Here is a 45,954-nt window from a genome sequence, read left to right as displayed (position 1 = left end):
TTCGCCCGCTCGGGCGGCAACGCGGCCCGCATGGACAAGCCGCTGCAACGGTATTGGCGCGACGTGCATGTCGGCCAACTGCACGCCATCCACATGCCGGGCACCACCTATCACGCGTCGGCGCTGAGTTCGCTGGGTATCGACCCGCCCGAGGGCCCCCTGCGGGCCTTGATCTAGGAGAGCACGTTGACCGACCTGAAAAGCCTTGGCTACATCACCATTTCGACGAACGACATCGACCGCTGGCGCCAATTCGCCTTCGGCGTGCTGGGTTTCGCCGAGGGGAAGGGCCCCGACCCCGAGGCGCTGTACCTGCGGATGGACGAGCGCGCCGCCCGGCTCATCGTGGTGCCCGGCGAGACCGACCGGGTGCTCACGGTCGGCTGGGAGGTGCGTGACCGCCCGGCACTGCAACGGGTCAAGGCAACCCTGGACACCGCCGGGACGCCCTTCAAGCAGCTGTCGGCCGACGAGGCCGAAGCCCGCCGGGTGGAAGAGGTGATCACCTTCGACGACCCGGCCGGCACCACGCTCGAGGTGTTTCACGGTGCGGTGCTCGACCACAGCCCGGTCGTCACCCCCTTCGGCGCGAAGTTCGTGACCGGCGACCAGGGCATGGGCCACGTCGTCGTGCCCGCGATGGACCCCAACGGGCTGTTCGACTTCTACACCGAGGTGCTGGGGTTCCGTGCGCGGGGCGCGTTCCGGGTGCCGCTGCCGAAAGAGTTTGGGCCCGTTCGGGTTCGCTTTCTCGGCATCAACGAACGCCACCACAGCCTGGCCATCGTCCCGGCCGCACATCAGCGCGACCCGCGCCTGGTGCACATCATGGTGGAGGTCGACAGCCTCGACGCCGTCGGGCAGGCACTGGACCGCGTGAACGCCGAGGGCTTCCAGTTGTCCTCCACGCTGGGCCGGCACACCAACGACAAGATGGTGTCGTTCTACGTGCGCGCCCCCGGCGACTGGGACATCGAATTCGGTACCGACGGCATGCGTGTCGACGAAACCTATTACACGGCAGAGGAAATCACCGCCGACAGTTACTGGGGTCACCAGTGGATCGGTGAAATGCCCGCGGCCATGCGGTTATGACACCCGATCAGGACGTCACGCCGGTCCCGGCCGCGTCCATCACGTCGTGGGATGACGAGGCCGACGTCGTCATCGCCGGCTACGGCGTGGCCGGTGCCGCCGCGGCGGTGGAGGCGGCGCGCGCCGGCGCCGACGTCCTGGTACTGGAACGCACCGGCTCCTGGGGCGGCGCGGCGGCGATGGCCGGCGGGTTCATCTACCTCGGCGGCGGGACGCCCCTGCAAAAAGCCTGCGGCTTCGACGATTCCGTCGACAACATGGCGGCGTTCCTCAATGTCGCGATGGGGCCCGGCGCCGACGCGGACCGGATCGCCGACTACTGCGCCGGCAGCGTCGCCCACTTCGACTGGCTGGTCGGCTGCGGCGTGCCGTTCAAGGCCGAGTTCTTCTCCGAGCCCGGCTGGGAACCGATGGGCGACCAGGGCCTGATGTACAGCGGCGGCGAAAACGCCTACCCGTTCAACACAATCGCCTCCCCCGCCCCGCGCGGACACGTCCCGCAGATGCAGAACAAGAAGCAGGGCGAGGCCAGCGCCGGCTACATGCTGATGAAGCCGCTCGTCGAAACCGCCATCGCCGCCGGCGCACGCGCGCTCTACGACGTGCGGGTGCAAGGCCTCGTCGTGGGGGCCGACGGCCGCGTCGTGGGCATCCGGGCGCGCCAGTACGGCAACGACATTGCGGTCCGAGCCCGTAAGGGCGTGGTGCTCGCCACGGGCAGCTTCGCCTACAACGACGCGATGGTGGCCCGCTACGCCCCGCGAATCGCGGGCCGCCCGGCCGCCTCCATCGAGCAGCACGACGGCCAGGCCATCCGCATGGCTCAGGCATTGGGCGCCGACCTGGCGCACATGGACGCCACCGAGGTCGCGATCTTCATCGACCCACAGCAACTGGTGCGCGGCATCCTGGTCAACGGCCGCGGTCAGCGCTACGTCGCCGAGGACACCTATCCGGGCCGCATCGGCCAGCTGACGCTCTACCAACAGGACAACACCGCCTTCCTGATCATCGACGACGACGCCCAGCAGGAGGCGATGGCGTCCTGGTCGCCGAAGTTCATGCTGCGAGAGGCGACCTGGGTGGCCGACACCGTCGCCGACCTGGAACGCGAGATGGGTCTGGCGCCGGCTTCCCTGCAGGCGACCGTCGCCGCCTACAACGAGGGCGCCGCCCGCGGCGAGGACCCGCTACTGCACAAGAAGCCGGAGTGGTTGCGGCCCATCGGTTCCCCGGTCGGCGCGATCGACTTGCGCGAGAACACCGGCGGTTTCACCCTGGGCGGACTGGCCACCACGCTGGACGCCGAGGTGCTCCACGTCAGCGGTGAACCCATCCCCGGCCTGTTCGCCGCCGGCCGCTGCACCGCCGGGCTGGCCGCGTGGGGCTACGCCAGCGGCATCTCGCTCGGCGACGGCAGCTTCTACGGCCGCCGCGCGGGCCGATCCGCGGCCAAGGGCTAGCCGACCTGCACTGATCCCTACATCCCCCACCCGCCACAACTGTGGCCGGTGGCGCTTTTGGCATGTCATGTGACAGCGAGCACAAGGCTATGGTACAAACTGGGGTATCTCTAATAGAGATATCGCAGCCAGATGCAATGGAGCTTTGGAGGACTGATGTCAGCGCCCCTGGAAACAGCAACTCCCACCGCCGTCATCGACCGCGTCTCCTTGGTGCTGGACGCCTTCGAAGGACCGGGACGGCTAACGCTGGCCCAGATCGTGCGGCGCACGGGCCTGCCGCGCTCGTCGGCGCACCGGATGCTCGAGCGGTTGGTTCAGCTGCGCTGGTTACGCCGCAACGGCCGCGACTACGAGCTCGGCATGCGGCTGGTGGAGTTGGGCTCACTGGCCGTGCACCAAGACCGCCTGGTGCGCGCGGCCGCTCCCCTGCTGGGTGAATTGCACCGCGCCACTGGGCTTGTCGTTCATCTGGCGGTTCTGGACGGGCCCGATGTCGTCTACCTCGACAAGATCGGTGACCGACTGATCAATGCGATCCCCACCCGGGTCGGCGGTCGGCAGCCCGCGCACTGTACCGGGGTCGGCAAGGCGATCCTGGCCTACAGCGACCAGCAGGCCGACGTTGACCTGCAGGCGCGTAAGACCAAGTTTTCCATTTGCACCGGATCGCAACTGGCCGCTGAGTTGGCCAAGGTGCGTGCCCATGGCGTCGCCTTCGAGCGCGAGGAGTCGCTGCTGGGTTTTGGCTGCGTGGCAGCCCCCATCGGCAACCCCGGTGAAGCGATTGCCGCGGTGTCGGTATGCGCACCGATGAATCGCATGGTGTTCGATCAGCGGCTGACCACCCCGGTCCGCATGACCGCGGTGAATATCTGGCGCAACATCGAAGACGGCGCTCACCGGGTGGCGCCCACGCTGCAAACAATGCGACCGCTGCTGCCCCCGCGCCCGATGCCCCCGCGGCAGCCCGCCCTGCAGTACGCGTGAACCTCGATCCCCAGATCGCCTCGCTGATCGAGGGGTTGGACGCGGACTTTCCTCCGGTCCACACCATGACGGGCGCCCAGGCCAGGGCGGCCATCCGCGAGCGGTTCGTGCCGGCCGCCGAGCCCGAGCCGGTCGCCACAGTTCGAGACCACACGATCCCAGGCACCGACGCCGACATTCCCGTACGGATCTACCGGCCCCACGGCCATGCCGACGACGCAGGCTTGCCCATCCTGGTATACGCCCACGGCGGCGGATTCGTGTTCTGCGACCTCGACAGCCATGACGGCCTGTGCCGCAGTCTGGCCAACCTCGTTCCCGCCGTGGTGGTTTCCGTGGGGTACCGGCTGGCTCCCGAAAACCCTTGGCCCGCAGCGGCCGAGGATGTCTACACTGCCACCCGATGGGCCGCCGACCTCGCCGGCGGCGGTCCACGAGCGGTTGTGGTGGGCGGTGACAGCGCCGGTGGCAACCTGGCCGCGGTCGCGGCATTGATGGCGCGCGATCGCGGCGGCCCGGCGATTGCCGCTCAGTTGCTGCTCTACCCGATGCTCGCGGCCGGCTTCGACACCGAGTCATATCGACTGTTCGGCAAGGGTTTCTATAACCCGAAGGTCGCGCTGCAATGGTATTGGGACCAGTACGTGCCGGCACCCGCCGACCGTGACCATCCCTACGCCTCACCGCTGCGGGCGGACCTACACGGGCTACCGCCCGCGGTGATGGTCACGGCCGGGCACGATCCGCTTCGGGACGAAGCCATCGCCTACGCCGACGCGCTGCAATCGGCGGGGGTGGTCGCCGTGCGGTGTGGCTTCGAGGGAGGCATCCATGGGTTCATGACGATGCCGATGCTCGACATCGCTCACGAAGCCCGGCGGCAGGCGTGCCGCGAGTTGGCCACGCTGCTGCGGTGATTACCGTGCTGCGGGCTGGGCGGGCTGCTCCTCGATCTTGGTAGGTGGCCCGTAGCGTTGGTCGGGATCGAGCACGCAGTGGGTGCGGCCGAAAACGGTGACCATGCACTTGTTGTTGTGGTTGCATCGGCTGCGGCTGGCCGGGTCGGCAATCATCTTGTTGACCAGGTCGGGTTCCCGCAGCAGCGCCCGACCCATCGCCACGAAGTCAAATCCCTCCTCTCGTGCGGTCTCGACGTGGTCGCGGCGGGTGATGCCGCCCAGCAGGATCAGTTTGGTGTTGCGCATCACCGGCACGAATTGGCGTGCGGCTTCGAGCATGTAGAGGTCGCTGTACGGATAGCTGCCCATCACGCGCTTGCCGGCCAGCCTGATGGCAGGCCGCAGCGCGGCCGGCATGACGCGGGTGAATTCGCGCACCGGGACGTCGCCCCGGAACAGGTACATCGGCTTGAAGACCGAGGACCCTTGGGTCAGTTCGAGCGCGTCGAGAGTGCCGTCTGTGTCGAGGAGTTGCGCGGTGCGCAACGCTTCATCGATCCAGATACTGCCGGGCAGTCCGTCGTCCATATTCAGTTTGGCGATGACGGCGATCCGGCCGCCGGCCACCTCGCGGACGCGTTCTGCGATCTCCCGTGACAGGCGGGAACGGTTGTCGATGGAGCCGCCGTACTCGTCCTTGCGGCGGTTGATGAGTGGGCTCAAAAACGAGCTCGGCAGATACAGGTGTCCGAAATGCAGTTCAACTGCGTCGAATCCGGCATCGATGGCTACCTGGGTCGCCGCGCCGAACTGGTCGATGACGGTTGCTATCTCGTCGCGGGTGATCGCCCGGCAGTAGGCCAACGACGTCGGATTGACGAACCGGCTCGGCGACAGGGCGGTCACCCCGGTCAGCGCCCTGGGGGCCACCACCCCGGCATGGCCCAGCTGGGCCGAGATGGCCGCACCCGCCCCATGCACGGCATCGGTAAGTCTGCGCAGGCCGGGCAACGCTTGTGAGCTCATGACGATCTGCCCCGGGGCGCTGGCGCCCTCGGGCGCGACACAGCAGTAGGCCACAGTCGTCATGCCCACTCCCCCGTCGGCGAACGCCCGGTGAAATGCGATGAGATCATCGGTGACCAGCCCCTGGGGCGATCGGCCTTCGGAGGTCGCGGCCTTGATGATCGGGTTGCGCAAGGTGGCCGGACCGAGCTGCACGGGACTGAAGGAAGCGCTCATCCTCCCACCGTGGTGCCCAGCCGGATGGGGGGCAATGAGGTCCTCCCGATGGCCGGGACTGAACCTGTCCGGGGTCGCACACGGTCGGTACGGTCACGCCCATGGCCGACGGTCGGATTTTCGTGATCGACAGGGTGGTTACGCGGCCTGGCTGCGCACGGAAGTTCGTGGAGACCTACCTCGCCGAGTACGCGCCCGGTGCCCGCTCCCGCGGAATGACGCTGCGCGATGTCCTGGTCAGTCCGCCGATCTGGTTCACGGACCAATCCAACACTGTCACCATCACCTGGGCCCTGCCCAGCGCCCAGGCCTGGTGGGAGATGACCTGGAAGGGCCGCCCCGACTCGACGCTGGCCCGGTGGTGGGACCAGATCGAGGAACTCGTCGCCGAGCGGTCCCGCTCGGTCGCTGCGGCCGCCGACGACGTCGACGGGCTCTGCGGTGTATAACGTCACCCGCCTCCTCGACGTCGCAGACGAACACCGCGACCGGATACTCACGCTGGTGCGCGCGAGCGCGGAGGCGACTGGCGCCCGTCACCGGCTCGTCGAGCCGACGCTGCCCGGGGCCCGCAACGGCGGTGACGTCCTAGTCCACTTGAGGTTCGATTCCCCGAGTCAATGGCTCACCGCCGCAGACGATTTCACCGCGATTTTGGGCGATCCTGCGATCACCCATGTCAACGGGGTCAGCTACAGGGGCGCTCCAACGCCCAATGGTGGCCGCCCGGGCACGGTCTACCGGGCCCTGCTTTTACGGGTGCTGCCGGACACCGATGCCGACACCGTTGCGCGTTTCGAGAACGAGTTGGCCTCGATGCCGCGCTTCATACCGACGATCAGGGCATGGCAGCTCAGCCGGGTCGACGATGCGGTCGGGGCATCACGGTGGACCCACGTGTTCGAGCAAGAGTTCAGCGACGTCGATGCGCTGATGGGCCCCTACCTGATGCATCCGATCCACTGGGCGGTCGTGGACCGCTGGTTTGATCCTGAATGCCCTGATGTCATCATCCGAGACCGCGTGTGCCACAGCTTCTGTCGATGCAATCAGCCCGTCTTGACCGCGTCGCCGACCTAGTCGGTCCCGGGCCCAGTCGGTGTCGGGCAGATCTCCGTTGTCCGCCGAGGGACTCACATCCCGGCGGGCAGGATGTTCGGATTAGCGTTCGCCGGCGGCTCCAGTGGCGGCAGTTCGGTTTTTCCGTCCAGGCTGTGCACCCGCAGCCGTTGTGACCACGAGTAGTGCAAGCTAAACGCCACCAGGCCGGTGCGTTTGGCCGCCGGTAGATGACACATTGCCAGCACGGTTTCGGCCAGATACTCCACCGGCTCGGTCGGAAAGCCCTCTGGGATAAGCGAGGATGCGCCGGGGGTGCGCACAGCCGTCGACGGGCCAACGCAATTCACCGCGATGTTCGCGTCGAGCAGCTCGGCGGCCACCCCCTGGGTGAACCGGTGCAGTGCGGCCTTGCACGACGCGTAAATCACATCGCCGGAGGTCTTGTTGTAATCGCGGTACGGCCGCGCCGGTGCCACACCGGTGACCGAGCCGATGTTCACGATCCACCCGCCGCCCAGTTTGCGCATGTGCGGAACCGCGGCCTTGGTCAACACGAAGGGGGTGCGCAGATAGTGCTCGACGGTGCGGTCGAAGGTCTGCAGCGGCATGTCCTCGATGACCGAGTAGTCGGCGAAGCCGGCGTTGTTGACCAAGATGTCGATGCGGCCGGTGCGGTCGAGCACCTGGTCGACCAGGGTCTCGCGCGCCTGGGCGTCTTCGAGGTCGGCGACCACCCCGAACGCCGACCCGCCGGCATCTTCAATCAAGGCGATGGTCTCCTCGATCGTGCCGGGTAGTGTGCGATCGGACCCGGCGCGATGCGAGCGTGAGGGCGCGTGAGCGCGCGCCGTCACCGCGACGGTGGCACCCTCGGCCGCCAGCCGTTGGGCCACCGCGCGACCGATGCCGCGGCTGCTTCCCGTTACCAAAGCCGTCCTGCCGGTGAGCAACTCGTTCACCGCAGCGTAAAGTCCTGCTCGATCGGCGCTCGGTGCTGATGCCAGACGTCGACCAGTCGGTACGGGGTGGCCACCACTACCCGGCCCGAGCCGGACCGGTAGTAGGTGTGGGCGTTGGGTGTGTGGCACCATACCGTGCCGAGCATCGCCTCATCGATCGCGGCAACGTAATCCTCGTACGCCTGCTGGGTGACCTCGATCGTGGTGGCGCCGCGCAGCGCCATCAACTGCAAGCATTCGATGATGTAGTGCGCGAGCACTTCCATAGAGAAGTTCGCTCCCGCACCGTGTCCCGGGCTGTAGTTAGGTGCCGACATGATGAACAGGTTGGGAAAGCCGGGCACCGTGCCACCACGGTACGCACGGGGGTTGTCACCCCATTCGTCAGCCAGCTTCTTGCCGCCGCGTCCACGTATGTCCACGGTGGATAAGAAGTCCAAGTAGTAACCGGTCGCGTAGATGATTACATCGAGGTCGATCTGCCGGCCGTCTTGGGTGACAATGCCTTTCGGGTTGACCTCGGCCGGCTCGCTGGCCTCCACGTCGACATGGTCGCGGGTCAACGCCGCGTAGTAACCGCCCGGATCACGGATGATCCGCTTGCCGTAGGGGGCGAAGTCCGGGGTGACCTTTTTGGCCAGCTCGGTGTCTTTTCCGAAGGTGTCCTCGATGTAGCGCAGGCACATTTGCAAAAGGACGTCATTGGCCGGCGAGATCGACAGGTGATCTTTGTTCCAGTCCGGGTCTTGCAGGATGATCGGGTAGTTGTTGTCCGCGGTGGCCCAATAGGACTTGAGCCGGTGCCACTTCGCGTAGTAGGGCAGGTGCCGTCCTAGGTAACGCCGGAACGCGGGCACCTCATCGGTCAGCCGCTTACGCGGCGCCACCCAGTGTGGCTGCCGCTGGAACACCGTCAGGTGCTCGACCTGGTCGACACACGCGTCGACGATCTGTACGGCGGTGCAGCCCGCCCCGATCACGGCCACCTTTTTGTGGGTGAGATCGAGTGAAGAATCCCATAGCGCCGAATGAATGCTGTTGCCCGCGAAGGTGTCTCGACCCTTGATATCCGGCCAGCGCGGCCGGTTGAGGTAGCCCGCCGCGGCGACCACGACGCTGGCGTAGCTGATCGTGCGACGGCCCTTGGCATCGACCGCATGGAGTTGCCATTGGTTGCGTTCGTCGTCCCACCACAGCGCCTCGATCTCGGTGCCGAACCGAATGTGGTCGCGCAGCTTGTGTTTATCGGCTAGCGCCACCAAATAGTTCTGATATTCCCCACCCTGCGGGTAGTAGCTGCTCCAGTCCGGGTTCACTTCCCACGACAGCGAGTAATACGCCGACGGCGTATCCACACCGATGCCGGGGTAGGTGGTGGTCAGCCAGGTGCCGCCGACCTCGTCATTGCGGTCGAAAATCTCAAACGCGACTCCCTCAGCGGCGGCGGCCAGCGCGACGCTGATCCCGGCCAGACCGGCACCGATGATGGCGATGGTGATCGTCTCGGGGATCGGCACAGTCCGCGGCAAAGTTGGCTGCGACCGCTGGAAGCCGCCCTGTTCGAACAACAGGTCCACCTGCTCGTCGTCGACCTGCGAACCCAGCGCTACAGGTAGGAGCCTCGCGAAGAAGTCCCGGTCCACAGGGGATGTCGCATCGGCGCACCGTGGCCGTCCCAGCGCCTCGACGAGGGCGTTGACCAGCGAATCGGCCGTGTCGGGGTCTGTGACGCCGGCCTGCTCGGGCGGGTCAGCAACATAGGAGATCTTGGGCGCGTAGGTATCGATCACCGACACGTCGCCGGTGAGCTGCGCCAGCACCGCCACCAGCACACCCGGGTCCGCCTGACGCAGGTTGGCGCGCAGTTCGTCGGGATCAGGAGCGGCCGGTCCGGTGGGCGACGTCGATTCGGTAGCGGCGGTCATGCCATTGAGTCTGAAGCCGACCGTCACCCCGGGCACCGCTGTTGTCTACTCAGCGGGAGGCCAGGATCACGGAAACCATATCGGGACCTAGTGTTCGTCGCATGCAACCGGCGCACCACAACGACCGAGTGACTCGGGAACTTGACGCCGCCGTCACTCAGGCGCGCAGTCAGTCGCTCGGCGACATCCCCCGCCGGTCAGCCCGCCGGCAGCCGGAGAAGATCGCGATCATCGACGGTGATGTGGTGCTGACCTTCGCCGAGTTCGACCAGCTGGTGGATAAAGCCGCAGCCGCGCTGCGCGACAACGGCTTTGTCCCCGGCGATCGCGCGGCGCTGCTGTCCCACAACTGCTGGCAGTTCGCGGTCTTGGCATTTGCGACCGCGCGCGCGGGGGTGGTCCTGGTGCCCATCAATTTCATGCTCACCGCCGAGGAGATCGCCTATATCCTCGGTGATAGCCGGGTCCGTGGATTCATCGTCGAATCCGCCCTGACGGCGACAGCCGAAGAGGCGATGCGTCTGGGCGGGGCGGTCACGACAAAGGTTGCGCTGACGGCCAACGGGGCCATCCCTCCTGCCGGCTGGCACGACTTTGCTCAGTGGCTCACGACGACCACGGCCGCACCGAACCCTCCCATCGGCGATGAGCAACTCGTGCGGCTGATGTACACCAGTGGCACCGAATCACGGCCCAAGGCCGTGATGCACACCAGCCGCAGCCTGATGTGGCAGTACGTCAGCACCATCGTGGCCGGTGCGATGTCACCGGACGACGTCGAAATCCACTCACTGCCGCTTTACCACTGCGCGCAGTTGGACAACTTCTTGGCCACCGACCTCTATCTGGGAGCGACCAGCATTATCCTGTCGCGGCCGGACCCCGAATTGGTCCTGCGCACCATCGCGCGGTACGGGGTGACGAATTACTTTGCGCCACCGACGGTGTGGATTTCACTGTTGCGTTGCCCGATCTTCGACCACGTCGACCTGTCCAGCCTGCGCAAGGGGTACTACGGCGCCTCACCGATGCCCGCCGAGGTCCTGCACGAAATACGCCGACGGCTGCCGAATCTGAGGCTGTGGAACTTTTACGGTCAAACCGAGATGGCGCCTCTGGCCTCGGCGTTGGGGCCCGACGAGCAGGACACCCACGCCGGCGCGGCCGGACGACCGGTGGTCAACGTCGAAACCACCATCCTCGATGACCACGACTCCCCCGTAGCACCCGGCATCGTCGGTGAAATCGCGCACCGCAGCCCACATCTGATGATCGGCTATCTGGACGACCCCGTTAAAACGGCCGAGGCCTTCCGCGGCGGCTGGTTTCATTCCGGCGACCTGGGCTACTACGACGAGCACGGGCTGTTGCACGTCGTGGACCGCAAAAAAGACATGATAAAAACCGGCGGCGAGAACGTCGCCAGCCGCGAGGTCGAAGAGATTCTGTACCGCCACAACGGGATCCAGGAGGCCGCCGTATTCGGCCTGGCGCATCCGGTCTGGGTGGAAGCCGTGGTCGCCGCGGTGATACCCCGCTACGGCGTCACCCTCACCGAAGACGACGTCCTCGTGCACTGCCGGCAGCACCTCGCCGGGTTCAAGACGCCCAAACGGGTCTTCTTCGTCGATTCACTGCCGAAAAACCCCAGCGGCAAACTACTCAAACGCGCCCTGCGGGACGCATTCACCCCCGAATTCACCAGCCAATGAAGGGACCACTCTGTCGTGTTTAAAGGCCGAATCGCGCGATTCGACGAACCCGGTAAGCCGTTCGACATCGAAACGGTGAGCCTTCCGCAGGTGGGGCCTGGTCAGATCCTGATCAAGGTGAGTCGCGCCAACATCTGCGGCTCTGACCTACACGCCTGGCACGGCACGTTCGCCACCGGCGGCCTGGGAGGTCAACTACCCACCGTGTTGGGCCATGAAATGGTCGGCGCGATCGAAGCGCTCGGCGCTGGGGTCACCACCGATTCTGATGGCGCGCCGCTGACGGCGGGCACGCGAGTGGTCTTTCCCTACTTCTTCTCGTGTCACACGTGCCGAAACTGCCTGGCGGGCAGGCGCAACGCCTGTCTGAAGCTGACGATGGCCATGCTCGGCCGCGCCGACGAGCCACCCTATTTCGTGGGCGGCTACGCCGACTACTTCCTGCTGCCCGCCGACGCGGTGGTCTACACGGTCCCCGATTCGGTATCCGATGACATCGCCGCGGGCGCCAATTGTGCTCTGTCACAGGTCATGTACGGTCTGGAGCGTGTCGACCTGCAGCTCGGCGAATCGGTGGTGGTGCAGGGTGCGGGGGCATTGGGTCTGTATGCAGTGGCGGTGGCAAAAGCGCGCGGGGCTGCCCACGTGATCGCCATCGACGGTATGGCCGAGCGCCTAGAGCTGGCGACCGCGTTCGGCGCTGACACAGTCATCGACATCAACGACGTCGCGACGGTCAAAGACCGGACCAAACTCGTGCGACAACTGACTGACGGCCAGGGCGCCGATGTCGTGGTCGAGGTGGTCGGCCACCCCTCGGCCATCGACGAAGGCCTCAAGATGCTGGGCCAGTTCGGCCGCTACGTGGAGATCGGAAACATCAACATTGGCAAGACCTTCGAATTCGATCCGTCCCGTTTTGTCTTCGGCAACAAGATGATGGTCGGGGTCTCGTTGTACGACCCCATCGTGTTGTCGCGGGCGCTGAAGTTTCTCGACCAACATCAGGCGCGGCTTCCGTTGCACCGACTCGCGGCGGCCTGTTACCCGCTCGACGACATCAACGACGCCTTCGCCGCGGCCGAGAGCAAGCGTGACGTTCGCGCGAGCATCGTGCCCTAACGACAGAAAGCAGACCACAACCGATGCATGACTACGCCAGGAAGACTTTGTTTATCGGCGGCGAGTGGATCACGCCGGCCGGCAGGGACCTCATCGAGGTGATCGACCCCTCGACAGAACAGGTCATTGGCACGGTTCCCGCAGGTAACGAAGCCGACGTCGATGCGGCGGTTTCCGCGGCACGGCGCGCCTTTGACCCGCTGATCAGTGTCGCCGAGCGCCGCCAGCGCGTCGCGGCGGTGATCGCTGCCATGGAAAAGCGTCTGCCGGATATCGCCGAGACGATCACCCGGGAAATGGGTGCGCCGGTGCGCATCGCGCAGACCGTGCAGACGCAGGTCCCGCTGGCGGTGGCCCGCGGATTCGCTGCCGTTCTTGATGGTTTCGAGTTCGAAGAACGAGTGGGGAACTCGCTGATCCTGCGCGAACCCTACGGCGTGGTCGGCGCAATCACGCCCTGGAACTATCCGCTGTATCAGGTGGTCGCCAAGGTGCTCCCGGCGATCGCGGCCGGTTGCACGGTGGTTCTCAAACCCAGCAATGAAGCACCGTTGTCGGTGTTCGAGTTCGTCGAGGCCCTCGAGGAGGCCGGTCTGCCCGCCGGTGTGGTGAACCTGGTTTCGGGGCGCGGTGCGCGGATCGGCGAGCGCATCGCCGCCCATCCCGAAATCGACTTCGTCTCGTTCACCGGTTCCACGGGCGTCGGAGCCCGCGTCGGGGAGTTGGCCGGGCGGTCGGTGAAGAAGGTCGCGCTTGAACTTGGCGGCAAGTCAGCCAATGTCATCCTCCACGACGCCGACCTGGCGACCGCGGTGAAGGTCGGAGTCGGCAACGCGTTCCTCAACGGCGGCCAGACCTGCATGGCCTGGACACGGATGCTGGTGCCCCAGTCCCGCTACGGCGAGGCCCTGGCGCTGATCGAGGCCGCCGTGTCGAAATACACCGTGGGCGATCCGCGCGACCCGGCGACCCGAATCGGACCCTCGGCGTCGGCGGGCCAGTTCGAAACCGTGCGGGGTTTCATCGAACGCGCCCAACGCGACGGTGCGCGCCTGCTCACCGGGGGCGCCGAGCCGATCCGCGAGGTCGGCTACTACGTCGCACCCACGGTGTTCGCCGACGTCGACCCGGATTCCGAACTCGGCCAAGAAGAGATCTTCGGTCCCGTCCTGGCTGTCATCCCGTTTACCGACGATGCCGACGCCCTGCGCATCGCCAACGGCACCCCATACGGCCTCTCGGGCGCGGTGTGGGCGGCCGACACCGACCGGGCCATCGCCTTTGCGCGCGGCGTGCAGACCGGCCAGCTCGACATCAACGGCGGCAAGTACAACCCGGTGGCACCGTTCGGCGGCTACAAGAAATCCGGCATCGGACGTGAACTCGGCCGCGCCGGATTCGAAGAGTACTTGCAGACCAAGTCCCTGCAGCTGCCGGCATGAGCGTGCCTCTCGATATCGCGACCAGCGGACCCACGCAGGTATGGACGATCGACCTGCCGCACCTCGGCAACGCGATCACCGACAAAGCGTTCATCTCCGCGTTCGAGGCCGCAGTCGATAATGCCAACGCCGACACCAATATTCGTGCGGTGATCCTCACCGGACGCGGCAAGATCTTCTCCGCCGGCGGCAACGTCAAAGAGATGGCCGACCGAGACGGCATGTTCGGCCTGGACGCTCGGGCCCAACGGCACGCCTACATCGACGGCATCCAACGGATCCCGCGGGCACTGGCCCGCCTCGAGGTTCCGCTGATCGCAGCAGTCAATGGGCCGGCCATTGGCGCCGGTTGCGATCTGGCGATGATGTGCGACATCCGAGTGGCCTCTGAGCGGGCGTCCTTCGCCGAGAGCTTCGTACAGCTCGGCCTAATCCCCGGCGATGGGGGCACCTGGTTTCTGCCGCGGGCGGTGGGCTCCGAGCGGGCCGCCGAGATGACCTTCACCGGTGACCGCATCGACGCGGCGACCGCCCTGCAGTGGGGCATGGTCAGCCGGGTGGTGCCCCACGACGACCTGCTCTCCCACGCGCACGCGTTGGCCGAGCGGATCGTCAAGAACCCGCCGCACGCGCTGCGGATGGCCAAACGGTTGCTGCGAGAATCGCAGACGGCGTCACTGGACACCACGCTGGGGATGGCCGCAGCGATGCAGCCGCTGGCTCACCGCGATCCCGAACATGAACGGCGTATCGCGAAGTGGAAGACGACCTGATGGCGCTACCCCGGTTGGTGCCACCGGCCGCCGTCGATCCATCGACGCAGGCGCTACGCGCGGAGGTCCGTCAGTTTCTCGCCGACCAACGCGCCGCGGGCGCCTTCACCCCGTCGGTAGACGCCTGGCTCACGGGGTGGGACGAGACTTTCACTGCCGCCCTGGCGGCGCGCGGCTGGATCGGTATGACGGTGCCCGTCGAGTACGGCGGACACGGGCGCACATTTCTGGAACGGTTCGCGGTCACCGAGGAGCTGCTGGCCGCCGGCGCACCGGTCGCCGCGCACTGGATCGCCGACCGCCAGGTCGTGCCTTCGCTGCTGAAATACGGCACCGAATTGCAGAAGTCGCAATTTCTGCCCCGGATCGTACGTGGCGAATGCTTCTTCGCCATCGGCATGAGCGAACCCGATTCCGGTTCCGATCTGGCCAGTGTGCGCACCCGCGCCGTGCGCGTGGAGGGCGGTTGGTCGCTATCGGGCACAAAGGTTTGGACATCGGGCGCACACCGCGCCCACGCCTTCATCGTGCTTGCCCGCACTGCACCAGTGAAGCCAGACCAGCGCCATGCTGGGCTCAGCCAGTTCATCGTCGACCTACGAGGTGCGGGGGTGCAGGTCGGTCCGATCATTTCGATGAACGGCGCCCACCACTTCAACGAGGTGATCCTCGACCAGGCATTCGTGCCCGACGCGATGGTGTTCGGTGACGTCGGCGCCGGCTGGACGCAGGTGACATCCGAGTTGAGTTTTGAGCGCAGCGGACCCGAACGCTTCCTCTCTACTTTCGTTCTGCTCGCAGCGACCACTGCCAACATGGCGACCCAGCGCATCTCGCGAGATGAGAGCCTCGGGCGCCTGGTGGCCCGGGTCGCCGGCCTGCACCAGATGTCGACCGCTGTCGCCGGCGCCCTGGAGCGCCGCGAGCCCGCTGACGTGGCCGCGGCGGTGGTCAAGGTGCTGGGCACCACTGTCGAAGGTGACGTCGCCGACTTCGCTGACCGGCACGGCGGCGTCGATGCGGCATCCTCGGAGCTGATAGCCGCCGCGGTGGACCAGCGCCCCGGCTTTACCCTGCGTGGCGGAACCAACGAGGTGTTGCGCGGTGTGATTGCCCGCGGATTGGGGATCCGTTGACAACCTCACCGATCGACGGGTCCCCGGTGGACCCGGCCCTGATCGACATGATGCGCGCGGTATTCGGCGCGTACCGCACAACGCAGTCATCCGTCGCCACTGTCGATCGTGACGCCCAGCTATGGCGCCAGCTTGACGAGCTCGGACTGGTGCGCCTCACCGGCCCCGAACACTCCGGTGGCAGCGGCGCCGGCTGGCACGAAGCGGCCGAGCTGCTCACCGTCGCTGTTCAGCACGGCGCGCGAATCCCATTGGCCGAGCACGATTTATTGGCGTGCTGGCTGCTGGAGGCCAGCGGATCGCCATGCGACGACGCGGTGCGGACCGTGTGCCTGCTCGATGCCCAGGGTGCCGCGAGGGGCGTGCCCTGGGCGTCTCGCGCCCAACAGATCGTGGTCATCTGGCAGCGGGGCGGCGAGTATCACGCCGCCGACGTCAATGCCGAGTCGTTGGATATCACGCCCGGCGCCAATGCGATTGGCGAGCCACGGGATATCGTCGTCGCCGACCCCGCCGGCTGGTGCGGTGTTCCCCTCGAGGCGAGTGTGGTCGACCAGCTGCGGCTGAAATCGGCCTTGGTGCGCGCGGTGCAAGTGTGTGCGGCGCTGGACCGGATTCTGGAGCTTTCGATCGAGCACGCGAGCTCACGCGTCCAGTTCGGTCGACCCCTTTCGCGATTTCAGGCCGTGCAGAACATGATCGCCGACATCGCCGCGCAGGCGGCTCTGGCGCGATCGGCCACCGAGGCGGCGCTGACGGCGGCGGTCACTAGCGCGTGGTCGGCTTCCAACCTCGCCTTCCTCATAGCGGTGGCACGTTCGTGTGTGGGCCAGGCCGCCTCCGTGGTGGTGCGTAACGCTCACCAGGTTCATGGCGCGATCGGCACCACACGGGAGCACCGGCTACACGAGTTCACCCGGCCCGCCCTGGTGTGGCGGGGGGAGTTCGGATCCGTGCAATATTGGGACGAACAGGTCACGTCGGCCGCGCTTGGGGCGGGAGCCGCCGGGCTATGGAGCCTGATCGGCGGCTGAGCATGGACGGTGTTCCACTCAACGGGCGCCGGGGTGTTAGCGGGGCCACAGCCGGGATTGACTGTGGGCATGAGCAACGACATCACGCTGTCGGAACTGCAGGAGTTCATCGCCGCCTTCTGGTACCACTACGACGAAGCCAACTATGACGAGCTGGCCGCCAGCTACGCCCACGATGTGCACTACCTGACCCGAAGCGACAGTGGCGCAAGTCCTTTCGAGGAACTGATGTCGCCCGAACTCGACACTCGTGACGCGGTCATCGAGTGGCTGTCCGAGCATCGCAAACAAAGCCCCTACCCGCTGCGTCACCACGCCACCAACGTGCACCGCACCGGCACCGATAGCGGCGTAACCCGCGCCCGCTTTTACATCTTCGTCAATCAGATCGCCAACTTCGTGCCGTTCGCGGTGTCCAGCGGGGTGGTCAACGTCGGCGTGCGCCGAGGCCCCAATGGGCTGGAGTTCACCGATATGGACGTCGTACTGGATGCCACCAACTCCGTGCTGCTATCCGAACTGCACAGCGACACCGCCACCGCGTCGCAACCATGACCGTTCAAGAGCTCTTCTCTGGCGGCGTCGCCGTCATCACCGGTGCCGGCTCGGGCTTTGGTGCCGGCATGGCCCGATACGCCGGCAAATTGGGCATGACCGTGGTGCTCACCGATGTCGATGCGCACAGCATCACCGCCCTGCGCCAGGAGCTCACCGCCGCAGGAAGCACCGCGGTCGATATGGTCTGCGACGTAAGGGATCCCGTCGCCATGCAAGAGCTCGCCGACAAGACCTATCGCGATGTCGGGCCGGTGCGGTTGCTGGTGAACAATGCCGGAATTGAACAGTTCGGCTACCTGTGGGACACCCCGGTGGTCAACTGGCAGCGGATCGTCGACATCAACATCAGCGGGGTCTTCTACGGCATCCGCGCGTTTCTGCCGCGAATGATGGCGAGCCCTGAGCAGGCGTGGGTGTGGAATGTGTCGTCTGTTGGTGGGGTCGTCGCGATGCCATTGCAAACGCCCTACATTGTGAGCAAGCATGCGGTGCTGGCGATGACCGAGTGTCTCGACCTAGAAGTACAGTCCAGCGGGCACGACCACCACATTCATGTCCAGGCGGTGCTGCCCGGCCCGGTGCTGTCCAACATTTTCGAATCAGCCGGCGGCGTCGACGGCAATGAGGCAACCGACGTCGCGGCCGCCGAGGCACACCGTACGGCCATGCTCGACCTGAAGGCCGACGCGATGGACCCGCTGACAGCTGCCGCGGTGGTGTTCGAGCAAGCCGCGAAAGGCGGTTTCTATCTGCTCACCCATCCAGACTACGTTCGGTCGGCGATGCAAGAGCGTGCCAATACCCTTGCGTCCCAACAGGCGCCGGTATTGCGCACCGAGCGCCGGTTCGACCCCGCGCGGCATTAACGTGCCCACTCCCCCGCTGGATCCCGACGCCGCCGCCCGAGTCGCGTCGTTCGGTACGATCCCGCCGATGCGCCAACGCGGCCTAGCCGCGGTGCGGGCCGCGATCGAATCCGCGCCGCTGCCCGAGGCAATGCCACAGATGGACAGCGTCACCGACGTCACCATCCCGGGGCCAGCCGGGCCGATACCCGCGCGGATCTACCGTCCCACCACAGATTCCCACACACCCGTGCTGGTGTATTTCCACGGCGGCGGCCTGGTCATGGGCTCCAACCACTCGTTCGAACCGCTGGCCCGCGCGCTCGCCTCGGCGTCGATGTCCACCGTTGTCGCCGTCGACTACCGCCTGGCCCCGGAAGCGGCACCCCCGGCGCAGTTCGACGACGCCTACGCCGCCACTGAATGGGTATCACGCCGAGCCGCGGAGCTACGCGTCGACGCCAACCGGCTCGCAGTGATCGGCGACAGCGCCGGAGGTTCGTTGGCGGCCGCGGTTGCACTGGCCGCGCGTGACCGCCGCGGTCCGGCGATCTGCGCGCAGGTGCTGCTGTACCCGGGCCTGGATCGCGACATGACGGCCCCGTCGGTCGCTTCGACGGCCGACGCGCCGCTCCTCACCCGCGACGACATCGACTACATGCACGCACTTGCCGACGGAGATGCCGGGCCGCCCGAGGACCCGTTCCTGGTTCCCGCCTACGCCTCCGACCTTTCTGGGCTGCCGCCCGCGATCGTGGTCACCGGTGGCTGCGATCCAATCCGGGACTGGGGTGAACGATACGCGGCCCGGCTGCGGGACGCCGAAGTTCAGACCACCCTCACCCGCTATCCGGGTACCTACCACGGCTTTCTGATGTACCCCGACGCGACCGCCCGCGGCCGACTCGCCATCGCCGAAATCGGCGCGGCATTGGGCGCCAAGTTCGCCAATCCGCTCCCATTTTGACGTCCCGATCACCGGACACGCGTCGACCGTACGACGACGGTGCCGGAGACAATCCCACCAATCCAAACATGCAGAAGGAGACCGCTGATGCTTACGGATGAGCGCCGGATGGAGCTTTCCAACGTTTTGCGGCCCGCCGCCCCGCCGCGCGAAATCGACAACGTCTACACCGCCGACCAACGCGAGCGGCTGCTCAATGTCGTACACGCGCACGGTCCTTGGAAGCTGATCATCGCCCAACACTTCGCGTCGGCCGACGAATTGATGGCCACCATGAGCGGTGCCTTTCCCGAGGGATTCACTCCGTCGCTGGACCTCTTTCTGACGCCAACATTCCGCGGCTACCTGGCCAACTACGGGGCCATCCTGTACCCGGAGCTGCACGACTGCTTCTACAACGCCACGTTCCTCGAGCACGCGAAGAGCTACTGGAACGCCGAGTACGCCAAGCCTGAGATGATGCTGTTCAACATCAACGGCCCCTGCGCCAACCGCGATCCCGGCCATCTGGACTCGCCGAGCTTTCGCGGTGTACGCCACGAGAACGCCCCCACCTGGCTGTGCAGCGTGATGGGCAAGTCGGGCCTGTTCACCGACTACCTCATCAAAATGGCTCAGGTCATCACCTGGTTCTCCCTCGACGAGGGGTCCGGTTTTACCTATTGGCCCGACGGCCCACTCAAGGCACCCTCCCGGGTCTTGCCGCCGATCAACAACCGCGGAGTGGTCGTTCAGAACGAGATGATGGTGCACCGCGGAGAAGCCAACGGGCCGCTGGAACAACAGATTCCGCCGGGGCTGGCCTTCGACACCGTCTTCGCCGGCGACCCGGCCGACCCCGACCACTGGCTTCTGAAGAACGGCGACGACGTCATCGCCCGTCACCACACCGACGAGTTGCGTTTCCTGGTCCACTGGTCCGCCGAAGTGTTCTCCGACTTCGAGGAACTCAAAAAGAACATGGACGGCTCCGACGACATCACGATCGAACGGGCCATCGGCATCATGATCGACGACCTCAAGGGCAAGGGCATCAAGCTCGACACTCCCAGCGATCCCCTGCACGACCCTGGATTCATTGCCGCGCTTAATGCTGCCTACGACCTCGGCGGACCCACTACCTATCCAGAAGAAGCGCCACTGAGTGCGTTCCAATTGGCTTAAGCACGGAAAGCGCAGCATCAAGGATCATTTCGGCGAATCCCGGGGTGGTGGGACAACGAAATGTCCCGAGAGCCACACGACGTTGGACCTATCCTGATCGACCGACCGTGAACTGCGGCTCAGACACCCGGGCACGCTAGCGTTCCTACGATCATCTGCATGGCGGATCGCAACGCGGATTGCAGGGCGGCGAAATCGCCGTGCTGGACCCAGTGGACGTAGGCGTGCCGACACGCTTGAACCACCAGCTGGGCAGGCAGCTCTCGGGTGAATGGGTCATCGCTTAGATCGAACCGGGCGGCAAGGAACTCGGTGATGGAAGCGATAAGGTCTTGTCCCCAGTCCAGCCACCGCAATCGGTATTGGGGATCGCTGATCATCATCGCCATGAACCTGCGATCGATCTCCATCCGGCCCCGCCGGAGAACTTCGGTGCTGAATGCCGCAACGAGGACCTCGACGGTATCGCTGTCCGGTGCTGCGTCACGCAGGGTCTCGATGCTCAGCCTGCCGAATTCACGGAATAGCGGCATAACGACGTCTTCTTTGACCGGGAAGTACCGGTGAAACGTCCGCGGCGCAATGCCCACCGCTTCGCAGATCCGCTCGACGGTCGCCGAGGTAGACCCGTCGGCGAGAAAAGTGTCGCGGGCAGCTAGCGCGATGTGCATCCGAAGATCCTCGGCGCGGCGCTCCGCGTGCGTCGCCGGACTGCTCACCAGCCTTGCCTCACTTCCTCGCCACACGAACTGCACGTCAATCCTAACCGCGGCAATCCCTTGACTGATGTGCTCGGACCTGCGACGGCATCCCGCTGAGCGGGATCGCGATGGTGACCCACACCCCTGCGGACTAACATCGTTTTGTCAGATTCTGCCATTCATGTCGCAATCTGACACACCACCGCAGTGACGTGCCGCCCAACAGTGGCCCTTTGACAGGTATGCGATGGCCCGCCCCCAGGCGGGCTGAACCACCCAGCCAACGAGGTCACGACGCCAGCCGAGCCCAATTGAGGAGAAACCCCGATGACCACTGAGACCGAAGAACTCAACTATGACGACTACACCCATGACTTCATGGGGAAGGTCGGCAACGTCCAAGACTTTTCCCGCGATTTCCTCATGGGCCTAGCGCGAGTGTTCGAAGACGTCTTGAACTTCATGCCCTACGCCCATGTCAAGATCTACTCGGAGAAGGTCGGCATTAGCGCGGCCATGGACGTCGCCGCGGAGCTGTCGCGGGCGGGGATGCGCCAAGTGATGCCGATGGGGCGCTACATCGCCCCTCCGGGTTGGGACTGGAAAAACGCTCAATACCAAGCGATTCCCTTTGATGTTCAGACTGAGGACCTGACCAAGCCGGCCCTGATACGTCTGATCAAAACCTATTGGGACCAGTACCTCAAAGGACACAACTATTTCATCGACCAGTGGACCAAGATCCTCCCTGAGGAGGAGGTCTGGCTCGGGCTTCCCGACATGTATCAACTCATCATCGATTACCAATACCCCAAACTGGCCAGAGTGTTCAAGATCGAGCCAGTGCACGTGGTGGATTTTCTCAAGTTGGCCTGCCTGAGCATCGATGGCACGCTCGGGTACGGCGGCGAGTACATCGTGTACAACCCCGATCACGTGGTGCTCAACATGCGTCGGTGCGAAGTGCTGCAGAAGTACACCGACGAAGGCCTCTACCCACCGGCACGGGCCTGGATGAACTGCACTTTTGAGCAGCGAATCTCAGCCCCGTTCTTTCCTGGGTGCAAACTCGACATCAACTTGCCGCCAAAGGATTTCAAGTTTGCCCAAGGAGAACCATTCTGCGTGTGGACGTACACGCGCGGTGAAGCAAACCATAAGGCGGCCGCGGCCGCCCCTGATCCCAGAGCCAGCGCGATGAAGAAGATCCCCATCATGCCGGTGTCATCGACTTAGGAAGCGGCGTGGTCGCGGATCCTCGGCCAAGAGTTGCGAGGCCCGGCCGTCATGCCGACGTTCCGGCGCTTCCATCGACGATCGTAAGCGTGCCGGCACGCACGGCATCCGTGATCGACTCAGTCAGAGCCGAGCATGACAGGAACAGATCACAACGTCCATATGGCGCTAATTGTGCAGCAGCGGAACGCTCCTCACAGCAGGCCAGGGCCGAGGCTGTCCACTGCACGCTCGTCTGGTTCCAGCTGCTTTTACGGACGTGCACTCGCGCTCGACAGCGCCGACATGCCACGGACATCATGGGCATGTCGGCGAGGCGCTCGTCCTCTCTCACAAGCGAAGCCACCGTCATCACACCGAGTCTTTGGCGGTAGCCTGCGCAGCGATATTGGACTCGACCACCTTCATCCAGGCCTCGTACGGACGGGTGGTGTCGAGCTCAAACTCGAAGCGGTCCACCATATCCGGTTGGACATCGGCGACATCGACGTAGAACTGTTCGTACCATCGACGTAGTTGGTAAACCGGGCCGTCTTCTTCGACCAAGAGCGGATTATCGATGCGCGCCTTGTGCCGCCAGATCTGCACATCTTGTTCGAAACCGAGTTTGACGAAGTCGCCCAGGGCGACCGCAGTCTGCACCGCGACATCATCGGGTAGCGCCTCGGATTTCTTGACGATGATGCCGTACTGCAGCACAAAGGAATTCGCGTCAACTGGGTAATGACAATTGATCAAGACGGTGTGGTGGTCACCATCCGCGTAGTGATAAGTCAGGTCGTCGACCATGAATGATGGTCCATAGTAAGACGCCACCGATGTTGTGCCGAGCAACTGAGGACCTTCTGTGCCACCCAGGTCGGGTCGGCCCGCACTGTTCATGTACTGGGTAGCCACGTGCCCTTCGAAGATGTTCTTGAAATGGGTCGGCAGGGACCCGTGGATATAGAAGAAGTGGGCCATGTCCACGACGTTGTCGATGATTTCGCGGCAGTTTGTGTTCACGACCGTCGTGTACCAGTGCCAATCGGTCCACTCGTCGCTAGCGGCGCCCTCGATACGCGGGATCGCGACCTCAGGTGGGGGCGGTTTGCGCTCGGGATCGTTCCACACAAAGAGCATGCCGTCCTGCTGCAGGGTGGTCCACGCTTGGGTGCGGGCCAGCTTGGGTGTGCGTTTGCTGTAGGGCACCAGCTTGCAGCGTCCGTCACCACCCCAGCGCCAGTCATGGAACGGGCACGCCACCTCGTTGCCCTTGACCTCACCTTGCGACAGGTCACCTCCCATGTGGCGGCAGTAGCCGTCGAGGACATTGACCTGTCCATCACCGCCGCGAAATACCACCAGCTTCTGGCCGAAAGCATTGATTGCGTGCGGCTTGCCGTCACTGAAGTCTTTGATCAGACCTAGGCAATGCCAGCCGCGGGCGAATCGAGTTGGCGCAGCATCGGCCTCGATCAGCCGAACTTCGCCGGCTTCGGACTGCGAATTCATGGGCGCCATTCAACTCCGACTGACCGGCAGGTGGAGGGCACGTGTTCCACTGATCAGGACGCCTCTTCCCGCCAAGCGGCCCGGCCGCTTACCGTTACCAGGCGTGACAACGCACAGCACGACGATTCCTGCTGGACTTCCCGTGTCCGACACGACGGTGGACCTACTCGTGATCGGTTCGGGAACCGGCATGGCCGCAGCACTCGCCGCCCACGACCGGGGGCTCTCCGTGCTGATCGTCGAGAAGTCCTCGTACGTGGGTGGTTCGACGGCACGTTCCGGTGGCGCGCTGTGGCTGCCCGCGGGCCCAGTGCTGCAGCGGGCCGGTGCCAACGACACCGCCGAGCGCGCCGCTACCTATCTTGACTCCGTTGTTGCGGGCTCAGCCCCACCTCCGCGTTCCGCGGGATTTTTGACACATCTCTCCGCGACCGTCGAGCTGCTGGAGCGTACGACTCCGATGCGGTTGTTCTGGGCCCGGGAATACTCCGACTACCACCCCGAAGAGCCCGGCGGCAGCGCAGCTGGGCGTACCTGCGAGTGCCGGCCCCTAGACACTGCCGTCCTGGGCGAATATCGCGGCCGGCTGCGGCCCGGGGTCATGGAGTCCGGTTTCTCTATCCCGACAACGGGGGCGGATTATCGTTGGCTCAACCTGGTTGCGCGGGTGCCGCGCAAGGGAATTCCGACCCTCGCGAAGCGAGTGGCCCAGGGTCTGGGTGGCCGCCTGCTTGGCCGGCACTACGCCGCGGGCGGCCAAGCCCTGGCAGCCGCCCTCTTCGCCGGTGTGTTGCGCGCTCAGATCCCGGTGTGGACCGACACCACCTTGCTGCGTCTGGTCGGCGACGACGACCGCGTCAGCGGTGCGGTTGTCGGCCATGGTGGCCGTGAAGTGACCATCACGGCCAGGCACGGGGTGGTGCTGGCCACCGGCGGCTTTGACCACTGCATGGAGATGCGCTGGAAATTTCAGTCCGAGTCACTCGAGCCCAACGTCAGCCTGGGCGCCGACTCAAATACCGGCGAGGGGATCCGCGTCGCCCAAGAACTCGGCGCAGACATCGATCTGATGGACCAGGCTTGGTGGTTTCCCGCGATCGCGCCGCTGCCGGGCAAGGCGCCCGCGGTCATGCTCGCAGAGCGATCACTTCCGGGCTGCCTCATCGTCAACCAAAATGGGCATCGATTCGCCAACGAGTCGGCCGACTACATGTCGTTCGGTCAGCGATTGCTGGAACTCGAGCAGTCCGGGCAACCGGTAGAAGCAATGTGGATCATCTTCGATCAGCAATACCGCAACAGCTATGTCTTTGGCGCCGAACTGTTTCCGCGGATGCCCATTCCGCAGACCTGGTATGACGCGGGCATCGCGGTGCGCGCCGACAGCCTGCGCGAACTCGGCGCTCGGATCGGCGCTCCCACATCACCGTTCAACCAGACGATGACGCGCTTCAACGAAAGCGCTGCTTTTGGCGAGGATCCCGACTTCGGTCGCGGCCGCAGCGCCTATGACCGCTACTACGGTGACCCGACGATAACGCCGAATCCCAATCTGCGACCGTTGACCAAGGGCCCGTTCTACGCTGTGAAGATGGTGCTCAGCGACCTGGGTACCTGCGGTGGACTCAAGGCCGACGAGCGGGCACGGGTGCTGCGCGAAGACGGCGCTGTCATCACCGGGTTGTACGCCATCGGTAACACCGCCGCCAACGCGTTCGGAGCCACATATCCCGGCGCGGGCGCGACGATCGCCCAAGGGTTGGTATACGGCTACATCGCCGCCAGAGACGCCGCCGGTGGCGGTTAGTCGTCTCGGCGCTTGGCTTGGACCTGCTTTTCCACCTCACGCCAGTACCCGGGCGTGGGGCGCAATTTGCCCGATCCGCCTTTCGCCTTCTGCATGGAGCCGTCGGCCTCGTCGATTTCCTTCATCAGTTCCAGCGCAAACTCGCGCTCGGCGGCGTAGTACTTGGCCGCCCACCGCAGCGCGAGCACTGAGTAGGCCCAAGCCGGCTCGTCCTCGGCGCCTTCGGCGTCCTCGACAGCTTTGCGATGCCTGGCTTCGGCGTAGGCCACGTGGTCCTGCAACATTTCCTTGAGCCGAGCGGGGGTCGTCAGATGACCGAACGTCACGCGCATCAGCACGCTATGTTTGAGCACCGGCGGATCCACCGGGGCATTGTTGGTCCAGTCGGTGACGGCATCCAACCCGGCCGCGGTGATCTTGTAGAGCCGGCGGCTGCGGGTGCCCTCGTCACGTTCGATGCGTGATGTCACCAGCCCCAAGCTTTGGAGCTTCTTCAGCTCGGTATAGATCTGGCTGTTCGACGGGCTCCAGTAGTAGAGGTCAACGCTCCAGTCGATCCATTTTTTCAGGTCGTAGCCGGAGACTTCCTCTTCATAAGAGAGCATGCCCAGCAACGCCCAACTGGTGGCGGCAAGTGCCGACTTCACCGGCTTATCGCTGGGCTCGGCCATTTTGCCAGATTAACAGCACAGCCGAGATGTCCCTGTGCTATGCCCGCTGGACGGGACGCCACCTTCCGGACCGCGACCGCTCAATTCACGCTTGTTAGTCGATGACCACCGAAGTCACCAAGCGTCGACCCCATGCGCAGCGTCCCCCCGTTCTGCAGCGTGCGGCCCGCACCACGTCCGCTGCAACGCCAACAATCGGCGTGCCACGCCTAGGGGACGACGCGCCCCGGCTCGCGGTTCGCTGTCCGTGAGGGCGAAGACCTTGCCAGCGACACCGCCGACACCGGGGATTTGGGTATACCGATGACTGACCCCTCGTCTACATACGAGCTACTGGCCATTTCCGTTCGCAAACTAATCGACGCAACAATCCGAACGGAGTTGGAGCCCAACGCTATTGCCTCCACAACGGCCGAGATCGACGCAATCACAGGCCGACTGAGCGCCGAGCAGATACCTGGATCGTTCGGCGAGCGCACCCGCGCCGACGGGCAAAACGCGGCCTCAGGTAATGCGGTGATCGGAGTCCGCAACCCGTTGGCTCCCCCACTCGTGATTCACGAGGGAAACGGATTGGTTTGGTCGGAACTCGTCCTCGGTGCAGCCTATGAAGGACCGGCGGGTTACGTGCACGGCGGTGTCTGCGCGATGGTGTTGGACCATGTACTGGGCGCTACCGCCCACAAGCCAGGGCGGCCGGCCTACACCGGGACGCTGACCCTGCGCTACCACCGAGGAACCTCGCTACGAAAGCCTCTTCGCGCCGAGGCCTGGGTCGACCGCGTCGAAGGGGTCAAGACCTTCGCCGCTGGACAGCTCAGCGACAGCGATGGCGTAACCGTTTCAGCAGAAGGGGTTTTCATTCATCCGCGGGAGTAAGCAAAACATCGCCGATAGAGCACGCCTACGACCCATCCCAGACATCGCGTGTTGGAAAGTGCCGAGCCGGGCTGCCCCCATCATCATCTCTGACCGCGGATCTGACGAAACAAACCACCGCATAAGGCCTGAAAAGTTGCGCTTGAGTCAAGCACTGGGGTGCGTCTGAACAGCGCGCTGCGGAAGACCGCTCTCTTCAGTGGCCGGGGGCCTAACCCCGGGCAACTTTATGAACCGGCTTTTGGAGACTCTCGTATCAGGGCGCGATTACCGGCGTTGGGGAGCGAGGCGCTTCAACGCGAGTCCCCCCTCGAAGGGGCGGTAGCCGAACGCGGCCGGGGCACGGTACCCGGTGTCCTCAAGGGGGGTATGCACTTCAGCCACGGTCGGCCCGATCTCGGCTGCAATCGGCGCCAGTGCATCGAGGTCGAATCGGTACAGCCGGGCCGCGTTCTCCGCCAAAATTTTTCGGCACTCGCTTTCCGATCTGTTCTGTAGCGCCCACCGGATGGCCAGCCTGGATTGAGGAGTGAAGCCCTCCTCGTGCGGATAGTCGCTTCCCCATAGAATGTGGTCTGCACCCATGAAATCAATCATCACTGATTCAAAGGGCGCCAATTCGCTGGCCAGGTAGCAGTTCCGCTGGGCGTACTGACTCGGCGTGAGGGTAAGCCCATCGACCGAGGAACCACCGAACATGCCGTACGTGCGGTTGCCGGCTTCGGACTTCATCGTCGGGACCATCGCATCGAGCGTCATCAGTTGCTGCTGTACCCACAGTGTGCCCTGCTCTGTAGGGGCGAACCGTAGCGTGGGGTAACGCTCGAAAACCCCGGCCAGGATGAGATGGCCCAGGCTGCGCTGGGCCCACAGCGCCATTTCCGTGATGAGCACGGCGTTGGATGCCGGCTGATCCATGGGCATTGCCGGACTTCCCGGACCGCCGTGCTGCACGATCGTCAGATCCAGTTCGCTGCACAACTGCCAAATCGGCTCATACCGAGTGTGGAACAGCGGGGCGACATTGGGGTCGCCCGGCGATACTGGGGGCAGCAGCACTCCACCGAAGCAGCCTTGCTCGTTGCCCCAACGAATTTCGTCCAGCGCGGCGTCGACGTCGTTGGGGAATACCTGGATCAGTCCTCGCCGGCGTGCGGGTGCCAGCGAACAAAAATCGACCTGCCATCGGTTGTGCGCCTGCACGCCCGCCCAGCGGTGTTCGAACTCTGCTCGGTTCTGGGGCAACGAGATGGTGATGTTGGGAGACGTCGGAAAGAAGGGAGGAACAGTGTTGGGCAGCAACAGCTCTGCCGCAACCCCGTCAGCGTCCATCTCGGAAATACGCAACTCATGGTCCCAGTTGCGCTTTGCGGTAGCGATGATCAAGTCATCGAAAGGACTGGCATACGTCGTGGCCCACGCGTCGAAGTCGTCGTGGAACGCCTTCGGGAGGTACGGCTTGTATTCGAGGAGGTCGGCGCCGGCGTGGGTATCCGCAGAAATGACAGTGTAGCGGGACGGGGTCTCAGGGGTGGCCATCAATCATCTCCTCAATGAGAATGCGACACCGGTCATTGTCTCGTGGCCGATAACTATGCATGATGAATGTTTCGTTCGGCGGATTCAACCCCGTCCCGGAGCCAGGGCAGTTCTAGATGGGATCGAACGCCGAGATAAGCCATGCGCCATGGACTTTGATCAAGCTGACCATGACGCTGCTGGCGGTCTGGACCGGCTCAGGTTGATCCTTGCTCGTTGTGGTCTGATCGAGGAAGACCAGCACCCTGGCCGTTTCTGGGTGCAGCTCGCTGATGACCGCGCGCTTGACCGCTGCTTGGGTATTGACGGCTTTCTGCTTGGCTGCGGGCGCCACGATTTGGTCGGCAAATTTGCCGTAGTACGTCAAGAAGTCACCGGTCAGGTGTGACTTTGCACCGGCCAGGTCGCTTTCCAGTTTGTCGGGTGTGTAGGACAGCAGCGCGACGGTCCCCTCGGTTGCGGCACCGATCACCGCCTTTGCCGCAGCGTCGTTGGTCTGCTGGTCGTGTCGATATTGGCCGAAGTACAGTGTGGCGGTTGCGGCGGCGGCCGCTACCAACAGCAGACCGATGATGAGTAGCGGCCAGTGCGATAGTGCGGTTCGTATCCGAGTGCGGCGCGTCTCGCTGGCGGCGTCTGCGGTCGTCCTTTGATCGTCACCGGTAGTGTCGTCGCGCTGGTCGTCACTGGCCCCTGCGAGGGCGAGTTCAACGTTGGTGAGGTTGTCGTTTTCGAGCTGCCCGATGGTCATGGGATGAACTCCATGCTTGACATCTTGATTTTCCCGCCGTCTCGGGCCAGTTTGACGCTGAGCCGCCAGGAACGCGGCTGCTCGGGGGCGCCGGTGGTATTGGAGAGCGTGGAGCTGGCGGCAACGGCCACGACTGCGGTGTCCTCGGTCATGGATTCCAGGCACGCGGCTTGCACGGTCGTCTTGGCCGAGACCTTCGCAGTCTGAGCGGCTTTGACGAACTCCGCGGCCGCGCCGCGGAAGTCATCTCTGAACTGCCCGGTCGAGCTGTCGATGATGCGCTGTACGTCGTCTTTGGCGCTGTCCGCGCTAATCGACATCAGGGTGACCACGACTTGTCGTGCGGCCGCTGTGAATTCCGCGGCACGCTGTTGCTTGTCTAGCAGCTGATTGTGGTGTCGGACCATGACAGCACTTGCGACGAGAAGCGCTGCGGTGCAGAGCATCCCGACGGACGCGACCATCGTGGTTCGTTTCGGGCGGTGGAAGTATGTCTTTCTCTGCCGCCGGGGTGCCTTGCCGCCTTGATCGGGCAGTTCAGTGGCATCGGTGATGTCCCGATCGGTGACGTCATCCGCGGGAGTTGCCGACGCATCGTCGGCTGGGGTCTCAGCGATTTCTGCCGATGCGGTGTCGGTTGCTTCTGTCTGTTGGCGTTGCCGCATGGACTGGACGCGGGCCCGGGCAGCGGCGGCGAGCGCTTCGGCTTCGGCAGCTTCTGCCTCCGCTGCCTCGAGAAGCTGAGCATCGACGGGCCGCTCGGAGGTGACATCGAGAGGACTCGCGTCCCGTTTCGGGAACGAACTGGCGGCGGGCATTGCCGTGCTCTCTCCGTTTCCGCCGCGTGCGAGCGAAGCTGGCCGGGCGATTGGTTGATACAAGCGGCTAGTAGCGCACAAGGTAGCGTCGTGCGGCGCAGTCTTGGACTGCAGTTCCCGCTGAGTGAGCATTCACCTCGGCGCCTGCCGAGCACCGAATTACCAGTGGCGCACCGAACACAACGCGCCTTTGACGCCGTTGTTGGTGGCCACGACTGCCCCGTCTATGGCGAGTTCGCAGTGAAAGTCCGGCGTGGCCGGCGACATCCCGCTGGTGGCGACGACCATGGCCCATTCATCGGGAGCTGCCAACCAGACGTCCCGGGTCCACCGTGTGGCTGGCCCCACGTCGGCCTCGACCTTAGGGCTGAATTGGTACGGGTCGTGGCTGTATTCGGCCCAGCCGGGCGGATCGGCGTCCCGGAAGTAGATGTCTGCGGTGACGCGGCGCTGCGCGGTGACGGTGTAGGTGACGTGGTGCAGCACCGGCTCGTCAGCACGGGCAACGGGCGTCGCGGATGCGGCCGTCGCAACGAGGATTGCAACCGCCAGCCCGGCTAGGGACTGCGCGGAACGCCCGAGCATATTGTTCGCCACCGGCATATGGGGTGATTTAGGTGTCGCCACGAACCCAGCGGGGTGCACCGTCGACAGACAGGCATGTGAGGAACAAGCCATCGGGGGCTTGTGCGACCGAGTTTTCGAGGCCCTCGCAGTTGGAGTTCTCGTCCTTAATTCCCCACATCGAGGGGGAACGGAAGTACCGGGGTTCATAACGCCGCGGAGATCCGCAGAAGACCAACCGGCCCCACGAGGTAGTGCCGAACACGAAATGGGTGGTATCCGGGCACGGCGCGCCGAGCACGACACCTCCGGTGATACCCGGGACGCAGGATGGGTTGTCACACGCGGACGGTTCGGCCCACCCGTGGACGGGTGTGCACGCCAGGAGGGCCGTCACCGCCATGGCCACGGGCAGGATCGCTCGCGTCGCGCGTCTTTTGAGGCGTAGGTCTGCGAGACGACCCGAATGCTGCGAGGTGATGGATGGTTTCATTCTCGGCCCTCACCGCGTCTTGACCAGCTTGAACGGCATGCTGATGAACCATGTCTTACTTCGCCCGCAGGCGCCGCTGACGCCGGTCGTCTCGTCGGCGCCGGTGAGAACGGGCGAGGCTGGATCGACGGCATCTCCGTCGGGGTTGGTGGGGGCGAACCTGAAGACCTGGAATCCCTGAGCCGCGGTTCCATCCGGGCAGGGCTGCCAGTTGTCGACAATGTGCTTGACGAACCACACACCGCCGGTTTGATAAATCGGGGCGCGCCAACCCCAGTCGCTGACTACCGTGCCGGTGCATTCGGTGGGATAGCTGCAGGTGGTGTTGATCGTCCAGATACTTCGGATGCTGGCCTCGTTGTGAAAGATCTCGTTGGTCTTGGCCCACTCCCCGTTGGATGTCGCGGTGTAGGTGCCGTTCAGGCCCCAGTCGCCGGCCGCGCTGCCGGGGGGCGCAGTGCCCAGCGACGTGATCACGAAGGCACCTAGGAGGGTTGCGGTCCGAGAACGTCGGCGTGAGCTGCCGCTCATGTCGGGAAGAGATCTTTCCAGGACCGCATACCGGCGCGGGGGACCAGGTCCGATTGGCGATACACGGTGCCGTCGGGGGTGGCGTACCGGCCGGTTCGTGGGTCATAGGTTGCGACGGCAACCGATGGGCCGGACCGCCGAGGTGTGTATGCACTCGGCGCGGCAGCCGGGGCGGGCCCCTCGGAACCGTCAGGTGGCGGCGCTGCGGCCGGGGCGGGCGGCGGGGACTCTGGCGGAGGCGCTTGCGTGGGGCCGGCCGCTGGCGGCAGCGGTCCCGGCGGCGGGGTGCCCTCGAGTGGTCCGAAGATTTGGTCACCGAAGCTGACGCGGTCATCGGGCGGGACGCCCTGCGCGACGAGGTTCGGATCGAGGGGGTAGGGACCCAGGACGTGTTGGCGGATCGCCAACGGCTCGAAAGGTTTGTCGCTGTTGCAGATTTCGACCGTGGGCGCGCGCTTGCCGGGATGGCCCATGCACGGGTAGTTCCGGGCGCCGCGTACCCCGATGGGTGAATCCTGCGGCAGTTTGCAGTACAGCCCGTCGGGAGTGTCGATCACCGTCGTGTCCTCTGGTGACCGCCACGACGACGGCGGCAAGAACCCTACCGTGCATGCGGGCGGGTCGCCGATGGTAAGGGTGAAGTCGCCCAGGGAGTATCCGGTGGGATTGTTCTTGGGTGCGCCGTAGGACTGAGTGGCGGCGATGGTGGGCGGCAGCAACACCAGCAGCTGCTCGAGGGAGGGGTGATAGGTGACACCGACCTGGCCCAGCGTGGTGAGGTTCGCCAAGAGCATTGGCAGCGTCGGCTTGACCTGATTGAACAGGCGTGACGCCTCATCGGCGGCCCCTGGCGCCCCGTGCAGCAGCGTCCGTGTCTGGTGGTCGTCGGTGACGAGTTGTTGGCTGATGCCGGCGAGGCTGCGTGCCCACGTGCGGATGGCGCCGCCCGATTGCGCCTGGCCGTCGAGCAGGGGCCGGCTGTCGTCGATGAGGGTGCGTGACCGCTCGGCGTTGGTGTTGGCGTCGCCGACGAGTTGTGACGAGGAGTCCAGCAGCGACCCGACGTCGTACCCGGATCCGTTGAAGGCCTTGAACGTTTCGTCGAGCAGGCCGCTGATCTTGGTCTTCGGGACGCTGTTGATCAGCGTGCTGACTTGATCCAGCATCGGTCCGACGGCCTGTGGGATCGAGGTGTGTGCCGCGGGGATGATGGAGCCGTCATGTAGGTAAGGTCCTGCCGCCGTCGCTGGCTGCAGGTCCACATATTGCTCTCCGACCGCCGACACGCTGAGCACCTCCGCGCGCAGATCCGCCGGGATTTGCGGGCTGGTGTTCAACGACAGTGTGGCCTCGGCGCCGGCGCGGGTGGGCCGCACGTCGGTGACTTTTCCAACCTCCACTCCTCGATAGGTCACGTTGGAAAACCGGTAAAGTCCGCCGGTGCCCGACAATTGCAGCGTGACCCGCATGCGGCCGACGCCGAGCAGGGTGGGCACTTGCAGGTATTCGACGATCATCACGGTCATCCCGATGACCGACGCGATGGTGAAGATGGTCAGCTGAATTCGGACGAAGCGCGTCAACATCAGCGGTCCCCCACATCCTGTGGCACGAAATCGGTCGGCGCCGGGATCGGTGGCTGGCTGAGCTGCTGGGTGGTCACCGGGGCGCCGGCCGGCGTTGGCGGACCGGCCATGGGCGGCGTGGCCACCGCGTTCGGCGGGGCCGTGAGGGGCGCGTTGAGCGGGTCCTTGGTGAAGGTGGCATACCAGGGGTCTCCCGGGGCGGGCACCAGCGTGGCTCCCTCCTGCCCCCATCGTGTGCCCAGCAACAGTCCCCTCTTGAGCCGCGGGATCGTGAAGTCGAAAGTGATGAACTCGTTCAAATAGTCGCCCCGGATCGCGCGGTCGATGAAGTTCTGCGGGTAGGGATAGGCCGGCGCGAAGGCCAGGACGGTGTCGAGGCTCGGGCCGACGTCGGCGAGTGCGCGCACGGTCGGCTCCAGATTTTTAAGGTTGGCGACCAGATCGTCGTGCGTGGCGTTGATCAATCCGGTGGCCGTGTTGCTGAACACCCGGAATTTATCCAGCGCGGTCGTGATCCTTGGCCGCTCTTTGATCAGAACGTCCAGTGCGGGCGGAATCCGTTGCAGCGCTGCGGTTATGACACCGCTTTGTCCGGCAAGGGTGCCGGCCAGGGCGTTCAATGCCGTGATGGATGCGTTGATGTTGTCACGCTGGGAATCCAAAACACCGACGAAGTCGTTCAAATGCGTCAGCAGATCGCGGATCTTGTCCTCGCGCCCGCCCAGTGCCGCGTTGAACTCGTTGATGAGGCCTCCGACCTTGCCCAGTCCCCCGCCGTTGACGACAACTGACAGCGAGGACAGGGTCTGCTCAGTGGACGGATAGGTCGAGGAGCGTTGCAGACCGATGGTCGCCCCGGGTGCGAGCCTGCCGGCCGCGGGCACGCCCGGTGGGGGGTTCAGTTCCAGGTGCATCGAGCCCAACAGGCTTGTCTGGCCGATCCTGGCGAGAGCGTTGGCCGGCACCACGGCGTCTGGACGCACCGAGATATCCACGTCGGCATGCCAATCGCGCAGCGTCATCTTGCCCACGCTGCCAACGACGACGTCGTTGATCATCACCGGCGAATTAGATTCCAGCGTACCGACATTAGCGATTTGGACGTGGTAAGTCACCGCGTCCTGGCCTCGTCCGACAGTGCCAGGTAGAGGCAGTGAATTGAGGCCATCGAAAGCGCATCCGGTTGCCGTCAACACCACCCATGACGCGATCGCTGCGAGACGCCGCGTTGATCGCGATCCGGTCACGGTGTGCCTCCGGGCTGGGATGCGGTCGGCAGCGGTGGTTGCGGACCAGCCGGCAGCAGCATGTCCTGCAGGCTGGCCGGGCCGGGGGCCGCTGGGGCCGGCCGGGGCACTCCCGGTGGGATTGGCGCACGGGGGAACAGCGCCGGCGAAGGGTCAGCGGGTAATCCGTTAGGGGCGTAGATCCCCGGGGGACCCGGCGGCAATTCCCATCCCGGAGGGGGTGGTATGTCGCCCGCGCCGGTGTAGGCCGACACTGCGGGTGGATCGGTTGGGATGGGGGGGACTCCGCCCGGCCCGCCGGGCATCAGGTTCGGATCCGAATAGACGAGGTTGTCCGGGCTCGGCGATTTGGCCAGATAGGCGTTGAACGGGATCGGTAGGTAGTTGAAGTTGATCAAACGCAGTGCCGGGCCCAAGTATTGGGCGCACAGCTTCGCCGTCTCGGCCGCGGTGGCATTCTTCACCGCGCCGATCGCCGAGCACACCAGTGCCACCGGATTGGCGAAGTTCGACATGGCGAAGGCTCCCCGTGCCGTTCCGGAGTCCGGGCTATAGATGTTGTAGCCGTTGGCGATTGCGTTGGGCGCCACGTGCAGAAGGTTTTCCACCGCCATGCGGTTGTCGGCCAGGTTTTTCGTCACGTTGGCCAGTCGTTGAATTTGTTCTGCGGTCTGGTCTCGGCTTCCGGCGATGAATCGGCGCACCTCACCGACCGCCGAGGATAGGTTGGTCAGCGCGGCATCCAAGTCTGACCGGTTGCCGTCCACGACGCTGCTCACCGTTGCGAGGCGGTCCTGGAATTCGACGATCTGGACGTTGCTGTCGCGCAGGGCGGTAACGAAGATCTGAAGATTCTTGATGATGTCGACGATGTTGCCGCTACCGCCGGCGAGGATGCGCCCGACCTGAGACAGCTCGGTGATCGTCCGCCGAAGCTTGTCGCCGTTGCCGTCCATGGCATTGGCCGCGCTGTCGATAAAGTGCCCGAGCGAACTGGTGGAAACGCCGCTTGCGGGACCCAATTCGCTGGCCAGCCGCATCAGTTGCGTTTTGACCTGATCCCACTCGACGGGTACCGCGGTTCGATCCACGCCGATCACCGCCCCATCGGCCATCGTCGGACCGCCGGTTCCCGTGGCTTCGTAAGCCGGGGTCAGCTGCACATACCGGGCCGCCACCAGGTTCTGTGCCACGATCACGGCCTTGGCGTCGGCCGGGATCGGCACATCACGGTCGACGGCCAGTGTCATCTTGGCCTGCGTCCCTTGGGGTTCGATGGACTTGATGGTGCCCACCTTGACCCCCACCACGCGTACCTCGTCGCCGGGGTAGATGGCGGTCGCGGAGCTGAAATATGCGGTAATCATCTTGGGCCCGAAGACCTCTGCATGTACCACGAAAGCCGTTCCCGCAGCGATAAGTCCCACCAATGTCACCAGCAGCGCCTTGGTGTACCACGCCTTGTTCACCCCGGTCGCCATCATCGTCCTCCGGGAATGCCGTTGTGCGGCCAGGGGAATTCCGCGCGCGGTCCGGCATTGTCGGGTGGTTGACCCGCATTGACGCCCCGCCGGAATCCGAACGCGTAGTCCAGGAACGGTTGCAGGGGCTGCGCCGGGATCAGATTGCCGACGAATGCGTTGTAATAAAAGCCGTTGTTGACCGATTCGCCCTGGGTTACTTGGTATTTGGCTAATCCGACGATCGCCTTGGCGATGTTATCGCGGTTCTTTTCCAGCATCGCGGTGACCGAGTTGAGTTTGGCCAGTGTCGGCGCGAGTTCTTTTTCGTTGTCCGCCACCATGCCCGAGAGTTGCTGGGCCAGCGCCGAGGTGTTGGCCAGCAGGTTGACGATCGAGTAACGACGCTGATTCAGGACTCCGAGCAGGTCGTTGGCATTGAGCAACATGGTGTTGACCTGCTGGCTGCGTTCCGACAGGATGCCGGTGACATCGGCGGCGCTTTTGAGAAGATGGGCCAGCGATTCATTCCTGCTGTTCAACGATTGCGACAGTCTGCTCAGGCCGTCGAACGTGGGCCCCAGTCGTGGTGTGATCCGCTCGATCGTTTCGGCCAATGTGTCCAAGGATGCGTTGAGCGCGCCGGTGTCGGTGGCGGCGGTGTTGGCGGTGAAGTCGCTGACGGCGTCGGTCAGGGAGTATGGCGATGTCGTCCGATGTACCGGGATGACATCGGAGGAGTGCATGCTGCCGGCGCCTGCGGGCTCTAAGGCCAGCATCCGCGCACCCAGCAGGGTGCCCGTCCTGATGTGGGCTGTCGTGCTCGATCCCAGGTGCACCTTGGCGTCGAGGCTAAAGGTCACCAATGCTTTGCCATGGCTGAGCGTGACGTCGGAGACCGTTCCCATTTTCACGCCCGACACTCGGACGTCGTTGCCTGCAGTTAGGCCTCCGGCCTCGGTGAACAGCGCCTGGTACCGGATGGAGGTAGCCATCGACCACAGCTGTTGGGGGTGCAGGCCGATGATGATGACTAGCACGATCAGCACGAACGCGATGAAGCCGGCCCGGATGAGTTGTGTGCCGCGATATTTCAGCATCAGGGTTCCCCGCATCGTCCGGTGTTTTGGGTGATCCACGGGAAGACGGCCGTGCGGCCCTGAAGGTCGGTGACGCGAATGGAGATGCCACACAGGTACTGGTTGATGAAACTTCCGTAGGCACCCAACCGCACGAGTTTGCGGTAGTTTTCGGGGGCTTTCTGCAAAGCGAGGTCCAGCCGCGCCTTGTCATTGTCGAGCAACGGAGCCAGCCGATTGAGTTGGTCGACGGTACCGGCCAGCGGCGGACGGGCCTGGGTAAGCAGGTCGGCCAATGACGCGGTTCCCTTGTCGAGCGCGGTGATGGCGTCGCCTATCGGATCACGGTCAGCCGACAACTCCGTGATGAGCCGCTCGAGGCGTCCGACCGTCGCCGAGAATTTGCCGCCGTCCTTGGCCACCGTGGCGACCACCTCGTTGAGATTGTCGATCACCTGCTGCACCACTTGCCCGTTGTCGGCCAGGGCGTTGGAGAAGGACGAGGTCTTGGCGAACAACGACTCCGCATCGCCGCTGCTGCCTTGCAGAATCTGGATCAACGAGTTGGTCAGCGCATTCACCGATTGAGGGTTGAGCCCCTGAATCACCGGTTTGAGCCCACCCAACAACAAATCGAGGTCCAGCGCCGGCTCGGTGCGGTTTATCGGAATCCGCGATCCAGGCGGCTGAATCCCGGCAGAACCGGGCGCGTCGAGCAGGTCAAGGTAGCGATCCCCGACCAGGTTGAGGTAACGCACCGCGACTCGCGTGCTGGTAGTGAGCCTGACCTCGCGGTTCGCGTCGAAACTCACCAGCACGGTGTTATTCGATTGCAGCGCAACATGATTGACCGTGCCGACCCGGATCCCGGCGGCACGCACCGAATCACCGGCCTTAAGGCTGGAGGCATCGCTCAACACCGCGGAATAGCCATATGTCGAACCTGTGCGGTACTGGCCAAGGATGGCGAACAGGGCAGCCGTCAGCACAATGGTCACCACCGCGAACAGCCCGAACTTGACGGTCGTCCCGACCGAGCCCGTCATCCCGGCATCCCGATCTGTGGGGTGTTGCGCGGCGGCCCGTCGATCGGCCCGAACAGCCACTGCTTAAGGCGATTGGAGTTCAACAGGATTCCCTGGTTTCCGTACTGCGCCTGGTTGGCGTCAATGTCGGTGACCAGGTAGGGCGGGCGGTGCCCGAAGCCCACGTCTGGTAGGCCCATGCATTGCGGACCGCCCGTCGCCGCGACCTTGGGGAGGTTCTGCGGGTACCGGTAACGTTCGGTGCCCAGCAGAAACGAATCCAGCAACAGGACACCCGGTACGGGCAGGGGCGGACCGGTGGCCAGCGGCTTGAGGCCGGCCAGCGCGCAGGTGATGGCTTGGTTGTATTTGTTGGTCAGGTTCGTGGTGGGGACCAGCAGATGAAGGACGGCGGTGAACGCCTGCGCGTTGTCCGCCAGCACGTCGTTTCCGATGTCGGCCAGCGCAATCGCGCTGATGAGCGCGGTGTCGAGATCACGCTGCCGGTCGACCACGGTGTCGCTCAACCGGGTCGCGTTTTGAACCGTCTTAACCAGTTCGGGGGCCACGTCGGCGTAGGCGTTGAGCACCTGTGGGGCCACCGAGAGTTCGTGCCTCAGGGAGGTCAGGCTCGGGTCGATCTTGGTCAACAGCGCGTCCAGATCGGCCAGGGTGTGGCCGAGTTTGTCACCGCGGCCGCTGAACGCTTGCGCGAGAGCGCCAAGGGTCTCATTGAGCTTTTCCGGTTCGATCTGCGACAACACCGACACCAATTGCTCGAACACGGTGTCGATTTCGACGGTGACATGCTCAGAGTCAAGGATTTGGCCCGCCTTCAGCGACTGGGGGGAGGGATCGGGCGGTGGGATGAGTTGCACGAATTTCGACCCGAAGACGGTCGTTGATTCGATGTCGACGCCGGTATTGGCGGGAATCAGATTCAGCCAGGAGGGATTGATCGCCAGGTGAATCGCGGCCCGGCCGTCGGGCAGGTTGTCGATCGAGGAGACCTTGCCCACTTGTGCACCATGCAGCTTCACCTTGGCGTCCGGGTTCATCACCAGTCCCGCCCGGGGCGATAGCACCGTGACCGGCACCGATTCGATGGCACCGCCTTCGAACAACACGATGGTGGCAGCGACGATCGCGCCGATCACACCGACGGTGGCCAGACCCAGCAAGGGGCGAACAGTGTTGTTCCACATCAGCTTTCTTCCCCTAGCCCGACAAGTTGAAGTTGCCGTTGGCGCCGTAAATGGCCAGCGAAACCAGCAGGGTGACCGACACGATGATGATCAGGGAAGTGCGCACCGCAGTGCCCACCGCGACCCCGACACCCGAGGGTCCCCCGCTGGCGAAGTAGCCGTAGTAGGTGTGGGTGAACAGGATGGCCAAGGCCATCAGGATCGCCTGCAGAAATGACCACAATAGGTCGGTTGGGTTCAGAAACGTCGAGAAGTAGTGACCATAGAGCCCACCGGATTGCCCCAGCACGACCACGGTGGTGAATTGGCTGGCCACGAACGACAAGATGACCGCGATCGAGTACAGCGGCGTGATCGCCAGCATACCGGCGACGATCCGTGTGCTCACTAGGTAGGAAACGGGCCGGATCCCCATACTTTCGAGCGCATCGATTTCCTCATTGATGCGCATGGCGCCCAGTTGGGCGGTCACGCCGGCGCCGAAGGTGGCCGCCAAGCCGATGCCGGCGACAATCGGCGCCGAGATACGGACGTTGATGAACGCGGCCAAAAAGCCGGTCAACGCCTCGATGCCAATGTTGCCCAGCGAGCTGTATCCCTGGATGGCCAGCGTCCCACCCGTCGCCAAGGTGAGAAATCCGACGATGACCACTGTCCCGCCGATCATCGCCAAGGTGCCAGCGCCCATGCTGATTTCGGCGATCAAGCGGATGATCTCTCGCCGGTAGCGGGTGGCCGCAAACGGGGCCCCGGCGATCGCCTTCCCGTAGAACGCGACGTGGTCACCGATGCCGGTCAGCGCGCTGATCGGTCTGTTGATTTCTCGGGCCAGACCCGGATATGCCGCTCGCAGCGTCACCGTCTGCCTACTTCGCCGTCATCTGGATGCCGATAGCCGTCACCACGACGTTGATGACAAACAGCGACATGAACGCGTATACCACCGTCTCGTTGACGGCGTTGCCCACAGCTTTGGCGCCGCCACCGGTGATCGTCAGCCCGCGGTAGCAGGCCACCAGGCCGGCGATGAGACCGAACAACAGCGCTTTGACCGAGGAAATGATCAATTCGGGCACCCCGGTCAGCAGGGTGATGCCCGCCGCGAATGCACCCGGGTTGACGTCCTGGACGAACACCGAGAACGTGTAGCCGCCCAGGATGCCGATGATGCAGACGACGCTGTTGAGCAGCAGTGCCACCAGTCCCGATGCCAGCATGCGCGGGGTGACCAATCGTTGAACGGGATTGATTCCCAACACTTCCAACGCGTCGATCTCTTCACGGATGGTGCGCGAGCCCAGATCGGCGCACATCGCCGTGGCGCCGGCGCCCGCCACGATCAGCACCGTGACCAGGGGACCGACCTGGGTGACCGCCCCGAAGGCTGCACCCGCCCCCGAAAGGTCGGCCGCACCCAGTTCGCGCAGCAGGATATTGAGCGTGAAGCTGACCAGCACGGTAAATGGAATGGCTACCAGCAGCGTGGGCATCAGCGAGACGCGTGCGACAAACCACGACTGATCCAGGAACTCTCGTCCCTGAAACGGCCTGCGGACAGCGAACTTCGCCGCATCGGCCGCCATCGCGGCCAGTCCCCCGATGGCCTGCATGGGCCCAGCCAGCTTGGCGCCAAACGACGAAAGCCCCGGCGACCAACGGTCGGGCGCCTTCGTGATCACCGGCTGTGGCTCCTTCACCTCGTCGACACCAGACATCGCAGCTCGGGTCACGCCCTGCACCACATCGGTCCGAGCTGCGTCGAGCAGAACCCTCCCAGTCGGGTGAGACGTGAACCACACGATGTCCCGCTTACCGGGACGCCTATCCATCGCTGCGGATCCCATGCGAGGGCACCCGAACCGGGTCCATACCGGGCCCTCCCCGCCTAGGAGAGGACCACCCACCGGGACATGCGGCTGACATTGCCGATTCCGCGGAGCACCATCCCCGTTGTGAACAGTCCTCAGAGATATGCGAATCGCCGCGTCTTGATCAGCGGGGGTGGCTCGGGCATTGGACAAGCAACCGTGCTGCGCGTGCTGGAGGAAGGCGGACGAGTTGTGGCCGCCGACATCAGCGAGCCCGGGTTGAAGGACACGGTGGCCAAGGCCGACACGTACGCGGACCGGCTCGCCACGGTGACGTTGGACGTCGGCGACGAGCAGTCCGTCCGCGACGGTGTCGGCCGGGCGCTCGCGGCGCTGGGAGGTCTCGACACGTTGGTCAACGCGGCGGGGATTCTGCGCTCGGCCCATTTCCTGGACACCACCGTGGCCGATTTTGAGCAGGTACTCCGTATCAACCTGGTCGGCACCTTCCTGATGACCCGCGAGGCGATCCCGGCCCTACGCGAGGGCGTCGGTCCAGCCGTGGTCAACTTCAGCTCCACCTCGGCGGCCTTTGCTCACCCGTATATGTCCGCCTACGCCGCATCCAAGGGCGGAATTCAGTCGATGACACATGCGTTGGCCATGGAGTTCAGCAAAGAGGGAATCCGGTTCAACTCGGTGCAGCCGGGGTCAATTTCCTCCGGAATGACTGATGGCACAGGAGAATCGAAGCAGAGCGTAGGTCCGGGCCTACCCGCTGACGTCGACTTTTCCTTGTTCGGCAAGGTTCAGCCCGTACTTCCACTGGCTGACGGCGCGATCTTCGCCAGACCAGACGCTGTAGCCGCCGTAGTAGCCATGCTGGGCTGTCCCGACGCCTATTTCATCACCGGCACCGAAGTCCGTGTGGACGGCGGCTCGCATATGTGAGCCGCGACCAGCGGCCCCGCCGAGGGCAGTCCGCCATTGCGGTGGGTAACGGCATGTCGTCTGATCCTCGGCCCAAACAGAATGGAGCGAACTTTGAAGGCGCTCATACTGGGTATCTGCCTGGCGGCGGCGGCCTTCGGGCTCGTGCCCGTGGCCCACGCGGAGATGCGAACCGGCAATTACCAGCTTTTGATCACCGGCAGGTACGACTTCCATACCTGGATCTGGGCGATTTCCTCGTGCAGCGGTGACTGTGTCAGCGTGAGCGCGATACCCCAACCGGTAGCCAGGGCATTCGAGTACAACGGCAGCGCTCGGTTCGCCGATGGCCGCTATACCTTGAGTGTCGACGTTCCCGACGGTCTGCGCTGTGGTGACATCTACTACGGCCCCGTGATACCCACGCACGACGTCTACGCATGGGATGCGTCCGCGCTTGCTGGAACGTTGGACTCCTCGTTTTCCTCGGGTTGTAACGGGTCACCGGCGGGAACCTACACGTACCCGTTCACCCTGGTCCGCATGTAGATCGCGCAGCCTAACCTTCTCCCCTGCACGGCGAGTGGCTAACATCAACGACTTTCGGTCACCCGCCCGCACGTGTGGGTGGCGGTGATCGGCGATGCGAAGACAACGGCCTGGCTCCGGCCACCACGCGGGGCACCAAACCCAGCCCGTCATCGGGCCGCGTGTAATGACCAAGGAGGCTGACGGTAAATGGCTTTGGGCCATCTTGATCCTGTAGACGAGACCGGTTGCAATCCATGCTCACCGGCACGGTGGCTACGTCGGCTGCGCTTCGGCTCCCCGGGCGAGAGCGGTCACCATCGTGGGCATGCTCGCGCGCAGCATGAGCCAGATCAGCGGCCCCGTGACCGGGATGCGGGGGCGAAACGTTGCCTTCCATACGATGTGAGATCCGCGAGACGTAGTGGATATATGAACATCGGCGCGGTGATCGGTGACGGGGATTCCCGAGAGGATGGTATAGGCGTGGTGGTAGGGGCGGTCAGCGATCAGAATTTTTTCGCGCATAGTCAAGCCGCTCATGGTGATTCGACGTATCGCCCCGGTACGGGAGTTGGCCGTTCCGGGGTACTCCCAGACCGCGGCCCGCACACCGCCTAGCCACTCAGGCCACCGCGTGACATCAGTGAGCAGGTCGTAAACGATCTGCGCTGGCGCGGCACATGTCCGCTCAAAGCGCAACGAGAAGCGCATAGCGTTGACGCTACGCGGAAACGGCGCATGTACCGGATCGGTAATCCCGACAGTCGGGATGCGCTGAGTAACGTGGCGGCGCCGCACGGATTGCCGGCACGCATCCCACCAGCTGTGATCGAGATGACTCCCAGTGTATGGAAACCGACTACTGCCTGCGGGTCGACTGCGCTGATGATGGTCAGAACCGGAATGCGTGATGACGGAAGGCATCAACATGGACACGCCAGATGTAGACGAAGTGGTCACCTATGCAGTGACCTCCGGAGTCGCTGTGGTCACCATGAACCGTCCGCGTTACCGCAATGCGCAGAACTCGGCGATGACCTACGCACTGGATGCAGCGTTTAGGCGCGCAGTGGACGATGACGACATCAAGGTGATCGTGTTGGCGGGTGCCGGCGAGCACTTCAGCGCCGGTCACGATATCGGCACCCCCGAACGTGACCACAACGTGCGCTATGAGAATCGGGCGGTGTTGTGGTGGGACCACGTCGACAAGCCAGGCGGCGACCAACGTTTTGCGCGGGAAACAGAGGTCTATCTTGGGATGTGCCGGAGGTGGCGCGAAATCCCGAAGCCCACTATCGCGATGGTGCAAGGCGCGTGTGTGGCCGGTGGTCTGATGCTTGCCTGGGCCTGTGACCTGATCGTGGCCGCCGATGATGCCTTCTTCAGCGATCCCGTTGTGCGCATGGGCATTCCGGGCGTCGAATATTTCGCACACCCTTGGGTGCTCGGACCCCGGTTTGCCAAGGAGATCTTGTACACAGGTGAGAGGTTCAGCGCGCAGCGCGCCTACGAAATCGGTATGGTCAATCGAGTCGTCGCACGGCCGCAGCTACGCGATGAAACCTTCGGCCTTGCAACGCGTATCGCGACGATGCCCCAATTCGGTCTCGCCCTGGCCAAGCGGGCGGTCAACCACTGCGAAGACCACATGGGATTACGCAATGGCATGGACGCCGTCTTCGGTCTTCACCACTTCGCACATGCCCATAACGCCGAGATCGGGACCGGCCCACTCGGCGGGATGGACGCCAAGGCAATGACTTCACCTGCAAATGCTGAGGGAACCAATTCTCATGCTTAGCAGGGAATTACACCACCAGCTAGCTGTCCAGTTGGCGCAGGCTGGGCGGAGCCGCTCACCGATCGCTCCGCTGACCGCCGTTCATCCGGAGATCGACGTCGTCGACGCCTATGAGATCCAGCTGATCAACATCCGGCAGCGGGTGGCCGAGGGAGCTCGGGTGCTGGGGCACAAGGTTGGCCTGTCGTCGAAGGCGATCCAGCAGATGATGGGGGTCGACGAGCCGGACTACGGGCATTTGCTCGACGAGATGCAATTGTCCGAAGACACCCCGGTGAAGGCGAGCCACTACCTGTGGCCGCGGGTCGAGGTGGAGGTCGGTTTCATCCTGAATGCCGACCTGCCGGGAGCCGAGTGCACCGAGGACGACGTGCTGGCGGCCACCGAGGCGATCGTGCCGTCGATCGAGTTGATCGACACCCGGATCACCGACTGGAAAATCGAGTTGTGCGACACCATCGCCGACAACGCGTCGTCGGCGGGCTTCGTGCTGGGCAAGGCGCGCGTCTCCCCGGACGACGTCGACATCAAAGGGATTGATGCGGTGCTCAGCTGCAACGGTGAGGTCGTCGCCAAGGGCCGCACCGACGCGGTGCTCGGCAACCCCCTTACCGCGGTGGCCTGGCTGGCCCGCAAGGTGGAGGCCTTCGGCGTGCGGTTACGCAAAGGCGACTTGGTCCTTCCGGGGTCCTGCACGCGCGCGATCGACGCGCACGCCGGCGACGAGTTCGTGGCCGAGTTCACCGGCTTGGGTTCTGTTCGTTTGTCGTTCGAATAAGAGGAGCGTCAGATGCCGGCTAAGGCGAGTGTGGCCATTGTCGGGTCGGGAAACATCAGTACTGACCTGCTCTACAAGTTGCTGCGGTCGGAGTGGCTGGAGCCGCGCTGGATGGTGGGCATCGACCCCGACAGTGAGGGTTTGGCGCGGGCCCGCAAGCTGGGTTTGGAGACCACGCACGAGGGTGTGGACTGGTTGCTGGCCCAGTCGGAGAAGCCCGACCTGGTGTTCGAGGCGACGAGTGCGTATGTGCACCGGGACGCGGCGCCGAAGTATGCGGCCGCGGGGATTCGGGCCATCGATTTGACCCCGGCCGCCGTCGGCCCGGCGGTGATCCCGCCGGCCAACCTGCGCCAGCACCTGGACGCGCCGAACGTCAACATGATCACCTGCGGCGGGCAGGCCACCATCCCGATCGTCTACGCGGTGAGCCGGGTGGTGGAGGTGCCCTACGCTGAGATCGTCGCGTCGGTGGCGTCGGTCTCGGCCGGACCCGGCACGCGGGCCAACATCGACGAGTTCACCAAGACCACCAGCAAGGGCGTGGAAACCATCGGCGGCGCCAAGCGTGGCAAGGCGATCATCATCCTCAACCCCGCAGACCCGCCGATGATCATGCGCGACACCAT

Annotated in this window: 45 protein-coding genes and 1 pseudogene; 25 read left to right on the top strand and 21 right to left on the bottom strand. The window is 64.5% G+C overall.

Annotated elements, in window-relative coordinates; translation table 11 throughout:
- From A5709_RS27760 to A5709_RS21980, 5 genes and pseudogenes are all read left to right on the top strand, one after another.
- A pseudogene (locus A5709_RS27760) lies at positions 1 to 177 on the top strand (hydroxylase); the annotation flags it as partial.
- Between the two features lie 9 nt (positions 178 to 186).
- A complete protein-coding gene (gene bphC, locus A5709_RS21995) occupies positions 187 to 1,095 on the top strand; it encodes a biphenyl-2,3-diol 1,2-dioxygenase (RefSeq protein ID WP_067949334.1) in 909 nt (302 codons plus the stop codon).
- Positions 1,092 to 2,558: an FAD-dependent oxidoreductase gene (locus A5709_RS21990; RefSeq protein ID WP_068009049.1), complete on the top strand. Its 1,467-nt coding sequence runs from the start codon at positions 1,092 to 1,094 to the stop codon at positions 2,556 to 2,558. Before bphC ends, A5709_RS21990 begins: the two co-directional genes overlap by 4 nt.
- A 156-nt stretch (positions 2,559 to 2,714) precedes the next feature.
- On the top strand, positions 2,715 to 3,548 hold the full coding sequence (locus A5709_RS21985) for an IclR family transcriptional regulator (RefSeq protein ID WP_068009052.1): 834 nt from the start codon (positions 2,715 to 2,717) through the stop codon (positions 3,546 to 3,548).
- Positions 3,545 to 4,465 carry an alpha/beta hydrolase gene (locus A5709_RS21980; protein ID WP_068009055.1) on the top strand — a complete coding sequence of 307 codons (921 nt, stop codon included), beginning with the start codon at positions 3,545 to 3,547 and terminating at the stop codon, positions 4,463 to 4,465. The genes A5709_RS21985 and A5709_RS21980 overlap by 4 nt, the downstream gene beginning before the upstream one ends.
- On the opposite strand, the gene A5709_RS21975 is transcribed toward A5709_RS21980, so the two are convergent.
- Positions 4,466 to 5,689 (bottom strand): NADH:flavin oxidoreductase, encoded by a 1,224-nt coding sequence (locus tag A5709_RS21975; protein WP_068009057.1) that lies wholly within the window; start codon positions 5,687 to 5,689, stop codon positions 4,466 to 4,468.
- Between the two features lie 101 nt (positions 5,690 to 5,790).
- Here A5709_RS21975 and A5709_RS28985 point away from each other — a divergent pair, with 101 nt between their 5' ends.
- The gene (locus tag A5709_RS28985) at positions 5,791 to 6,138 is read left to right on the top strand and encodes a hypothetical protein (protein WP_068009060.1); all 348 of its coding nucleotides are present in this window, start codon (positions 5,791 to 5,793) and stop codon (positions 6,136 to 6,138) included.
- Positions 6,131 to 6,769, top strand: coding sequence for a Dabb family protein (locus A5709_RS27755; RefSeq protein WP_068009063.1), 639 nt, complete (start codon positions 6,131 to 6,133; stop codon positions 6,767 to 6,769). Before A5709_RS28985 ends, A5709_RS27755 begins: the two co-directional genes overlap by 8 nt.
- A 53-nt stretch (positions 6,770 to 6,822) precedes the next feature.
- On the opposite strand, the gene A5709_RS21960 is transcribed toward A5709_RS27755, so the two are convergent.
- Together A5709_RS21960 and A5709_RS21955 are read right to left on the bottom strand one after the other, a co-directional pair.
- Entirely contained in the window at positions 6,823 to 7,710 is an 888-nt protein-coding gene (locus A5709_RS21960) for an SDR family NAD(P)-dependent oxidoreductase (RefSeq protein WP_068009065.1), read from the bottom strand.
- A complete protein-coding gene (locus tag A5709_RS21955) occupies positions 7,707 to 9,635 on the bottom strand; it encodes an NAD(P)/FAD-dependent oxidoreductase (protein WP_068009068.1) in 1,929 nt (642 codons plus the stop codon). Before A5709_RS21955 ends, A5709_RS21960 begins: the two co-directional genes overlap by 4 nt.
- Before the next feature lie 101 nt (positions 9,636 to 9,736).
- Here A5709_RS21955 and A5709_RS21950 point away from each other — a divergent pair, with 101 nt between their 5' ends.
- From A5709_RS21950 to A5709_RS21905, 10 genes are all read left to right on the top strand, one after another.
- A complete protein-coding gene (locus A5709_RS21950; RefSeq protein ID WP_068122425.1) occupies positions 9,737 to 11,347 on the top strand; it encodes an acyl-CoA synthetase in 1,611 nt (536 codons plus the stop codon).
- Positions 11,348 to 11,362: 15 nt separating this feature from the next.
- On the top strand, positions 11,363 to 12,469 hold the full coding sequence (locus A5709_RS21945) for a zinc-binding dehydrogenase (RefSeq protein WP_068122422.1): 1,107 nt from the start codon (positions 11,363 to 11,365) through the stop codon (positions 12,467 to 12,469).
- Positions 12,470 to 12,492: 23 nt separating this feature from the next.
- A complete protein-coding gene (locus A5709_RS21940) occupies positions 12,493 to 13,911 on the top strand; it encodes an aldehyde dehydrogenase family protein (protein ID WP_068009079.1) in 1,419 nt (472 codons plus the stop codon).
- A complete protein-coding gene (locus A5709_RS21935; RefSeq protein ID WP_068122418.1) occupies positions 13,908 to 14,684 on the top strand; it encodes a crotonase/enoyl-CoA hydratase family protein in 777 nt (258 codons plus the stop codon). The genes A5709_RS21940 and A5709_RS21935 overlap by 4 nt, the downstream gene beginning before the upstream one ends.
- Entirely contained in the window at positions 14,684 to 15,820 is a 1,137-nt protein-coding gene (locus A5709_RS21930; protein ID WP_068009107.1) for an acyl-CoA dehydrogenase family protein, read from the top strand. The genes A5709_RS21935 and A5709_RS21930 overlap by 1 nt, the downstream gene beginning before the upstream one ends.
- A gap of 47 nt (positions 15,821 to 15,867) precedes the next feature.
- Positions 15,868 to 16,854 carry an acyl-CoA dehydrogenase gene (locus tag A5709_RS21925; protein WP_068009104.1) on the top strand — a complete coding sequence of 329 codons (987 nt, stop codon included), beginning with the start codon at positions 15,868 to 15,870 and terminating at the stop codon, positions 16,852 to 16,854.
- A 69-nt stretch (positions 16,855 to 16,923) separates the two neighbouring features.
- A complete protein-coding gene (locus A5709_RS21920; RefSeq protein WP_068009083.1) occupies positions 16,924 to 17,409 on the top strand; it encodes a nuclear transport factor 2 family protein in 486 nt (161 codons plus the stop codon).
- Positions 17,406 to 18,278 (top strand): SDR family oxidoreductase, encoded by an 873-nt coding sequence (locus A5709_RS21915; protein WP_068009086.1) that lies wholly within the window; start codon positions 17,406 to 17,408, stop codon positions 18,276 to 18,278. Before A5709_RS21920 ends, A5709_RS21915 begins: the two co-directional genes overlap by 4 nt.
- 1 nt (position 18,279) lies before the next feature.
- Positions 18,280 to 19,224: an alpha/beta hydrolase gene (locus A5709_RS21910; RefSeq protein WP_068009088.1), complete on the top strand. Its 945-nt coding sequence runs from the start codon at positions 18,280 to 18,282 to the stop codon at positions 19,222 to 19,224.
- A gap of 87 nt (positions 19,225 to 19,311) precedes the next feature.
- Complete coding sequence (locus A5709_RS21905; protein WP_068009091.1) at positions 19,312 to 20,388, top strand: hypothetical protein; 1,077 nt, start codon at positions 19,312 to 19,314, stop codon at positions 20,386 to 20,388.
- 119 nt (positions 20,389 to 20,507) lie between these two features.
- Here the strand turns inward: A5709_RS21905 and A5709_RS21900 are convergent, their stop codons facing one another.
- Positions 20,508 to 21,107 (bottom strand): TetR family transcriptional regulator, encoded by a 600-nt coding sequence (locus A5709_RS21900; RefSeq protein WP_231987038.1) that lies wholly within the window; start codon positions 21,105 to 21,107, stop codon positions 20,508 to 20,510.
- A gap of 309 nt (positions 21,108 to 21,416) precedes the next feature.
- Here A5709_RS21900 and A5709_RS21895 point away from each other — a divergent pair, with 309 nt between their 5' ends.
- The gene (locus A5709_RS21895; RefSeq protein ID WP_067277064.1) at positions 21,417 to 22,325 is read left to right on the top strand and encodes a hypothetical protein; all 909 of its coding nucleotides are present in this window, start codon (positions 21,417 to 21,419) and stop codon (positions 22,323 to 22,325) included.
- Positions 22,326 to 22,676: 351 nt separating this feature from the next.
- Here the strand turns inward: A5709_RS21895 and A5709_RS21890 are convergent, their stop codons facing one another.
- Positions 22,677 to 23,819, bottom strand: a complete 1,143-nt coding sequence (locus A5709_RS21890) for a Rieske 2Fe-2S domain-containing protein (RefSeq protein WP_068009095.1) — start codon at positions 23,817 to 23,819, stop codon at positions 22,677 to 22,679.
- 103 nt (positions 23,820 to 23,922) lie between these two features.
- On the opposite strand from A5709_RS21890, the gene A5709_RS21885 reads away from it, so the two are divergent.
- Positions 23,923 to 25,626 carry a 3-ketosteroid-delta-1-dehydrogenase gene (locus A5709_RS21885; protein WP_197520215.1) on the top strand — a complete coding sequence of 568 codons (1,704 nt, stop codon included), beginning with the start codon at positions 23,923 to 23,925 and terminating at the stop codon, positions 25,624 to 25,626.
- On the opposite strand, the gene A5709_RS21880 is transcribed toward A5709_RS21885, so the two are convergent.
- Complete coding sequence (locus A5709_RS21880) at positions 25,623 to 26,297, bottom strand: PadR family transcriptional regulator (protein ID WP_067752631.1); 675 nt, start codon at positions 26,295 to 26,297, stop codon at positions 25,623 to 25,625. The two genes, A5709_RS21885 and A5709_RS21880, sit on opposite strands and share 4 nt — an antisense overlap.
- Positions 26,298 to 26,600: 303 nt before the next feature.
- Here A5709_RS21880 and A5709_RS21875 point away from each other — a divergent pair, with 303 nt between their 5' ends.
- Entirely contained in the window at positions 26,601 to 27,176 is a 576-nt protein-coding gene (locus A5709_RS21875; RefSeq protein WP_068009101.1) for a PaaI family thioesterase, read from the top strand.
- Between the two features lie 267 nt (positions 27,177 to 27,443).
- Here the strand turns inward: A5709_RS21875 and A5709_RS21870 are convergent, their stop codons facing one another.
- The 14 genes from A5709_RS21870 to A5709_RS21810 all read right to left on the bottom strand — a co-directional run bounded on the left by A5709_RS21870 (position 27,444) and on the right by A5709_RS21810 (position 41,189).
- Positions 27,444 to 28,715, bottom strand: coding sequence for an amidohydrolase family protein (locus A5709_RS21870; RefSeq protein ID WP_082974337.1), 1,272 nt, complete (start codon positions 28,713 to 28,715; stop codon positions 27,444 to 27,446).
- Between the two features lie 112 nt (positions 28,716 to 28,827).
- Positions 28,828 to 29,466, bottom strand: a complete 639-nt coding sequence (locus A5709_RS21865) for a twin-arginine translocation pathway signal (protein WP_156670114.1) — start codon at positions 29,464 to 29,466, stop codon at positions 28,828 to 28,830.
- Positions 29,463 to 30,284 carry a hypothetical protein gene (locus A5709_RS21860; RefSeq protein ID WP_068010735.1) on the bottom strand — a complete coding sequence of 274 codons (822 nt, stop codon included), beginning with the start codon at positions 30,282 to 30,284 and terminating at the stop codon, positions 29,463 to 29,465. The genes A5709_RS21865 and A5709_RS21860 overlap by 4 nt, the downstream gene beginning before the upstream one ends.
- 159 nt (positions 30,285 to 30,443) lie before the next feature.
- Positions 30,444 to 30,869, bottom strand: coding sequence for a hypothetical protein (locus A5709_RS21855; RefSeq protein ID WP_068010760.1), 426 nt, complete (start codon positions 30,867 to 30,869; stop codon positions 30,444 to 30,446).
- A gap of 28 nt (positions 30,870 to 30,897) precedes the next feature.
- Positions 30,898 to 31,251 carry a hypothetical protein gene (locus A5709_RS28975; protein WP_082953367.1) on the bottom strand — a complete coding sequence of 118 codons (354 nt, stop codon included), beginning with the start codon at positions 31,249 to 31,251 and terminating at the stop codon, positions 30,898 to 30,900.
- 99 nt (positions 31,252 to 31,350) lie between these two features.
- Complete coding sequence (locus A5709_RS21850) at positions 31,351 to 31,872, bottom strand: hypothetical protein (protein WP_369806112.1); 522 nt, start codon at positions 31,870 to 31,872, stop codon at positions 31,351 to 31,353.
- Complete coding sequence (locus A5709_RS21845) at positions 31,869 to 33,458, bottom strand: MCE family protein (protein WP_068010740.1); 1,590 nt, start codon at positions 33,456 to 33,458, stop codon at positions 31,869 to 31,871. Before A5709_RS21845 ends, A5709_RS21850 begins: the two co-directional genes overlap by 4 nt.
- Positions 33,458 to 34,705, bottom strand: a complete 1,248-nt coding sequence (locus tag A5709_RS21840; protein ID WP_082953368.1) for an MCE family protein — start codon at positions 34,703 to 34,705, stop codon at positions 33,458 to 33,460. The genes A5709_RS21845 and A5709_RS21840 overlap by 1 nt, the downstream gene beginning before the upstream one ends.
- On the bottom strand, positions 34,702 to 36,186 hold the full coding sequence (locus A5709_RS21835) for an MCE family protein (protein WP_082953369.1): 1,485 nt from the start codon (positions 36,184 to 36,186) through the stop codon (positions 34,702 to 34,704). Before A5709_RS21835 ends, A5709_RS21840 begins: the two co-directional genes overlap by 4 nt.
- Positions 36,186 to 37,265, bottom strand: coding sequence for an MCE family protein (locus tag A5709_RS21830; protein ID WP_068122441.1), 1,080 nt, complete (start codon positions 37,263 to 37,265; stop codon positions 36,186 to 36,188). The genes A5709_RS21835 and A5709_RS21830 overlap by 1 nt, the downstream gene beginning before the upstream one ends.
- Positions 37,265 to 38,290, bottom strand: coding sequence for an MCE family protein (locus A5709_RS21825; RefSeq protein WP_068122411.1), 1,026 nt, complete (start codon positions 38,288 to 38,290; stop codon positions 37,265 to 37,267). The genes A5709_RS21830 and A5709_RS21825 overlap by 1 nt, the downstream gene beginning before the upstream one ends.
- Entirely contained in the window at positions 38,287 to 39,474 is a 1,188-nt protein-coding gene (locus A5709_RS21820; protein ID WP_067755508.1) for an MCE family protein, read from the bottom strand. The genes A5709_RS21825 and A5709_RS21820 overlap by 4 nt, the downstream gene beginning before the upstream one ends.
- Before the next feature lie 13 nt (positions 39,475 to 39,487).
- On the bottom strand, positions 39,488 to 40,333 hold the full coding sequence (locus A5709_RS21815) for an ABC transporter permease (protein WP_067755511.1): 846 nt from the start codon (positions 40,331 to 40,333) through the stop codon (positions 39,488 to 39,490).
- Positions 40,334 to 40,340: 7 nt separating this feature from the next.
- The gene (locus tag A5709_RS21810; RefSeq protein WP_067755514.1) at positions 40,341 to 41,189 is read right to left on the bottom strand and encodes an ABC transporter permease; all 849 of its coding nucleotides are present in this window, start codon (positions 41,187 to 41,189) and stop codon (positions 40,341 to 40,343) included.
- Between the two features lie 237 nt (positions 41,190 to 41,426).
- Between A5709_RS21810 and A5709_RS21805 the strand changes: the two genes are divergently transcribed.
- Positions 41,427 to 42,233, top strand: coding sequence for an SDR family NAD(P)-dependent oxidoreductase (locus A5709_RS21805; RefSeq protein WP_068010764.1), 807 nt, complete (start codon positions 41,427 to 41,429; stop codon positions 42,231 to 42,233).
- 81 nt (positions 42,234 to 42,314) lie between these two features.
- The gene (locus A5709_RS21800; RefSeq protein ID WP_369827391.1) at positions 42,315 to 42,761 is read left to right on the top strand and encodes a hypothetical protein; all 447 of its coding nucleotides are present in this window, start codon (positions 42,315 to 42,317) and stop codon (positions 42,759 to 42,761) included.
- 255 nt (positions 42,762 to 43,016) lie between these two features.
- Here A5709_RS21800 and A5709_RS21795 read toward each other — a convergent pair whose 3' ends face one another.
- Complete coding sequence (locus A5709_RS21795; RefSeq protein ID WP_068010748.1) at positions 43,017 to 43,454, bottom strand: SRPBCC family protein; 438 nt, start codon at positions 43,452 to 43,454, stop codon at positions 43,017 to 43,019.
- A gap of 217 nt (positions 43,455 to 43,671) precedes the next feature.
- Between A5709_RS21795 and A5709_RS21790 the strand changes: the two genes are divergently transcribed.
- The 3 genes from A5709_RS21790 to A5709_RS21780 all read left to right on the top strand — a co-directional run.
- Positions 43,672 to 44,547: an enoyl-CoA hydratase gene (locus tag A5709_RS21790; protein WP_068010768.1), complete on the top strand. Its 876-nt coding sequence runs from the start codon at positions 43,672 to 43,674 to the stop codon at positions 44,545 to 44,547.
- Positions 44,540 to 45,325 carry a 2-keto-4-pentenoate hydratase gene (locus A5709_RS21785; protein ID WP_068010749.1) on the top strand — a complete coding sequence of 262 codons (786 nt, stop codon included), beginning with the start codon at positions 44,540 to 44,542 and terminating at the stop codon, positions 45,323 to 45,325. The genes A5709_RS21790 and A5709_RS21785 overlap by 8 nt, the downstream gene beginning before the upstream one ends.
- 12 nt (positions 45,326 to 45,337) lie before the next feature.
- The coding region (locus A5709_RS21780) for an acetaldehyde dehydrogenase (acetylating) (RefSeq protein WP_068122429.1) at positions 45,338 to 45,954 on the top strand (617 nt) is incomplete at its 3' end.

The sequence above is a fragment of the Mycobacterium sp. E1386 genome, assembly GCF_001672745.1.
Taxonomy (GTDB): Bacteria; Actinomycetota; Actinomycetes; order Mycobacteriales; family Mycobacteriaceae; genus Mycobacterium.
This window is presented reverse-complemented; position numbering and strand designations above follow the sequence as displayed.

Bases quoted from the DNA above. Each gene is read 5' to 3' on its own strand.
- A5709_RS21990 (WP_068009049.1), top strand. From the start codon at position 1,092: ATGACACCCGATCAGGACGTCACGCCGGTCCCGGCCGCGTCCATCACG.
- A5709_RS21985 (WP_068009052.1), top strand. From the start codon at position 2,715: ATGTCAGCGCCCCTGGAAACAGCAACTCCCACCGCCGTCATCGACCGC.
- A5709_RS21975 (WP_068009057.1), bottom strand. From the start codon at position 5,689: ATGAGCGCTTCCTTCAGTCCCGTGCAGCTCGGTCCGGCCACCTTGCGC.
- A5709_RS28985 (WP_068009060.1), top strand. From the start codon at position 5,791: ATGGCCGACGGTCGGATTTTCGTGATCGACAGGGTGGTTACGCGGCCT.
- A5709_RS21955 (WP_068009068.1), bottom strand. From the start codon at position 9,635: ATGACCGCCGCTACCGAATCGACGTCGCCCACCGGACCGGCCGCTCCT.
- A5709_RS21950 (WP_068122425.1), top strand. From the start codon at position 9,737: ATGCAACCGGCGCACCACAACGACCGAGTGACTCGGGAACTTGACGCC.
- A5709_RS21940 (WP_068009079.1), top strand. From the start codon at position 12,493: ATGCATGACTACGCCAGGAAGACTTTGTTTATCGGCGGCGAGTGGATC.
- A5709_RS21935 (WP_068122418.1), top strand. From the start codon at position 13,908: ATGAGCGTGCCTCTCGATATCGCGACCAGCGGACCCACGCAGGTATGG.
- A5709_RS21930 (WP_068009107.1), top strand. From the start codon at position 14,684: ATGGCGCTACCCCGGTTGGTGCCACCGGCCGCCGTCGATCCATCGACG.
- A5709_RS21925 (WP_068009104.1), top strand. From the start codon at position 15,868: ATGATGCGCGCGGTATTCGGCGCGTACCGCACAACGCAGTCATCCGTC.
- A5709_RS21920 (WP_068009083.1), top strand. From the start codon at position 16,924: ATGAGCAACGACATCACGCTGTCGGAACTGCAGGAGTTCATCGCCGCC.
- A5709_RS21915 (WP_068009086.1), top strand. From the start codon at position 17,406: ATGACCGTTCAAGAGCTCTTCTCTGGCGGCGTCGCCGTCATCACCGGT.
- A5709_RS21905 (WP_068009091.1), top strand. From the start codon at position 19,312: ATGCTTACGGATGAGCGCCGGATGGAGCTTTCCAACGTTTTGCGGCCC.
- A5709_RS21895 (WP_067277064.1), top strand. From the start codon at position 21,417: ATGACCACTGAGACCGAAGAACTCAACTATGACGACTACACCCATGAC.
- A5709_RS21890 (WP_068009095.1), bottom strand. From the start codon at position 23,819: ATGAATTCGCAGTCCGAAGCCGGCGAAGTTCGGCTGATCGAGGCCGAT.
- A5709_RS21880 (WP_067752631.1), bottom strand. From the start codon at position 26,297: ATGGCCGAGCCCAGCGATAAGCCGGTGAAGTCGGCACTTGCCGCCACC.
- A5709_RS21875 (WP_068009101.1), top strand. From the start codon at position 26,601: ATGACTGACCCCTCGTCTACATACGAGCTACTGGCCATTTCCGTTCGC.
- A5709_RS21870 (WP_082974337.1), bottom strand. From the start codon at position 28,715: ATGGCCACCCCTGAGACCCCGTCCCGCTACACTGTCATTTCTGCGGAT.
- A5709_RS21865 (WP_156670114.1), bottom strand. From the start codon at position 29,466: ATGACCATCGGGCAGCTCGAAAACGACAACCTCACCAACGTTGAACTC.
- A5709_RS21860 (WP_068010735.1), bottom strand. From the start codon at position 30,284: ATGCCCGCCGCCAGTTCGTTCCCGAAACGGGACGCGAGTCCTCTCGAT.
- A5709_RS21855 (WP_068010760.1), bottom strand. From the start codon at position 30,869: ATGCTCGGGCGTTCCGCGCAGTCCCTAGCCGGGCTGGCGGTTGCAATC.
- A5709_RS28975 (WP_082953367.1), bottom strand. From the start codon at position 31,251: ATGGCGGTGACGGCCCTCCTGGCGTGCACACCCGTCCACGGGTGGGCC.
- A5709_RS21850 (WP_369806112.1), bottom strand. From the start codon at position 31,872: ATGAGCGGCAGCTCACGCCGACGTTCTCGGACCGCAACCCTCCTAGGT.
- A5709_RS21845 (WP_068010740.1), bottom strand. From the start codon at position 33,458: ATGTTGACGCGCTTCGTCCGAATTCAGCTGACCATCTTCACCATCGCG.
- A5709_RS21835 (WP_082953369.1), bottom strand. From the start codon at position 36,186: ATGGCGACCGGGGTGAACAAGGCGTGGTACACCAAGGCGCTGCTGGTG.
- A5709_RS21830 (WP_068122441.1), bottom strand. From the start codon at position 37,265: ATGCTGAAATATCGCGGCACACAACTCATCCGGGCCGGCTTCATCGCG.
- A5709_RS21825 (WP_068122411.1), bottom strand. From the start codon at position 38,290: ATGACGGGCTCGGTCGGGACGACCGTCAAGTTCGGGCTGTTCGCGGTG.
- A5709_RS21820 (WP_067755508.1), bottom strand. From the start codon at position 39,474: ATGTGGAACAACACTGTTCGCCCCTTGCTGGGTCTGGCCACCGTCGGT.
- A5709_RS21810 (WP_067755514.1), bottom strand. From the start codon at position 41,189: ATGTCTGGTGTCGACGAGGTGAAGGAGCCACAGCCGGTGATCACGAAG.
- A5709_RS21800 (WP_369827391.1), top strand. From the start codon at position 42,315: ATGGAGCGAACTTTGAAGGCGCTCATACTGGGTATCTGCCTGGCGGCG.
- A5709_RS21795 (WP_068010748.1), bottom strand. From the start codon at position 43,454: ATGCGCTTCTCGTTGCGCTTTGAGCGGACATGTGCCGCGCCAGCGCAG.
- A5709_RS21790 (WP_068010768.1), top strand. From the start codon at position 43,672: ATGGACACGCCAGATGTAGACGAAGTGGTCACCTATGCAGTGACCTCC.
- A5709_RS21785 (WP_068010749.1), top strand. From the start codon at position 44,540: ATGCTTAGCAGGGAATTACACCACCAGCTAGCTGTCCAGTTGGCGCAG.